47 protein-coding genes and 1 pseudogene are annotated in these 53,109 nt (G+C 70.7%); 23 read left to right on the forward strand and 25 right to left on the reverse strand.

What is annotated here, in order from left to right; genetic code table 11:
* The coding region (locus GSY69_RS05805; RefSeq protein WP_160952933.1) for a glycosyltransferase at nucleotides 1-1,248 on the reverse strand (1,248 nt) is incomplete at its 3' end.
* Between the two features lie 253 nt (nucleotides 1,249-1,501).
* Here GSY69_RS05805 and GSY69_RS05810 point away from each other — a divergent pair.
* Nucleotides 1,502-2,296 (forward strand): class I SAM-dependent methyltransferase, encoded by a 795-nt coding sequence (locus GSY69_RS05810; RefSeq protein ID WP_160952934.1) that lies wholly within the window; start codon nucleotides 1,502-1,504, stop codon nucleotides 2,294-2,296.
* Between the two features lie 40 nt (nucleotides 2,297-2,336).
* Here the strand turns inward: GSY69_RS05810 and GSY69_RS05815 are convergent, their stop codons facing one another.
* From GSY69_RS05815 to GSY69_RS05830, 4 genes are all read right to left on the reverse strand, one after another.
* A complete protein-coding gene (locus GSY69_RS05815) occupies nucleotides 2,337-3,161 on the reverse strand; it encodes an alpha/beta fold hydrolase (RefSeq protein WP_202410854.1) in 825 nt (274 codons plus the stop codon).
* Nucleotides 3,162-3,184: 23 nt separating this feature from the next.
* Nucleotides 3,185-3,508 carry a DUF2516 family protein gene (locus tag GSY69_RS05820; protein WP_160952936.1) on the reverse strand — a complete coding sequence of 108 codons (324 nt, stop codon included), beginning with the start codon at nucleotides 3,506-3,508 and terminating at the stop codon, nucleotides 3,185-3,187.
* Between the two features lie 144 nt (nucleotides 3,509-3,652).
* On the reverse strand, nucleotides 3,653-3,991 hold the full coding sequence (locus tag GSY69_RS05825) for an AzlD domain-containing protein (protein ID WP_160952937.1): 339 nt from the start codon (nucleotides 3,989-3,991) through the stop codon (nucleotides 3,653-3,655).
* Complete coding sequence (locus GSY69_RS05830) at nucleotides 3,988-4,941, reverse strand: AzlC family ABC transporter permease (protein ID WP_202410855.1); 954 nt, start codon at nucleotides 4,939-4,941, stop codon at nucleotides 3,988-3,990. The genes GSY69_RS05825 and GSY69_RS05830 overlap by 4 nt, the downstream gene beginning before the upstream one ends.
* An 87-nt stretch (nucleotides 4,942-5,028) precedes the next feature.
* Here GSY69_RS05830 and GSY69_RS05835 point away from each other — a divergent pair, with 87 nt between their 5' ends.
* Nucleotides 5,029-5,640 (forward strand): helix-turn-helix domain-containing protein, encoded by a 612-nt coding sequence (locus GSY69_RS05835; RefSeq protein WP_202410856.1) that lies wholly within the window; start codon nucleotides 5,029-5,031, stop codon nucleotides 5,638-5,640.
* Between the two features lie 93 nt (nucleotides 5,641-5,733).
* On the opposite strand, the gene GSY69_RS05840 is transcribed toward GSY69_RS05835, so the two are convergent.
* Nucleotides 5,734-7,308, reverse strand: coding sequence for an FUSC family protein (locus tag GSY69_RS05840; RefSeq protein ID WP_235936325.1), 1,575 nt, complete (start codon nucleotides 7,306-7,308; stop codon nucleotides 5,734-5,736).
* A gap of 192 nt (nucleotides 7,309-7,500) precedes the next feature.
* Here GSY69_RS05840 and pepN point away from each other — a divergent pair, with 192 nt between their 5' ends.
* Entirely contained in the window at nucleotides 7,501-10,158 is a 2,658-nt protein-coding gene (pepN, locus tag GSY69_RS05845) for an aminopeptidase N (RefSeq protein WP_160952939.1), read from the forward strand.
* 109 nt (nucleotides 10,159-10,267) lie between these two features.
* Here pepN and GSY69_RS05850 read toward each other — a convergent pair whose 3' ends face one another.
* On the reverse strand, nucleotides 10,268-11,350 hold the full coding sequence (locus GSY69_RS05850; RefSeq protein WP_202410857.1) for an LLM class flavin-dependent oxidoreductase: 1,083 nt from the start codon (nucleotides 11,348-11,350) through the stop codon (nucleotides 10,268-10,270).
* 119 nt (nucleotides 11,351-11,469) lie between these two features.
* Here GSY69_RS05850 and GSY69_RS05855 point away from each other — a divergent pair.
* Nucleotides 11,470-12,444, forward strand: a pseudogene (locus GSY69_RS05855) (bile acid:sodium symporter family protein).
* Nucleotides 12,445-12,629: 185 nt separating this feature from the next.
* Here the strand turns inward: GSY69_RS05855 and gabT are convergent.
* On the reverse strand, nucleotides 12,630-13,997 hold the full coding sequence (gabT, locus tag GSY69_RS05860) for a 4-aminobutyrate--2-oxoglutarate transaminase (RefSeq protein ID WP_160952940.1): 1,368 nt from the start codon (nucleotides 13,995-13,997) through the stop codon (nucleotides 12,630-12,632).
* Nucleotides 13,998-14,069: 72 nt separating this feature from the next.
* Nucleotides 14,070-15,320: a LysR family transcriptional regulator gene (locus tag GSY69_RS05865; RefSeq protein WP_235936326.1), complete on the reverse strand. Its 1,251-nt coding sequence runs from the start codon at nucleotides 15,318-15,320 to the stop codon at nucleotides 14,070-14,072.
* Nucleotides 15,321-15,670: 350 nt separating this feature from the next.
* Between GSY69_RS05865 and GSY69_RS05870 the strand changes: the two genes are divergently transcribed.
* Nucleotides 15,671-16,825: an NAD(P)/FAD-dependent oxidoreductase gene (locus GSY69_RS05870; RefSeq protein WP_160952942.1), complete on the forward strand. Its 1,155-nt coding sequence runs from the start codon at nucleotides 15,671-15,673 to the stop codon at nucleotides 16,823-16,825.
* A 63-nt stretch (nucleotides 16,826-16,888) separates the two neighbouring features.
* A complete protein-coding gene (gene amaB, locus GSY69_RS05875) occupies nucleotides 16,889-18,421 on the forward strand; it encodes an L-piperidine-6-carboxylate dehydrogenase (protein ID WP_160952943.1) in 1,533 nt (510 codons plus the stop codon).
* Between the two features lie 191 nt (nucleotides 18,422-18,612).
* On the opposite strand, the gene GSY69_RS05880 is transcribed toward amaB, so the two are convergent.
* Nucleotides 18,613-19,761, reverse strand: coding sequence for a helix-turn-helix domain-containing protein (locus GSY69_RS05880; protein WP_160952944.1), 1,149 nt, complete (start codon nucleotides 19,759-19,761; stop codon nucleotides 18,613-18,615).
* A 113-nt stretch (nucleotides 19,762-19,874) separates the two neighbouring features.
* On the opposite strand from GSY69_RS05880, the gene GSY69_RS05885 reads away from it, so the two are divergent.
* Both GSY69_RS05885 and GSY69_RS05890 read left to right on the forward strand, forming a co-directional pair.
* Complete coding sequence (locus tag GSY69_RS05885) at nucleotides 19,875-21,920, forward strand: hydantoinase/oxoprolinase family protein (protein WP_160952945.1); 2,046 nt, start codon at nucleotides 19,875-19,877, stop codon at nucleotides 21,918-21,920.
* Complete coding sequence (locus GSY69_RS05890) at nucleotides 21,917-23,899, forward strand: hydantoinase B/oxoprolinase family protein (protein WP_160952946.1); 1,983 nt, start codon at nucleotides 21,917-21,919, stop codon at nucleotides 23,897-23,899. Before GSY69_RS05885 ends, GSY69_RS05890 begins: the two co-directional genes overlap by 4 nt.
* A 151-nt stretch (nucleotides 23,900-24,050) precedes the next feature.
* Here GSY69_RS05890 and GSY69_RS05895 read toward each other — a convergent pair whose 3' ends face one another.
* From GSY69_RS05895 to GSY69_RS05915, 5 genes are all read right to left on the reverse strand, one after another.
* The gene (locus tag GSY69_RS05895) at nucleotides 24,051-25,274 is read right to left on the reverse strand and encodes an NAD(P)/FAD-dependent oxidoreductase (protein WP_160952947.1); all 1,224 of its coding nucleotides are present in this window, start codon (nucleotides 25,272-25,274) and stop codon (nucleotides 24,051-24,053) included.
* Between the two features lie 29 nt (nucleotides 25,275-25,303).
* A complete protein-coding gene (locus GSY69_RS05900) occupies nucleotides 25,304-25,957 on the reverse strand; it encodes an amino acid ABC transporter permease (protein ID WP_160952948.1) in 654 nt (217 codons plus the stop codon).
* Nucleotides 25,954-26,586, reverse strand: coding sequence for an amino acid ABC transporter permease (locus tag GSY69_RS05905; RefSeq protein ID WP_160952949.1), 633 nt, complete (start codon nucleotides 26,584-26,586; stop codon nucleotides 25,954-25,956). Before GSY69_RS05905 ends, GSY69_RS05900 begins: the two co-directional genes overlap by 4 nt.
* Before the next feature lie 4 nt (nucleotides 26,587-26,590).
* Complete coding sequence (locus tag GSY69_RS05910) at nucleotides 26,591-27,331, reverse strand: amino acid ABC transporter ATP-binding protein (protein WP_160952950.1); 741 nt, start codon at nucleotides 27,329-27,331, stop codon at nucleotides 26,591-26,593.
* Nucleotides 27,332-27,411: 80 nt separating this feature from the next.
* Nucleotides 27,412-28,254, reverse strand: coding sequence for a substrate-binding periplasmic protein (locus tag GSY69_RS05915; RefSeq protein WP_160952951.1), 843 nt, complete (start codon nucleotides 28,252-28,254; stop codon nucleotides 27,412-27,414).
* A 154-nt stretch (nucleotides 28,255-28,408) separates the two neighbouring features.
* Here GSY69_RS05915 and GSY69_RS05920 point away from each other — a divergent pair, with 154 nt between their 5' ends.
* Nucleotides 28,409-29,089 carry a GntR family transcriptional regulator gene (locus GSY69_RS05920; protein WP_160952952.1) on the forward strand — a complete coding sequence of 227 codons (681 nt, stop codon included), beginning with the start codon at nucleotides 28,409-28,411 and terminating at the stop codon, nucleotides 29,087-29,089.
* A 73-nt stretch (nucleotides 29,090-29,162) separates the two neighbouring features.
* On the opposite strand, the gene ygfZ is transcribed toward GSY69_RS05920, so the two are convergent.
* The 4 genes from ygfZ to GSY69_RS05940 all read right to left on the reverse strand — a co-directional run bounded on the left by ygfZ (nucleotide 29,163) and on the right by GSY69_RS05940 (nucleotide 32,659).
* Nucleotides 29,163-30,287 carry a CAF17-like 4Fe-4S cluster assembly/insertion protein YgfZ gene (gene ygfZ, locus GSY69_RS05925; RefSeq protein WP_160952953.1) on the reverse strand — a complete coding sequence of 375 codons (1,125 nt, stop codon included), beginning with the start codon at nucleotides 30,285-30,287 and terminating at the stop codon, nucleotides 29,163-29,165.
* 63 nt (nucleotides 30,288-30,350) lie between these two features.
* The gene (locus tag GSY69_RS05930; protein ID WP_160952954.1) at nucleotides 30,351-31,166 is read right to left on the reverse strand and encodes a hypothetical protein; all 816 of its coding nucleotides are present in this window, start codon (nucleotides 31,164-31,166) and stop codon (nucleotides 30,351-30,353) included.
* Nucleotides 31,091-31,693 (reverse strand): FABP family protein, encoded by a 603-nt coding sequence (locus GSY69_RS05935; RefSeq protein ID WP_160952955.1) that lies wholly within the window; start codon nucleotides 31,691-31,693, stop codon nucleotides 31,091-31,093. Before GSY69_RS05935 ends, GSY69_RS05930 begins: the two co-directional genes overlap by 76 nt.
* A 174-nt stretch (nucleotides 31,694-31,867) precedes the next feature.
* Nucleotides 31,868-32,659: an ammonia permease gene (locus tag GSY69_RS05940; RefSeq protein WP_160952956.1), complete on the reverse strand. Its 792-nt coding sequence runs from the start codon at nucleotides 32,657-32,659 to the stop codon at nucleotides 31,868-31,870.
* A gap of 119 nt (nucleotides 32,660-32,778) precedes the next feature.
* On the opposite strand from GSY69_RS05940, the gene GSY69_RS15150 reads away from it, so the two are divergent.
* The 8 genes from GSY69_RS15150 (at nucleotide 32,779) to pstB (ending at nucleotide 42,072) form a co-directional block, all read left to right on the forward strand.
* Nucleotides 32,779-33,504 carry a winged helix-turn-helix domain-containing protein gene (locus GSY69_RS15150; RefSeq protein ID WP_328698780.1) on the forward strand — a complete coding sequence of 242 codons (726 nt, stop codon included), beginning with the start codon at nucleotides 32,779-32,781 and terminating at the stop codon, nucleotides 33,502-33,504.
* Complete coding sequence (gene mshD, locus GSY69_RS05950; RefSeq protein ID WP_160952957.1) at nucleotides 33,491-34,513, forward strand: mycothiol synthase; 1,023 nt, start codon at nucleotides 33,491-33,493, stop codon at nucleotides 34,511-34,513. The genes GSY69_RS15150 and mshD overlap by 14 nt, the downstream gene beginning before the upstream one ends.
* Complete coding sequence (locus GSY69_RS05955) at nucleotides 34,513-36,657, forward strand: RNA degradosome polyphosphate kinase (protein WP_160952958.1); 2,145 nt, start codon at nucleotides 34,513-34,515, stop codon at nucleotides 36,655-36,657. The genes mshD and GSY69_RS05955 overlap by 1 nt, the downstream gene beginning before the upstream one ends.
* Entirely contained in the window at nucleotides 36,654-37,628 is a 975-nt protein-coding gene (locus tag GSY69_RS05960; RefSeq protein ID WP_160952959.1) for an NUDIX hydrolase, read from the forward strand. Before GSY69_RS05955 ends, GSY69_RS05960 begins: the two co-directional genes overlap by 4 nt.
* 173 nt (nucleotides 37,629-37,801) lie before the next feature.
* Entirely contained in the window at nucleotides 37,802-38,914 is a 1,113-nt protein-coding gene (pstS, locus tag GSY69_RS05965) for a phosphate ABC transporter substrate-binding protein PstS (RefSeq protein WP_160952960.1), read from the forward strand.
* A gap of 86 nt (nucleotides 38,915-39,000) precedes the next feature.
* Nucleotides 39,001-39,963 (forward strand): phosphate ABC transporter permease subunit PstC, encoded by a 963-nt coding sequence (pstC, locus tag GSY69_RS05970; RefSeq protein WP_160952961.1) that lies wholly within the window; start codon nucleotides 39,001-39,003, stop codon nucleotides 39,961-39,963.
* A 1-nt stretch (nucleotide 39,964) separates the two neighbouring features.
* Complete coding sequence (gene pstA / locus GSY69_RS05975) at nucleotides 39,965-41,260, forward strand: phosphate ABC transporter permease PstA (RefSeq protein ID WP_235936327.1); 1,296 nt, start codon at nucleotides 39,965-39,967, stop codon at nucleotides 41,258-41,260.
* A 32-nt stretch (nucleotides 41,261-41,292) separates the two neighbouring features.
* On the forward strand, nucleotides 41,293-42,072 hold the full coding sequence (gene pstB / locus GSY69_RS05980; protein ID WP_160952962.1) for a phosphate ABC transporter ATP-binding protein PstB: 780 nt from the start codon (nucleotides 41,293-41,295) through the stop codon (nucleotides 42,070-42,072).
* Nucleotides 42,073-42,176: 104 nt separating this feature from the next.
* Here the strand turns inward: pstB and GSY69_RS05985 are convergent, their stop codons facing one another.
* Nucleotides 42,177-43,802, reverse strand: a complete 1,626-nt coding sequence (locus tag GSY69_RS05985; protein WP_160952963.1) for an AMP-binding protein — start codon at nucleotides 43,800-43,802, stop codon at nucleotides 42,177-42,179.
* Between the two features lie 128 nt (nucleotides 43,803-43,930).
* Nucleotides 43,931-44,692, reverse strand: coding sequence for an SDR family NAD(P)-dependent oxidoreductase (locus GSY69_RS05990; RefSeq protein WP_160952964.1), 762 nt, complete (start codon nucleotides 44,690-44,692; stop codon nucleotides 43,931-43,933).
* A 245-nt stretch (nucleotides 44,693-44,937) separates the two neighbouring features.
* On the opposite strand from GSY69_RS05990, the gene GSY69_RS05995 reads away from it, so the two are divergent.
* Nucleotides 44,938-46,107, forward strand: a complete 1,170-nt coding sequence (locus GSY69_RS05995; RefSeq protein WP_160952965.1) for an acyl-CoA dehydrogenase family protein — start codon at nucleotides 44,938-44,940, stop codon at nucleotides 46,105-46,107.
* 96 nt (nucleotides 46,108-46,203) lie between these two features.
* On the opposite strand, the gene GSY69_RS06000 is transcribed toward GSY69_RS05995, so the two are convergent.
* Nucleotides 46,204-46,605: a hypothetical protein gene (locus GSY69_RS06000; protein WP_160952966.1), complete on the reverse strand. Its 402-nt coding sequence runs from the start codon at nucleotides 46,603-46,605 to the stop codon at nucleotides 46,204-46,206.
* A gap of 326 nt (nucleotides 46,606-46,931) precedes the next feature.
* Nucleotides 46,932-47,726, reverse strand: a complete 795-nt coding sequence (locus GSY69_RS06005; RefSeq protein WP_160952967.1) for a YceI family protein — start codon at nucleotides 47,724-47,726, stop codon at nucleotides 46,932-46,934.
* 158 nt (nucleotides 47,727-47,884) lie between these two features.
* On the opposite strand from GSY69_RS06005, the gene GSY69_RS06010 reads away from it, so the two are divergent.
* The 3 genes from GSY69_RS06010 (at nucleotide 47,885) to GSY69_RS14525 (ending at nucleotide 49,362) form a co-directional block, all read left to right on the forward strand.
* Complete coding sequence (locus tag GSY69_RS06010) at nucleotides 47,885-48,649, forward strand: alpha/beta hydrolase (protein ID WP_160952968.1); 765 nt, start codon at nucleotides 47,885-47,887, stop codon at nucleotides 48,647-48,649.
* A gap of 84 nt (nucleotides 48,650-48,733) precedes the next feature.
* On the forward strand, nucleotides 48,734-48,973 hold the full coding sequence (locus GSY69_RS06015; RefSeq protein ID WP_160952969.1) for a hypothetical protein: 240 nt from the start codon (nucleotides 48,734-48,736) through the stop codon (nucleotides 48,971-48,973).
* 53 nt (nucleotides 48,974-49,026) lie between these two features.
* The gene (locus GSY69_RS14525; protein WP_235936328.1) at nucleotides 49,027-49,362 is read left to right on the forward strand and encodes a hypothetical protein; all 336 of its coding nucleotides are present in this window, start codon (nucleotides 49,027-49,029) and stop codon (nucleotides 49,360-49,362) included.
* 576 nt (nucleotides 49,363-49,938) lie between these two features.
* On the opposite strand, the gene GSY69_RS06025 is transcribed toward GSY69_RS14525, so the two are convergent.
* Nucleotides 49,939-50,181 carry a hypothetical protein gene (locus GSY69_RS06025; RefSeq protein ID WP_160952970.1) on the reverse strand — a complete coding sequence of 81 codons (243 nt, stop codon included), beginning with the start codon at nucleotides 50,179-50,181 and terminating at the stop codon, nucleotides 49,939-49,941.
* Nucleotides 50,182-50,431: 250 nt separating this feature from the next.
* Here GSY69_RS06025 and GSY69_RS06030 point away from each other — a divergent pair, with 250 nt between their 5' ends.
* Nucleotides 50,432-50,935, forward strand: a complete 504-nt coding sequence (locus tag GSY69_RS06030) for a hypothetical protein (protein WP_160952971.1) — start codon at nucleotides 50,432-50,434, stop codon at nucleotides 50,933-50,935.
* Nucleotides 50,936-51,278: 343 nt separating this feature from the next.
* On the opposite strand, the gene GSY69_RS06035 is transcribed toward GSY69_RS06030, so the two are convergent.
* Nucleotides 51,279-51,947 (reverse strand): hypothetical protein, encoded by a 669-nt coding sequence (locus GSY69_RS06035; protein ID WP_160952972.1) that lies wholly within the window; start codon nucleotides 51,945-51,947, stop codon nucleotides 51,279-51,281.
* A 403-nt stretch (nucleotides 51,948-52,350) separates the two neighbouring features.
* Here GSY69_RS06035 and GSY69_RS06040 point away from each other — a divergent pair, with 403 nt between their 5' ends.
* A complete protein-coding gene (locus tag GSY69_RS06040; RefSeq protein WP_160952973.1) occupies nucleotides 52,351-52,737 on the forward strand; it encodes a hypothetical protein in 387 nt (128 codons plus the stop codon).
* The last annotated feature ends 372 nt before the right edge of the window (nucleotides 52,738-53,109 follow it).

The following is a 53,109-nucleotide window of genomic DNA, read 5'->3' on the forward strand; positions in this document are numbered from 1 at the left end:
GGTCGCGGTCGCGAGGGCGTCCAGCACGCGCTGCACGCAGGTGCCCCAGTCGAAGCGCTGGGCCGCCCGGTGCGCTGCGGCGCCCAGGCGCGCGCGCTCGGCTGGCCGGCGCAGCAGGCTCTCGAGCTCGCGGGCCCACGCCTCGGGCTCCGCCTGCGCGACCAGCCGGCCGGTGGTGCCGTCGTCCACGACGGAGACCAGCCCGCCCACCGCGGAGGCCAGCACGCAGGCGCCGGCGGCCTGCGCCTCGGCGGCGGCGAAGCCGAACGACTCGCTGCGCGAGGGCACGATGACGATGTCCGCGGCCCGGTACCAGTCGGCCAGGACGGGGGCCGGGACGGGCGCGCGGACGGTGAGCTGGCCGGCCACGCCCGTGGCCTGGGCGAGGCGCTCGAACGCGGCGGTGTCCGGGCCGCCGGAGCCGGCGCCGAGCATGTCGAGCTCGACCCGGGCGGCCAGCTGCGGGTCGCGCGCGCGCAGGCGGGCAAGCGCCTCGATCGCGAGGTCCGTGCCCTTGACGTGCTGCATCCGGCCCACGCACAGCACCATGAGGTCCGCATCGGCGCGGCCGATCGCGGTGCGCGCGGCCTGCACCGGGCCCGGGCGGAAGACTTCCCGGTCGACACCGGGCGGGGCGATGACGGTGCGGCGCCGCGCGGCGCCCAGCAGGCCCTCGAGATCGCGCGCCTCGGCCGCGGTGTTGGCGACGAGGAGGTCGGCCTCCCGGGCGAGCCGGGCCTCCGCGGCGAGCCGGCGCGCGGGCTCGCGGTGGCCGGCCGTGTCGCGCTCCTTCACCGCGGCCAGCGTGTGGAAGGACACGGCGAGTGGGGCGGGCGCGACTGTGCCGGGCCGGGCGGCCGTGCCAACCGCCACGGGCTGGGCACCGGGGGCGAGCGCTCGGGCCTCGAGGGCGGCGAGGCCGGATATCCAGTAGTGGGCCCACACGGCATCGCAGTCGCCGTAGGCGGGGTGCGCGGCCAGCTGGGCGACCAGTCGCGGCAGGTCGGCGGCCAGGGCCTCCTTGTCGCCGGCCGTCGAGGCCAGCCGGTGCAGGCGGATGCCCGGGCCCAGTTCGGCCGGGGCGGCCGCCCCGGCCGTCGCGGGATCGGCGGTGAAGACCTCGACGCGGTGGCCCATGGCGGCAAGGCGCCTGGACGTGGCCGCGGCGTAGACGTTCAGCCCGCCGGCATCGCCCTGGCCGGGCTGCGCCGCCGGCGAGGTGTGGAGGGAGAGCACCGCGATTCGCACGCCCCCGAGTCTACTGGCCGGGCACCGGGGCCGGCGAGGCCCGGCCCCGGGAGCGACGAGGCACGGCCTCGGGCGCGGCGGGGCCGACCCGCGCGACGAGCGCGCGAGGCCAGCAGGACGGGTGAGGCCCGGGCACTGCGAGCGCCCGGGCACCTCGACCACCCGGACACCTCGACCACCCGGACACCTCGATCGCACGGGCACAGTGGCCAGCCGGACACAGCGCCCAGCGGACCGGCCGTAGAGTGTCCCCATGCCCGCCCTGAAGCCCATCGGCACGATCACGCGCGGGACCACGAACCCCAACCGGTTGAGGCGCGTGGACCGCTATGCCGCCTTCCTCCTCGAGCCCGTGCTGCGCCGCGACTCGGACCGCCTGGTCGTGGACCTGGGCTACGGCGCCACGGGCGCCACCCCGGCGGAGATGCACGCACGGCTGCGGGCGGTGGGCCCGCGGGTGCGCACCCTGGGCCTGGAGATCGACCCGGCGCGCGTCGCGGCGGCCCAGCCCTGGGCGGGTGAGGGGCTGTCGTTTGCCCGCGGCGGGTTCGAGCTGCCCGTCCCGGACCCCCCGGTCCTCGTGCGCGCCTACAACGTGCTGCGCCAGTACGACGAGGCGCAGGTGCCGGGCGCATGGGCCCGCCTGACAGCGGGACTGGCGCCCGACGGCGCGCTCATCGAGGGCACGTGCGACGAGATCGGCCGGACGTGTGTCTTCGCGGTCCTGTCGGCCGGCGCAGCCCGGCCCGCGACGCTTACGATCAGCGTGAAGACGGACGTCATCGCCGCTCCCTCGCAGGTGGCCGACCGCCTGCCCAAGGCCCTCATCCACCGCAACGTGCCGGGTGAGCCCGTCCACGACTGGCTGGCCCAGCTCGACCGCGCATGGGCCTCGGCGGCCGGGATCGGCAGCCTCTCACCGCGCCAGCGGTGGCGGGCCATGTGCGCGGCGCTGCGCGCGGCCGGCGAGCCCGTCCTGCACGGCCCCGCCCGCTGGCGGCTGGGCGAGGTCACGGTGCCGTGGGAGCGCGTCGCCCCGCGCGGCTGACGGCGGCAGCGGCCCGCCAGCCGGGCGGCCGCCGGGCGGCTCAGTCGTTGAAGAATTCGGTGAGGATGCGGCGGACCTCGGAGCGGCCGCGCCACAGGATCGAACCCGGCGGCAGGATCTCCAGGCGCGCGGCGGGGAAGGCCGCGGCATAGGCGCGGGCGATCTCGACCGGGTGCGAGGGGTCGTCCTCGTGGGTGAGGACGAGCACCTCGCCCTCGAAGTCCGCCGCGGCACCGGGAGCGTCGACCGCGATCCGCTCCGCGAGGCCCACCCCGTCGGACATGTCCGTGTCGAAGAGGGCATCGACCTTCGCGCGCACCCAGGCGCGGGCAGGGGCCATGGTCTGCACCTCGGCGGGCTCGCGCGCGAGCAGCTCCGCGGCCAGCGCCTCGCGGTCACCAGACGCCAGCGCTTGCCGGATGCGCTGGGAGTAGTCGGCGTTGCGCGCGGCGAGCTGCGGGCCGAACCCGTCCCAGGAGGCGGGCAGCACGAAGGCGACGCGCTCGAGGCGGGCTGCCTCCGGGGCCCGTTCGGTGATGAGACGGGCAAGGCCGCCGGCGCTCATCGACACCCCCAGTGCCCGCGTGGCCCCGGTGTCGGCCAGCGCGCGGGACAGCTGCGCGACGATCGTCGCGTAGGTCCAGTCGGGCCCGGGCGAGGGCCGGCCGCCGTGGCCGCCCAGGTTGACGAGCACCCGGGTGCCCTCGATGCCCGAGGTGAAGGGGCGGGTATCGCGAATCGAGCCGGAGAACCCGTGGGCGAAGAGCGTGACGGGCTCGCCCGCGCCGAACGCGGCGGTGTAGCCGGTCTCGGGACCGGGCAGATTGCGGTCCGCGTGCGGGGCGGTGGGCTGGGACGAGCTCATGCGCACCACCCTAGTCGCGGGGCTCAGCGGCCCCGGAACTTCGGGTCGATGGAGCGCACCGCCTTGCGCACGTCGAGGAAGTACACGGCGGCCGCCACGAAGCCCAGGATCGAGACGAACATCGGCATGATCGACAGCGGCGGCATCGCGAGGAACCCCACGACTGCGGCGCCCCCGAGGATGCCGCACCAGCCGCCCTTCGTCAGCTTGCCGGCGGCGCGATAGGCCTCACCGGAGTAGCGCAGGGCGTCGATGAGCGCCACGAGCTCGAGCAGGAAGACACCCACCGTGATCGCGATGAAGAGGTAGCTCTGTGCCGTGCCGATGATCCCGAGTCCCGTGCCCATACCGGCGAGGCTATCAACGCAGCCTGCGTCCGGCCTGATCGCGGGGCCGCCGGCGGTGCGAGCGGGTGTCCGCGCGGGCAGACCGCCGCGCAGGGAAGGCGGCGGTGTGCGCAGGCAGCGGCGCCGGGGCCGCGGCGGCGGGGCTCACGGCAGGCCGAGCAGGCGCAGGAGCGCGCACGCGCCCATGGCGATGACGACGCACACGAGCATCGGCACCCGGCACACCGCTGCGACGATGCCCACGCCCACGCCGATCGGCCGGGCAGGGCCCACGAGCTCGTGGCCCTCGAAGAACATGTTCGACATCGCGACGGCGACGATGAGCACCACCGTCGCCCGGTCGATCCACACGCGCGCTGGTGCCGGGGCCGCCGCGTCGTCGGGCGAGCTCGCCTGGGCTCCGACCCGCACGCCGAGGCGCCGGATGAGGTACGTTCCGCCCGCCAGTCCGGCCAGCGAGAGCAGGAAGACCACCGGGCTCATCGCAGGCCCCCGTTCCCACCGCCCGCACGGCAGCCCGCCGACGCACCGTCCGAGGTGCGGGGGGAGCCGTCCGAGGCGCAGCGCGAGCCATCCGCGATGCGGGCGGAGCCGTCCGCTCCCGCGGGCTTGTCTGCGCCGCCCGGCGCAGGAGCGTCCGCCACCGCTGCCGCGGTCTTCGCGGCTGAGCCGCATGCACCGCCGGCGGCATCCGCACCGGCCCCCGCGTGGTGGCCTGCCGGTGTCGCCGACTGCTCGGACGCGCGCCGGGCCCGCCGGCTGCGCGCGGCGGTGAAGCCGGCCGCCGGGAGCAGGGCTGCGAGCGCGACCACCGCGCCCAGCCCCAGGGGCAGCACCGGGGTGGCGGCGAATGCGAGCAGCGCGCCGCCGGCGGCGGTGATGCCGAGGAACGGGCTGCGCATGTCCTGGACGACGAGGCAGAAGAGGATGACGGGGAACGCGGCGTCGAGGCCCAGGCGGTCCGCGTCGATGACCGCGCCCAGCAGCTGGCCGAGCGCCGCGCCGCCCACCCAGGCGGGGAACAGCAGGAGGGCCATGAGGACGAAGGCGTCCCACCGGCCCCGGCGCGTGGTGCCGGTGCGGGCCAGGGCGACGGTCTCGTCGTTGACGAGGTGGGCGCCCAGCCACCGCCGCCAGCCGCGGGGGGCGTACTCCCCCATGCTCATGCCGAACGCGAAGTTGCGGGTGTTAACGAGCAGGCCGCCGAGGACCGCGAGCACGGGAACGCCGCCGGCGGCGATGACGCCGACGAACGTGAGCTCGGCGGCGCCGCCCGTGGCAACCGCGGCGAGCAGCACCGTCTGCCAGAGGGGGAAGCCCGCGGACTGCGAGATGGCGCCGTAGGACAGGCCCACCGCCAGGATCGTGAGGAAGATGACGAGGCTCGCACGGAACTGGGCGGGGGTGATCGTCTCCGGCAGCCAACACGGCACCGTTCTCCATAGCGAGCGCATGTTTGCTATAGTGCACGGGCCGCACGTGTTCGTCAAGATGGACGAGCGTCCAATATAGTGGTCCGCATGGATGCGCCAGAGCAGCCCGGCACCCCGGTGCGCGGCACCGAGCGGCCGGCCGACGCCTCGGCGTCGGAGGAGCAGAAGCAGCGCATGGCCGCAGCCCTGCAGCGCGAGCGCGCGCGGCTGGGGCTGAGCCTCAGCGAGGCCGCCAAGCGGGCAGGGGTGAGCAAGTCGACCCTGTCGCAGCTGGAGTCCGGGACCGGCAACCCGAGCGTGGAGACCATGTGGGCGCTCGCGGCGGCCTACGACGTCCAGCTCTCCCAGCTGCTCGACCCGCCCCGCACCCGCATGTCGGTGGTGAGGTTCGCAGACCTCCCCCAGCTGCCGTCGTCCACCTCCCACTACGCCGCCGCCCTGCTGTCGGCGAGCCCGCCGGGCGCGCGCCGCGACGTCTACCTCATCACCGCCGAACCCGGGCCGCCGCGCGCCTCGGCACCCCACCCAGCGGGAACGGTCGAGCACGTGATCCTCGCGGCGGGGCGGGCGCGGCTCGTGTGCGACGGCGATGCGGAGACCATGGACGCCGGCGACTACCTGAGCTACCCGGGCGACACCCCGCACAGCTTCGAGGCGCTGACCGCGGGCACCATGGCCGTCTACGTCATCGACAGCTGAGCGCCGCGGTCCAGCCGCACGGCCGCCCCACCGAGGCGCCCGTGCACGGGGCGGGGCGCCGTCAGGCCCGAGCACCGGGTCTGACTCCCGGCATCAGGAGCGGGAAGGACCGGACTCCGAGGGCGGCCCTGTATGAGCAGATGGCCCAGCGCCATCGGATCGCCCGGCATCATCGGATCGCCCAGCCCCATCGGATGCCGCGCCCTCGGACGGCCCGGCACCATCGGATGCCCTCGCGCCCACGGCTGGCGAGCCACCCTCGCGCGCTCCCGCGTCGCCCAGCCCTGGCGCCTCGGCGGCGCCACCGGTCCCCGTCGCCTCGGCTCCGGTGCCCGGCCCCGTGGCTTCGGCCTCCCCGACCCGGACCAGCGGCATGGTCTCCGTGCGGGTGCGCACCACCGTGTGGCCCGATGCGGCGGCCTTCGGATTGTGCCCGCCGGGGACGAGCTCGGGCAGATAGGCCGATGCCGCGTCCTCGGTGAGGCCGCATGCCCCCAGCAGGTCGTTGGCGAGGGGGCGCAGGAGCAGCACGAGCGTCTCGTCCTGCAGGTCCACGAGGTCCGGGTTCTGCGGGCTGAGCGTGGCGGCGACTGCGCGCAGCTCCTCCTCGGCCGGGGTGCGCGACTCGCCGCGGCGCAACGCCCAGCGCAGGCGGTCGGCGCCGTCGCCCAGCCCCGCGAGCATCGCGCCCACCGCGGGCCGGTTGCGCCCGATCCGCGTGATGTCCACGATCCGCCGGCAGATGACGCGCACCAGGCGCATCGCGCGGTCGGCGTACTCGCAGGCCCGGGCCAGGCGGGTGACCTCGGCGGCGTAGCGGCGCGAGCGGGCGTTGATGCGCGCGGCCTCCTCGGAGATGCGCAGGGAGGAGCGCCACGAGTCGATCATGTCCTGGGTGTCCCGGGCCCGCTCGAGGGTGCGCTTGGCGAGTTCCTGATCGCTCGTGCGCAGCGCCCTGCCGCTGGCATGGAGCAGCTCGGCGATCTCCTGGAGGAGGTTCGCCGCCCGGTCGCGTGGCACCTTGCGCGCATCATTGGGCACGAGCAGCGCCATGAGGATGGCCACGAGGGCGCCCACGAGCGCGTCCACGGTCCTGTCGAACGGGTGCGCGCCCACCTGGACGGGCACGGTGATGACGTAGATGGACTGGATCGCGATCTGGGTGATGAAGATGCCGCCGGAGTTGACCATGGTGCCGATGACGAGGCCGATGAACATGACGACGGCGATCTGCCAGATGCCGGGGCCGAAGATCTGGAAGAAGAACTCCCCCACGAGCACGCCCAGAGTGGCGCCCAGGCCGATCTCGAGGGCGCGCCGGAGCCTGCGGTCGGCCACGACGCCCGTTCCCACGGCGGCGGCCACGGCGGCGAGGAAGGGATAGCTGTGGCCCAGGACGAGCTTGCAGAACGTGTAGGCGAGCGTCGCGCCGATCGTCACCTGGAGCAGCTGGGACATGTTCGCCCGGATCCGCCGCCCGCCCACGCGGGCCCGGTTGAGGACCATGCGCCCGGCGCGCGTCAGGGGGTGGGGCCGCTTGCGGGCCGGGGCCTCCGAGGCGCTCGCCGGGGCGGGCCCGGCCGTCGGCCGGGGCGCGCGCCCCGCTGACCGCCCGGGGCCCGAGGCGGCACCGGCGGCCGTGCTGCCCGCCGCGTCCGTGTCCGCCATGTCCGCCCTCCGCCGTGCTGGTCCTGTCCGGCGTGAGTCTAGCCGCCGCCGCTGACAGGGCCCTGCGCGCGGCACCCGGTGCGGCACGGCACGGCCCGGGCCGGTGAGCTGATCGTTTACTGAGGTTCGCCTATCTCCCCATGCCCGTGTCAGCGGTCTGTGTCATGCTGGTCGGGCTGCCCAGGAGGATGAATGACGACCAATCTCACCCGGAGCGAGGCCCGCACCCGCTCCGACCTGCTCACCGTGGACCGCTACGAGGTCGACCTCGATATCAGCGGTGCGGAGGACCCGCAGGAGCGCACGTTCCGCTCGACCTCGACGGTCGTCTTCGAGGCGGCGGCCGCCGCCCCCACGTTCATCGACATCATCGCGGACTCCGTGTCCGCCATCGACGTCAACGGCGGCGCACTCGACCCGGAGCGCGCGTTCGACGGGGCGCGCGTGCGCTTCGAGTCCCAGGCCGGGCGCAATACGGTGACCATCACCGCGCGGTGCGCCTACTCCCGCAGCGGCGAGGGGATGCACCGCTTCTTCGACCCGGCCGACGACCGGGTCTACCTCTACACCCAGTACGAGCCCACGGATGCGCGCCGCGTCTTCGCGAACTTCGACCAGCCCGACCTCAAGGCGAACTTCCAGTTCACCGTGACCGCGCCGGAGAGCTTCGTCGTGCTCACCAACACGGAGCCCGCCGAGCAGGCCACCACCGACTCCGGTGCGGTGGAGCGCCGCTTCGCCGCGACGAAGCGGCAGTCGAGCTACATCACGTGCGTGTGCGCGGGCCACTACGCTCAGGCCCACGACGAGTACGTCGACGAGCACACCGGGCAGCGCATCCCCCTGGGCATGTACGCGCGGCAGTCGCTGGCCGAGCACATGGAGTCCGAGTCCGTCTTCGCCATCACCAAGCAGGGCCTCGACTTCTTCCACGCGAGCTTCGACTTCCCCTACCCGTGGGGCAAGTACGACCAGATCTTCGTCCCGGAGTACAACCTGGGCGCGATGGAGAACCCCGGTCTCGTGACGTTCTCCGACACGTACCTCCACCGCGACGCCGTGACCCGCTCGGAGTACGAGCAGCGGGCGGAGGTCATCCTCCACGAGATGACGCACATGTGGTTCGGCGACCTCGTGACGATGAAGTGGTGGGACGACCTGTGGCTCAAGGAGTCGTTCGCCGACTACATGGCCACGCTCGCGCTGACGAACGCCACCGAGTTCTCCGACGGCTGGACGACGTTCGCGCTGCGGCGCAAGGACTGGGCCTACCGGCAGGACCAGTACCCCACGACGCACCCGATCGTCGCCGACATCCCGGACGTCGAGGCCGCGCGCCTGAACTTTGACGGGATCACCTACGCCAAGGGCGCGGCGGTGCTCAAGCAGCTCGTGGCCTTCGTGGGCCTCGAGGCGTTCCTCGAGGGAGCGCGCGCCTACTTCCGCGCCCACGCCTATTCCGCCACCACCCTCGAGGACTTCCTCACCGCGCTCGAGGCCGCCGCTCCGGGCCGCGACGTCCACTCGTGGGCGGCGGCCTGGCTCCAGACCACGGGCATGTCCGAGCTTTCGCTCTCCGTCGAAGCCGCCGAGGGGCGGGTCGCCTCGGCGACGCTGCGCCAGCGCAACTCCGATGCCGGCGCCGAGGGCCCGGGCACCGTGCGGCCGCACGCCGTGCGCCTCGCCGCCTTCGAGCGCCACTCGGGCGGCGACCGCCGCGGCAGCTCGCGCCTCGTGCCCGCGGGCTCCTGGGCGCTGGAGCTGCGGGCTCCCGAGGAGCGCATCGACGTCCTCGACGGCGCTACGAGCCCGGATCTGCTGCTGCTCAACTACGGCGACGACGACTATGCGAAGGTGCGCCTGGACGAGCGCTCGACGCGCACCGCCCTGCGCTCCGTCACGCGGCTGGGCGACCCCATGGACCGCGCGGTCGTGTGGTCGGCGCTCAACAACGCGATGCGCGATGGCCTGCTGCCGGTGCGCGACTGGCTGGGCGCGTACTGCCGCTCGCTCGGGCGCGAGGAGCACGCCGGCATCGCGGTGACGCTGCGCAACCAGATGCTCACCGCGCTCGACCGCTGGACCGCGGCGCGCGAGCACGACGCCGCGCTCTCCGACGTGCTGGGGGCGGCACTCGATGCGCTGTCGACCGCCTCGCCGCACACGGACAACCAGCTCGACCTCGTGGAGACGGTGCTCGCGCTCGTGCGGCGAACTGCCGCCTCGGAGTATGTGACCCCGGCTGTGACGGCCGCGCGGGCGTGGGCGACGAACCTTCTGCAGGTGCCGGCCGGCGAGACGTTCGACGACGAGGTCATCGACCTCACCGTCGACCGCGCGCTGCGCTGGAAGGCGCTCATCGCACTCGTGGCACTCGGCTGGGCGGACTACGACGACATCGAGGCCGAGGCCACCGCGGACCGGACGGGCACCGGCGGGTTGCGCGCGCGCACCGCCCGCGCGGCCCGCCCCCTGCCGATTGTGAAGATGCGCGCCTGGACCGCCGCCACGGCCGATGAGACGCTGAGCAACGACGCGATCTCCGCCACGATCGCGGGCTTCACGACCCCCGCGGGCCTGCCCCTGACGGAGCCGTACGTGGAGACCTACTTCGACGAGCTGGCCGGGTACTGGACCGGCCGGTCCATGGAGATCGCCAAGCGCATCATCGTGGGGCTCTACCCCTCATGGTCGCTGCGCGGGGACCGCGTGCTCGAGCTCACCGATGCGTGGCTCTCCGAGCACGCGGACGCGCCTGCGGCCCAGCGCCGGCTGCTGCTCGAGCAGCGCGACGAGCTCGCGCGCTCCCTGCGCCTGCGCGCGGCGGGCGAGCGGAGCCACCGGCACTGAGGCCAGGGAGCGGGGCGGCCGCGGCACGCCCCGCGAACGGCCGAGCCGCGGTGGCCGGGGCGCCGCGCTCCGATCGCCGCGTGCGCGCCTCGGCTCCCGCTCCGGAGCCTCAGCCCCTGAGCTCCCCGGCGAGCAGCTCGAGCGTGCGCACCCGGGCCTGCGCGCGCTCGTAGGGCTCGTCCGGGTAGGCACCGGCGACCGGGTGGATCATGACCTCGTCCACCTGGAAGCGGTGCGCCGTCTGCCGGATCTGCTCCGCGGCCGCCGCGGCGTCGCCGATCACCCACGAGTCGCGCAGCGCGTCCGCCACGCGGCGGTGGCCATCCGTCATCTTCGCCGCGACATCGTCGCCGGCCAGCGGCACCGAGGTCATGGGCGCACCCACCCGCAGGTTGGCCATCGAGTACAGGTACGGCTCGGCAAGGGCATCGGCCTCGCGCTGCGTGTCCGCGACGACCGCGTTGAGCGTGAGGAACGTCCTGGGCTCGGAGCCGAACTGGCTGGGCCGGAACGATTCGCGGTAGAGGTTGAGCGCCGCCTCGGTGCCGCGCCCGGCGAAGTGGTGGGCGAAGACGTAGGGCAGGCCAAGCGCGGCCGCGAGCTGCGCGGAGTAGCCGCTCGAGCCCAGCAGCCAGACCTGCGGTGCGACGCGAAGGCTGGGCGTCGCGCGCAGGACGTGCTCCTTGCCGCCGTGCAGCGGGACGCTGGCGCCGTCGGGGCCCAGGAGGGCCAGGATGTCCATGATGTGCTGGGGGAACTGCTCGACGGGATCGATGCGATTGCCCTCGGCATCGACCATGTGCCCGTCGCCCAGGTGGCCGCGCATGGCCGCCGAGGTGATGGGGTCGGTGCCCGGCGCGCGCCCGATGCCCAGGTCGATGCGGTCGCCGTAGACCGCGGCCAGCAGCGAGAACTGCTCGGCGACGGCCAAGGGAGCGTGATTGGGCAGCATCACGCCGCCCGAGCCCAGGCGGATGCGCTCAGTGCCCTGGCCCAGGTACATGAGCTCGACGCCCGGGGTGGTCGAGGCGACGGAGGGCATGTTGTGGTGCTCGGCGACCCAGTAGCGGGTGAACCCCAGGGCGTCCGCGCGGGCCACGAGCTCCCGCGAGGCGGCGAGCGCCTGGCCGGTTGTCTGCTCGCCGCGCACGGGGATGAGGTCGAGGACGGAGAGTGCGATTTCAGTGCTCATGCCGGGTCAACAACCGGTGCGCGGAGCGCATTCCGGCGGGCGCACCGCCGTCCTGCACCCGGCTTGCCACACAGTGAGACGCCATTCCGGATAATGGACCGCCGGTTTAGGGTGCCCCTATGAGCGCTCCCTCCACACCCCAGCAGAAGGCCGAGGCCGAAACCGCCAGCGCCGCCCGCAGCGCGCGCATCGCCGTGACGATCTTCCCGATCCTCGTCATCCTCGGCGGGATCGTGGGCGTCGCGATGTCCGGCACGCTCAAGCCCCTGGCCCCGAGCGTGCCGTGGGGCCTGGGCGTCATCATGTTCCTCATGGGCATCACGCTCACGCTGGGCGACTTCACCCGCATCGCGAAGCGGCCGTGGGTGGTGCTGCTGGGCACCGTCGCCCAGTTCGTCATCATGCCGCTGGCGGGCTGAGCGATCGCGAAGGTCCTGGGCCTGTCCCCGGAGCTGGCGGCCGGCGTCATCCTCGTGGGCTGCGCGCCGGGCGGCACGGCGTCCAATGTCGTGACCTACCTGGCCAAGGGCGATGTGGCGCTGTCCGTCTCCGTCACGACGGTCTCGACGCTGCTGGCCCCGCTGCTCACACCCCTGCTCACCCTGTGGCTCGCCGGCCAGTACATGAATGTGAGCGCGAGCGCGATGATGCTCTCGATCGTGCAGACGGTGCTCGTGCCCGTCGTGGCCGGCATCATCGTGCGGGCGTTCTTCTCCAGGCTCGTGGATTACCTCAACCCGATTCTGCCGTGGCTGTCGGCGCTGGCGATCTCCTACATCGTCGCCGTGGTCGTCGCGGGCTCCGCGGGCAAGCTGCTCTCCGCGGGCGCGATCGTGCTGCTGGCGGTCATCCTCCACAACTGCATCGGCCTGTCGCTGGGCTACGGGGCCGCGAAGGTCACCGGCCTCAACGCGGCCGAGCGCCGCGCCCTGTCGTTCGAGGTGGGCCTGCAGAACTCCGGACTGGCCGCCTCGCTGGCGACGAGCTACTTCTCACCGCTGGCCGCCCTGCCCGGCGCCGTCTTCTCCGTGTGGCACAACGTCTCCGGCGCGGTGCTCGCGGCGTTCTTCGCCCGCCGCCCGCTCAAGGACTGAGGCGAGCCGCCCGTCACCGCCCGCACTGCACCGGCGCGGGCCGCCGAGGCCCCAGCCGACTCCGGCCCCACCTGGGCGGTTGCCCCCTGGGTCCGGCCGGGCTACGGCCCCACGCGAACGGCGGCCGCCCGGAAGAACCGGACGGCCGCCGTGTGGCGCGCGGCCCCGCGGGCCGCTGCGGGGCCTCAGCCCTTGAGCGCCTCGTCGAATGCCTCTTCGATGACGTCGAAGGCCTCGTTCAGCAGCTCGTCGCCGATGCTCAGCGGCGGCAGGAAGCGCAGCACGTTGTGGTACGTGCCGGTGACGAGCACGATCACGGCGTTCTTCGCGCAGTACTTCGCCACGGCGTCGGCGAGCTCGGAGTTCGGCTCGGTGGAGTCGGCCTTGATGAGCTCGACGGCCTGCATGGCACCGCGGCCACGCACATCGCCGATCTCCGGGTGCTGCGAGGCGATCTTCGCGACGCGGTCCTGGATGATCTCGCCGATCTGCTGGGCGCGCTCGAGCAGCCCGTCCTTCTCATAGGCCTCGATGGCCCCCACGGCCGCGGCAACCGCGGCGGGGTTGCCGCCGTAGGTGCCACCCAGGCCGCCGCCGTGGACGGAGTCCATGATCTCGGCGCGCCCGGTGACGGCCGACAGCGGCAGGCCGCCGGCGATGCCCTTGGCGGTCGTGATGAGGTCGGGGACGATGCCCTCCCACTCGCTGGCGAACATCTTGCCCGTGCGGCCGAACCCGGCCTGCACCTCGTCGGCGATGAAGACGATCCCGTTCTTCTTCGCGTAGTCGACCATGGCCGGCAGGAAGCCCTCGGCCGGGACGATGAAGCCGCCCTCACCCTGGATGGGCTCGATGACGATGGCCGCGACCTCGTCGGCGCCGATCTGCTTGTCGATGATGTTGATGGCGCGCGCCGCGGCGTCCTCACCGGAGAGCTTGGTGCCCGCGGCCATGTTGTCGCGGTACGGGTAGGACATGGGGACGCGGTAGACCTCGCCGGCGAAGGGGCCGAAGCCCTTCTTGTACGGGGCCACCTTGGCCGTCATGGCCATCGTGAGGTTCGTGCGGCCGTGGTAGGCGTGGTCGAAGACGACGACCGCGTTGCGCTTCGTGTACGAGCGCGCGATCTTCACGGCGTTCTCCACCGCCTCCGCGCCGGAGTTGAGCAGCACGGAGCGCTTCTCGTGGTCGCCGGGGGTCAGCCGGTTGAGCGATTCGGCCACGGAGACGTAGTTCTCGTACGGGCTGACCATGAAGCACGTGTGGGTGAAGGCGTCGAGCTGCTCCTTGGCCTGCTCGACGACGCGGGGATTGGCGTTGCCCACGGTCGTGACGGCGATGCCGGAGCCCAGGTCGATGTGCTGGTTGCCGTCGATGTCCTTGAGCACGCCCCCGCCGGCGGCGACGATGTACGACGGGTGCGAGGACCCCACGCCCCCTGCGACGGCCTTCTTGCGGCGGGCCTCGATCTCCTGCGACTTGGGCCCCGGGATCTCGGTGGCGATCTTGCGTTCCTGCGGCAGCTCGGGGCCGCCCTTCTCCAGTGTGCTCATGCGCCCCAGCCTAGTCCTCAGCCCGGACCCCCGCACTGAGCGTCCGTTCGATGGCCGGAGCACGACCGGGGCCTATGCGAAGACCTCCGCCAGCGCCTCGGCGACCCGGGCCACGGCCGGCTGCTCGGCGGCCTGCGGCCGGGTCATGACGACAATGCGCCGGCCCCCGCACGCACTGCCGGGCACGATTCCCACGGTGGGCGGCGCCAACGACATCATGATGGGCGTCGCAAGGCTCACCCCCATGCCCTCGCCCACCATGGCGAGCGTGACCGCGGAGTCCGTGACGATGTGCGCCTCCCGCGGAGCGATGCCCAGCTCGGCGATGCCGAACCGCACGGCCCGCCCGAACGTCGAGGTGTTCGGCGGCAGGATCCACAGCTGGGCGGCGAGGTCCGCGACGCTCGCGCCGGCGGGCCGGTCGAGGGCGCTGGCTGCCGGGCCGGCCGCACCGCCGTCACGGGTCCGCCCGCGGCCGAGGCACGGGTCGGCTTCGCGCTCCGGCCCTGGTCCCGGGGCACGGGGGGCCGCCCCGGGGGGCCCCGGGCCTCCCGATACCCGGTCTGCCGGCTCGCCGGCTTCCCCGTGCGCGCGTGCTGCGCCGTGTCCGCCCGCCGCCAGTCGACCGGGGCGTGTCCGCTTGCCGACATCTGCCGGCGCGTGGGCATCGTCCTGCCCGTTTGCTCCCCCCGGCCCGTTCGCCTGTGCCGGGGGGCCCTCGAATCTGGTTGGCTGCGCCCAGGCACCCTCCGCGCTGGCCGCCCCCGGCTCCGGATCCGCGCCCGGCCCCGGGTCCGCCCGGGCTACGACGTGGAACCGCTCCTCGCACACGGTGCGCATGACGACGCCCCGCTGCGGTGCGAGCGGCGAGGACGGGTAGTCGACCCCGATGCCCAGGTCGATGCGCCCGGTGAGCACCGCCTCCTGCATGTGCTCGACGTCGACCTCGCGGGCGCGCAGATCGATGCCGGCGGCGGCGATGAGGGAGTGGGCGCGGGCGAAGGCGACGACGGAGGCGGAGCCGAAGACCCCGAGCGTCACCTGGCTGCGCCCGCCGAGCGCTCCCCCGGCCACCGCCTCGGCGGCCCGGGACTCCGCCGCGATGATCGCCTGGGCGCGCGGCAGGAGGGCGCGCCCCGCCTCGGTCAGGACGAGCCGCCGGCCCGCCGGCGCCAGGAGCGGGACGCGGACCACGCGCTGGAGCGCGCTCATGTGCTGACTGACCGCGCCAGTCGTGTAGCCCAGGCGGCGGGCTGCCGCGGTCATGGTGCCGAGCTCTGCGACGGCGGCGAACGTGCGCAACTGGCCGAGGGTCCATGCCATCGTGCGGCTCACGGTCGACACCCCTCCCGATCCGCGGCAGGCATCCTGGGCTCGCCCCGTCCGGCCGGAGCGAGCCCCGGTTTGCGACAACGAGACAATGACCAGGAACGACAGCGTTCGAGTGACGCAGAACACCCACATATTCGCTGACCGGAGCTGACCATATCTTCAGCATAGCTAAACGCGCGTGTCATGGCTTGTCGATTGACCGGGCAGCCCTGCCGGACCGACGATCGAGGCAGTGTCAACGACGACACCGCGCACCGCAGCCGCCTCCGAGCCGGCCCCGCGGGCGCATCGACCGCCCCGGCAGGGGCGCGCCCCACGGGGCGCAGGAAGGGACGGCACGCATGGTGCAGGCACCCCCGACGGCCAGCGTCGTCATCATCGGCGGCGGCATCATGGGCACGGCCGCCGCCTACGAGCTCGCCAAGGCCGGCGTCGAGGACGTCGTCGTCGTCGAGCGCTCCGACCTGGGCTCCGGCTCCACGTGCAAGGCCGCCGGCGGTCTGCGCAGCCAGTTCTCCGATGAGGTCAACATCGCCCTGGGGGCGCGCAGCCTCGAGACGTTCCGCCGCTTCCGGGAGGACTTCGACCAAGACCTCGACCTCGTGACCAGCGGCTACCTCTTCCTCATCGACAACGACGCGGATGCCGCCGCCTTCGAGGCCAACGTCGCACTGCAGCGCTCGCTGGGCCAGAACTCGCGCATGCTCACCGTCGCAGAAGCCCACGACCTCTCCCCCGTCATCAGCACCGACGGCCTCGTGGCCGCCGCCTTCAACCCGGACGATGCGCACTGCACCCCCGAGGCGGCGGTCGCGGGATTCGCCCGGGCGGCCCGCCGCCTGGGAGTCACGTTCCTCACCCACACCGAGGTGACGGGGATCGACGTCGCGGGCGGCACCATCGCCGGCGTGCAGACGAGTGCCGGGCCGATCGCGGCCCCGACCGTCGTCTGCGCCGCCGGTGCGTGGTCGAAGGCCGTGGGACAGATGGCCGGGGTCGACCTGCCCGTCACCCCGCTGCGCCGCCAAATCATGGTGACCGAGCCGGTCGCCTTCGATGCGCGCCGCCTGCCGTTCACCATCGACTTCACCACCTCCTTCTACTTCCACTCCGAGGGCGACGGCCTGCTGCTGGGCGCCCCGGAGCAGGAGGACCTCTACGACTTCGACCTGCACACCGATCCGCGCTGGCTCGACCGGCTCTGCGACCTCATCGCACTGCGGGCGCCCGGCCTGGAGGACGTCTCCGTGCGCAAGGGCTGGGCCGGCCTCTACGAGCTGACCCCGGACCACAACGCGCTCATCGGGCGGGCCGCGGACGTCCCCGGCTTCATCTACGCGTGCGGGTTCTCCGGCCACGGCTTCCTCCAGGGGCCGGCGGTGGGCGAGGTGGTGCGCGACCTCTACCTGGACCGGACGCCTTTCGTCGACATCGGGGGCATGGGCGTCGAGCGCTTCGCCGCCGATGCCCTGCGCACCGAGCTCAACTTCGTGTAGCCGCGAGGCTGCCGCTCGCCACCGACCATCCATCACAGCACCCGATCGCAAGGAGCACGACCCATGGCACTCCCGTCGCACGACGACATCATCGACCTCGCCCGGCGCGGCCTGCGCGGCTGCGGCGCGGACCTCGACGAGCTGCTGACCGCGGAGGGCAGCGGCACGATCCCCCTGCGCTCCCCCATCACCGGCCAGGCCCTGGGCCATATGCGAGCCGACGACGCGGCCTCGGCCGATGCCAAGATCGGCAGCGCCGCGGGGGCCTTCGAGCAGTGGCGCACCGTCCCCGCGCCGGTGCGCGGGCGCGTGGTCCAGCGCTGGGGCGAGCTGCTGGGAGAGCACAAGGAGGACCTCGCCGCCCTCGTCACCGTCGAGGCCGGCAAGACGCCGTCCGAGGCGGCCGGCGAGGTGCAGGAGATGATCGACATCTGCGAGCTGGCGCTCGGCCAGTCGCGCCAGCTCTTCGGAAAGACGCTGCCGAGCGAACGGCCCGGCCACCGGCTCATGGAGACCTGGCACCCGCTGGGCGTCGTCGGCATCATCACCGCGTTCAACTTCCCCGTCGCCGTCTTCGCGTGGAACACGGCCCTGGCGCTCGTCTGCGGCGACCCGGTGGTGTGGAAGCCCTCCGAGACCTCGACGCTCTCCGCGGTCGGCGCGCACTCGCTGCTGCGCCGCGCCCTGGAGGAAAACGATGCGCCGGCCGAGCTCAACCAGCTGCTCGTGGGCGACCGCGGGCTGGGCGAGCGCCTCGTCGACGATGAGCGCGTCGCCCTCGTCTCGGCCACAGGCTCCGTGCGGATGGGCCGCGAGGTGGGGCCGCGAGTCGCACAGCGCTTCGGCCGCGTGCTGCTGGAGCTCGGCGGGAACAACGCCGCGATCGTGGCGCCCAGCGCGGACATCGACCTGGCCCTGCGCGGCGTGGTCTTCGCCGCAGCCGGGACCGCCGGCCAGCGCTGCACGACGCTGCGCCGCCTCATCGTGCACGAGTCGATCGCGGGAGACCTCGTCGACAAGATCGTCGCCGCCTACGGGACGCTGAGCATCGGATCGCCGACTGCCGAGGGCGTCCTCGTGGGCCCGCTCATCGGCAAGGCCGCGTTCGAGAACATGCAGTCGGCCCTCGAGGCCGCCAAGGCGCAGGGCGGCGAGGTGCTCTGCGGCGGCCAGCGCGTGCTCGCCGATGAGGCCGCGGACGCCTACTATGTGGAGCCCGCGGTCGTGCGGATGCCGGGTCAGACGGAGATCGTGGAGGCCGAGACCTTCGCCCCCATCCTCTACGTCATCGAGTACTCGGACTTCGACGACGCGATCGCGCTCAACAACGCGGTCCCCCAGGGCCTGTCCTCGGCGGTGTTCACTTCCGATATGGCCGAAGCCGAACGCTTCATCGCCGGCTCCGACACCGGCATCGCCAACGTCAACATCGGCACCTCGGGTGCGGAGATCGGCGGCGCGTTCGGCGGCAACAAGGAGACCGGCGGCGGGCGCGAATCCGGCACGGACTCGTGGCAGGCCTATATGCGCCAGGCCACGAACACCGTCAACTACTCGGGTGAGCTGCCGCTGGCGCAGGGCGTCGAGTTCCTCTGAGCGGCTGAGCGGCGCGCCCGCGCTTGCGGGGGCGCCGGCGCCCGACTGACCCCTGCGGTGAGGTGCGGAGTGCAGCGGCCGGGGCCGGCGATGCGATCGCCGCCCCCGGCCGCCGGTGCGCCCGCGACTCCGCGCACTGGGGCGGCCCGCTGGCCAGCCTGGCCATCGCGCGGACCGTCGAGACGTGCCCGTCAGGCCGCGCTCAGCGCGATGACGATATCGGCCACGGTCCGAGGGTCGGAGAGAGGTGTGCCGAGCATCCGCTCGAGTTTGGCCAGGCGGTAGCGGACGGTGTTCTCATGGATCCGCAGCCTGCGCGCCGTGTGAGACACGGTCCCGCCCTCCCCATAATGCACCGCGACTGTTTCCCACACATCTGGATCCGCCCGAAGACGATCAAGGCACCGGCGCACTACCGTCTGATCGAATTGGGACCGCAGGCGAGCCGCAGCCCATTCGAACGGCCGCATGTCATCGACGGCGACCAAGCGGTTCCCGCGTACCCGAGCAGGTGCCACGGCAGCCGCGGTGTCGGCAGCGGTGAGCATCTCGGGAATCCGCGAGAGTGCGACAAACGGCTCCGAAACACCGCCTACTGCCCGCTCGACGGGAAGTACCTGGTCGATCGCAAGGTGCGCCGCGAAGACCAGCGTGTATTCCGCGTCCCTCGCTGAACGCGCGGTCTCAGCGGTGAGTACCGGGCCGTCCGACCACGCGTCAGTCGAACCGCTCAGCGCAGTCCACGGCTCTCCGCTGGACTCTGCGAGCGGGGCCATGCCTCGCGCTGCCTCTGTGCGGATTACCACCCGCGCAACTCGAACCGGCTCCCAGCTCTCGAAGCCCATCGCCTCCATGGCGCGCCAGAGCGCGGGTTCACGCGCTGAGGAAATTCCCTGCTGCAGGGTCCTGACAAGCTGCTCCGATTCAGTGCGCCGACTGCTCACCGCGAGCGCATTGAAACTCGAGAAGGAGCGCAGGAGCTTTCCCCTACACTCCAGCACGGTGCGCACGAGCTCGTTGGAATCGCTGGCTTCGTCATCGCTGCCCGAAACGACCCGCGCGACGACGAGCCCGTAGGACTGCCCGCGTATGCGGATGTCGAGCCGGTGCAGGGCCCAGCGGCCGATGCGTCCGCGCGCTTCGGAGCTCTCGTGCAGCCAACCCGAGATCAGCCGAGCCGGGGCAGAGCCGACAGACCGCGCGATCTCGCCTCGCTCTGTCACGACAACCACGGACGCGTCACAGATGCCGCCGGCGCGCCTGATGAGCGATTCGAGCGGATCCGCATCGGCCATGGAGGTCAGCAGCTGATCCAGCACCCATTCGCGCGTCCGAGCCATGCTCCTCCTTGTGAATTTTCCAAATCCTACCCTGGGATTTCTCCGCATCCACATTGCACTCGACCGCCTCCCCCGCCAGGCCGTGAAGCACATCACCTATCAAGGAGAGTCAGATGGCCGATCTCCGAGTCGCCGTTGACGTTGGAGGAACCTTTACCGACGTCTGTATTTTCGACCAAGACGAGCAGCAAATGAGCGTGACCAAGGTTCCCTCCACCCCGGACGATCCTATGGAGGCCGTCCTCAACGGCGTTGCTCGCGCCGGTATTGACCTCGGCGATGTGCGCCTCTTCTCACACGGAACAACCGTTGCCACCAACGCGCTCATCACCCGCAAGTTCCCCAAGGCGGCTATGGTGACGACCGAGGGGTTCCGCGACGTCATCGAAATCCGCGACGGCACGAAGGACAATCTCTGGGATGCCTACGCAGACGTCAGCGGACCGTACATCCGGCGCAGGGACCGATTCGAGGTGCCCGAGCGCATTGACTACCGCGGCAATGTCGTGACACCCCTCGACGCAGACGCAGCGCGCAGCCTCGCGCAGCTCCTCAAACGGCGCGGTGTCGACACGGTCGCCGTCTGCTTCCTCAACTCCTATGCCAATCCGGAGAGCGAGGAGCGCATGCGCGAGATCCTGCAGCGCGAACTCCCGGAAGCGAGCATTTCGACCTCCGCTGAGGTCCTGCCGGAGATCTTCGAACACAACCGCTTCAACACAACCGTGGCCAATGCGGTCCTCGGCCCGCTGGTTTCCGGCTATGTGAATGCGCTCGACGCCCGCCTCACTGAGGGAGGCTACGGGGGAGAACTGCTTCTCCTGCACTCGGGGGGCGGTTCAATGACGTCGCAGATGGTCACGAAGTTCCCTGTGCGACTCGCTGCCTCCGGTATTGCAGCCGGCGCGATCGCCGCCCAGCACATCGCCGAACAGTGCGGGTTCGACAATGCTGTCGGCCTCGATATGGGAGGCACCTCGACCGATATCTCACTCATCGCGGACGGTGAGCTGCGGGAGACCAACGAATGGGAGGTGGAGTACGGCCACCCGATTGTCTTCCCCAGCATCGAGGTGCTGACGATCGGCGCGGGGGGCGGATCCCTCGCTCACATCGACGTTGCGGGCTCGCTGCGCAACGGGCCGCAATCGGCGGGTGCACAACCGGGTCCTGCCTGCTACGACCGTGGAGGTGAGGAACCCACGAACACGGATGCCAACCTCTGGCTCAATCGCCTCGGCACAGACTTGGCCGACGGGGAAATGCTGCTCGACCGGGAGCGCGCACGCACAGCCATCGCCGAGCGCATCGCGAATCCGCTGGGACTCGACGTCGATACGGCGGCCGATTCCATCCTGCGCGTAGCCAATGCCAACATGGCAGACGCCGTGCGCCTCGTGTCGATTCGCAGAGGCCTCGATCCACGGGATTTCGCCCTCATCGCCTTCGGCGGCGCCGGGGCGCTGCACGGCGCCGAGGTGGCCCGAGAGCTCAACATCCCCACGGTGATAGTGCCGCCCAGCCCCGGTGTCACCTCTGCGCTGGGCTGCTTGCTGGTCGACATCCAACACGATCTGTCACAGATGTACACGGCTGCCGCAGCAGACACGGATGCCCATGACATCGATGAAGCGTTTGCGCAGTTGGAAACCGAAGGACGGGAACGGCTGCGCCATGAAGGCGTGGACGAAGCCGACTCAGTGCTGCGCCGGGGGATCTCCATGCGCTATCAGGGCCAGTGGCGCTCGCTGCAGGTGACGATGGGAAGCGGTCCAGACGCTCTCGAGCAGGCCATTCAGACGTTCCACGAAGAACACGAAAAGCAGTTCGCGTTTCGTCAGGACTCCACCCCGGTGGAGATCTACCAGCTCCACCTCAAGGCACTCGGAAAGACACCGAAGCCCACGTTCACCCCGGAATCCGAGAGCGCCGGCGGGACCCCTGAGCCGAAAGGCGAGCGCGAGGTGTTCTTCGAGGGCAGGTGGTTGACTACCCCCGTCTACCAGCGAGAAGAGCTGCGCGCAGGCCAGACCCTGCCCGGGCCGGCAATCATCGACCAGCTCGATTCCACCACCGTCGTCCCACCTGCTGCCCATGCATCCATTGACGGCTGGCACAACATCCGCATCGACCTGAGCGAAGGCAAGGACAAGCGATGAACACGGCACCCCCTACCAAGACAGCGGGCGGGCGCGAGCTCGATCCCGTGACGTTCGAAGTGCTGAAGAACGCGTTCGCCACGAGCGTCGACCTGATGAGCGAGCAGATCCTGCGCACCTGCTACTCCTTCGTCATCTACTCCCGCGACTTCTCCTCGGCACTCTGCGATCGCCACGGGAACACAGTCATGCAGGGAAGCGCGGACATCGCCGTGCACGTGGGCACTCTCCACTTCCAGTGCAAGGCCGTCATGGAGGAGTTCGGAGACGACATTCACCCCGGAGACGTCTTCATGATCAACGACCCCTACCGGGGCGGTACGCACTTCAACGACGTCAGCTTCATCCGGCCCATCTTCGCGGAAGAGGAGATCATCGGGTTCGCGCAGAACAAGGGGCACTGGGCCGATATCGGCGGCAGCGTGCCCGGTTCTTTCGACGTGAGCGCGAGCGAACACTTCGGTGAGGGATTGCGCATCACCCCCCTGCGCATCTGGAGCGGTGGGCGCTTCCTCCACGATGTCGCACAGCTCCTCGTTTTCAACACCCGTGCCCCCGACCAGGCCATGGGCGATCTGCACGCGCAGTCGGAGGCAACCGCGGTCTGCGAGCGCGAAGTCCTCCGACTTATCGAGAAGTACTTGAAGGACACCGTCCTCGAGGCCATGCAGGAAACCCAGGACTACGTCTGCCGAACGGTCCTGGAGAGCCTCCGGGAGTTGCCGCAGGGCGAGTGGGAAACGGTTGACTACCTGGATGAGGACCCTGCGAACGGAGAGGGCCTCGTACCCGTTCGAGTGAAGCTCCGACTCGACGGCGAGGGCATCCACTACGACCTGACGGGTTCTGCACCAGCCGTCTCCACGTTCCTCAACTCCGGGTACGGAACCACGTTCTCCGCCGTGTACGCCGGCACGAAGACCTTCTTCCCCGAGGTGCCCCTGAACTCCGGGTTCTACGAGGCAGTGACTGCGGACATCGGCGACGAGGGAACCGTCGTCAACGCAGGATGGCCGCATGCAGTCACAGGCTTCTGCTCCGGTCCGTACGAGAAGGTGATGAACGCGGTCTTCGAACTGTGGAGCCAGATCATCCCCGAACGCGCCATGGCGTGCGCGTTCAACCTCGAGTACCTATTGGTCGGCGGTCATGACGACCGCGTTTCCGCGAGCCCGTATTTCATGTGGTACGACTGGATGGCCGGTGGCTGGGGTGGCCGGTCCACCAAGGACGGGTCATCGGCCACTGCACCCGTCTTCGGCACCGGGCTGGCTGTCCAGCCCGTCGAAGGCCAGGAACGACTTTCGCCCGTCCTCACCACGCAGCATGCGATCAGCCGTGACTCCGGCGGCCCAGGCCGCTACCGGGGCGGCTGCGGCATCGACAAGGGCGGCATCCTCACCGATGCGGCCGGGACGGTGATGAGCTATTGCTGTGACCGCGGCCGGTCAGTGACATGGGGCATTCAGGGAGGCCTGCCCTCGATTCCCCACGGCGTGTGGTTGAACCCCGACGCCGCAGACAGACGCTACCTCGGCGCAGCGTTCTCCAATGTGCCGATCGGCCCAGGAGACCACTTTCAGCAGCCCTCCGCCGGAGGAGGCGGTTACGGCGATCCCCTCGAACGCCCAGCAGCCGAGGTGCTCGAAGACGTGATCGACGACTACGTCTCCGTCGAGCGCGCGGCGAAGGACTACGGCGTCGCCATCATCATCAACGATGCAGAGCTCGATGACTACGAGATCGACGAGGCCGGAACGCAGGAACTGCGCATCCGGATCAGGGCAGAGCGCCTCGGGTGGCTGGACGAGGACCCTGCCGGGGTGGCCGAGCGCTTCCGCGCCGGCGACCTCGACACGCACGACGTGGTGCGCCGCTACGGCGTCATCCTCGATTGGGGGACGGGAGAGCTCCAGCCGAATTCCACTGAGCAGTTCCGGGAGAGCATGCGGAAGCGCTCCGCACAGCACTGGCACTGACCTGGCCGACGTCCGTGGACGGAACGACTGCACCGACAGCGTTCCGCCCACGAGGCGTCTGACCCGACTGTGACTGTGACCGTGGAACGGTCTCCTGGGGTTCGACCAGCTGTGGGCGTGGTGACTGCCGCCGTCGCGTCTCAGACCCCGCCTACGACCGGGCGAGCAGCGCGGCCACGGCCTCACCGGTTGCGGGCCCCAGGGCCATGCCCCACATCCCGTGGCCGGCCGCCACGGCGACGCGGGCGTCGAGGCGGCGGATGACTGGGCGGCCATCGGCGGTCACGGGGCGCGGGCCCACCCATTCATCCCGCCGCGAACTGAGGTCCACGCCGCGCAGGTAGGGCTGGGCGGCGGCCGCAATGCGCGAGGCCGCTGCGCGTCGGGCCGGCGCATCCGGTGCGGCGAACTCCATCGTGCCCGCCACGCGCACACCGCCGCCGTAGGGGGTGAGCACGGTGCGCTCACCGGGCAGGTAGACCGGGCCGGCCCGCAGCGCATGCGCGGCGCGAGCGGTGTCGACGCCATCGGCGAAGGCCGCGCTGAACGAATAGCCGCGGCCACTGTGCACCCCCACCCGGGCCCGCGCACCGAGGATGCTCGTCAGGATCCCATCGGTCCACGCTCCCGCGCAGACAACGAGCCGATCCGCCGCCAGCACCTCTCCCGCGCCGGTGAGCACGCTCACCGCGCGGTTTCCCGAATGGCCCGATACCACCCTGGTATGCTCCCGCAGCTCAACGCCGTGCTCGAGCACCGCGCGCCGCAGGGCCGCGCCGAAGCGCCCCGGGTCCACATACGCCTGCCCGTGGACGGCGAGCACGGCCCGGATGCGGTCTGAGAAGAAGGGCGCCTCCCCCGGCTCCGCGCGTTCGACGCTCACCTCCGCGCCGGCCTCTTCGAGCTGGGCGAGCTCCGCGGCGAAGGCCTCGGCTTCTGCCTCACTGGTGCAGCCCACGGTGATGGGCGCGCGCCGCAGCGGCGCATCGACACCCGCGGCGCGCAGGTCGTCGTACGCCCCGAGCGCGCGCGCCACGAGGGGCGCTGTGCTCTGCACGGCCGCGTGGAATCGCGCCTCGGTCATCTGCAGGGCGAGCCTCGTGAGCAGAAGCCCCGTCCCGGGGGTGGGCCGTGGCACGGAGAGCGCCGGGCTGCCGCGCAGGAGACCGCCCACCGCCGAGCGCCACGCACCCGGGGGCGTCAGCGGGGCGACGAGCCCCGGGCAGATCCATCCCGCGTTGCCCCAGCTGGCACCGCGGCCGGCCTCACCGCGCTCCACGACGGTGACGCGATAGCCCGAGCGCGCGAGGTGCAGGGCCGAGGAAAGGCCCACGATCCCCGCGCCGACGACCAGTACCGAGCCCGCATCGACCACAGCCTGCTGCTCCTTCCCGCCGGAGCGGATCACAGATGCTTGTTCAGCCGCTTCTCGACGAGCACCGAAAGCCACGTGGCCGGGATTGAGATCATCGCGTAGAGGATGCCGGCCAACACGAAGACGGTCAGATACTTGAACGTCGACGAGCCGATCGAGTACGCCTGGCTCATGAGCTCCGGCACCGTCACGGTGTACGCGAGCGACGTCGTCTGGAACAGGATGACCGCGAAGCCCATGAGGGAGGGCAGCGCGATCCGCCAGCCCTGCGGGATGACGATGTAGCGCAGCGTATCCCCCCAGGTCATTCCCAGCGCCTCCGCTCCCTCGATCTCCCCCTGCGGCACCCCGGAGAGCCCGCCCCGCAGGTATTCGGCGCAGTACGCCCCGGTGGTCCAGGTCAGCGCGAGCGTCGCCGAGGCCATGGCGCTGAGGGTGAGGCCCGCGGTCGGCAGGCCGAAGTACATGAACTGGAGGACGACGAGCGCGGGCGCTCCCCTGCCCACCTCGACGAACGCAACGGAAAGCCAGTGGAGAACCGGATTGTGCGAGCGGATGCCGAACGCCAGCACGGTGGCGAGCGGCAGGCCGAAGAGCAGCGAGAGAAGGGTCAGGAGCAGGCTGACCCGCAGGCCGCCCAGCAGGGCCGGCAGGAATTCCTGGGCATCGGCGAAGAAGGTCATCGGGCCACCACCGCGCTCATGCGCTCGTCCACTCGGCGGGAGAGGATGCCGACCGGCACGCTCACGAGGATGTAGACGGCCGCCGCGAGCAGGAACACCACGATCCCGTTGCCCGTCGTGCGGGCGAAGTTCCCCGCCTGGAACACCATCTCCGCGACCCCGATCGTGGAGGCGATCGAGGAGTCCTTGAGCAATCCGATGCCGTAGGTCGTGTAGCCCGGCAGCGCGACGCGCCAGGCCTGGGGGGCGATGATGTCGGCCCACAGTCCGCGCGACGTCATGCCGAGAGCGCGCCCCGCCTCGAACTGGCCTGCGGAGACGGAGGAGACGGCACCGCGGAAGATCTCCGCCAGGTAGGCCCCGGAGACGAGTCCGAGGCCCAGGACGGCCGCGCCGAAGGCGGAGAGCTTCGCGGAGCCGAGCGTGACTCCGTAGTAGAAGATGAACAGCCAGACGACGATCGGCACGCCGCGCAGCAGGTCGATGACCATCCGGGCGCCCAACCACAGCAGCCGGTTGCCGGAGAGCGTGCACGCGAGCAGCGGCAGCGAGACGAGCGTTCCGATGATGAGCGCAGCGGCCGTGACCCCGAGGGTCAGCGGGATTCCGGTGAGGACGGCGTGGAGCATCACATCACCTCTGGAGCACGGCGTGGAGGAAGGACCGCGTGCGCGGGTGGGAGGGGTCCCCCATGATGCGCTGCGGATCGCCCTGCTCGATGATGCCCCCGTCCGCCATGACGACGAGGTCCTCGCAGACGTTGCGGGCGAAGCCCATCTCGTGGGTGACGACGATCATCGTCATGCCCTCGGCGGCCAGTTCCTTCATCACCTCGAGGACCTCGGCACCCACCTCCGGGTCGAGCGCCGAGGTGGGCTCGTCGAAGAGCATGACCCGGGGCTCGAGCGCGAGGGCTCGGGCAATGGCGATGCGCTGCTGCTGGCCACCCGAGCACTTGTTCGGATACTGGCCGCCCTTGTCGGCCAGGCCCATGCGCGCGAGCAGCTCCTGTGCCCGGTGCTCCGCCTCTGCCTTCGACCTGCCGAGGATGCGCTGCTGCGGCAGCACGACGTTGCGCATGACGCTCATGTGCGGGAAGAGGTTGAAGTGCTGGAAGACCATCCCCGTCTCCCGGCGAAGCGCATAGAGCTGGCGCTTGGAGAACCGGCTGCGCGCATCGATGCGGTGGCTGCCGATCTCGATCTCCCCCGCATCCGGGCGCTCGAGCAGGTTCATGCACCGCAGCAGCGTCGACTTCCCGGCACCCGACGGGCCGATGAGGGCCGTCACCGTCCCCTCGAGCACGGTCAGATCGACCCCCTCGAGCACCGGATTTCCGCCGAACGCCTTGGACAGGTCGCGTACCCGGACCACCGGCGCTCGCCCCGGCAGTCGCTCTTCTGGATTCTCGATCAAGGATGCCCCCTGTGTCAGTCAGCCTGCGGTCTGGGATTTCAGCCGATGAGGCGGGGCTTGCCGGTATCGGCCGAGGACTCGGGCAGGCCGTGCTGCTTGAGGATGTCCTTGATCGTGCCGTCCTCGTGGAACTGGGTGAGCTGCTCGTTGAACGCCTTCGTCATGTCCGCGTTGCCCTTCGTCTGCGGGAACGTGATCTGCGCGGCTTCAATCGAGGCCTTCACCCGATCGTCCTTCTCCACGGTCTTGACCTGGTATTCCTTCTTGTCCTTGAGGCGATCGGACGCGGACCCGAAGCTGTCGAGGCCCACCTGGATGCGCCCGGCCTCGAGATCCTGCTGCATTTCGACCGCGGAGGGGTAGACGGTGAAGTTCGAGCTCATCACCTTCTTCATGTCCGGGACCCACAGGTAGCCGTCGACGCTGCCGACCTTGAGCTTCTCCATGTCCGGGATCTTCGTGATGCCGTCCTTGGAGATGGCGGCCATCGTGTCCACGTAGACTGGGTCGGTGAGGTTGGTGGCCTCGTTGCGCTCCTTCGTCCGGTAGAACGCGCCGGTGGCGACGTCTGCGCGGCCGTCGGTGACGGCGGGAATCGCGCCGGCGTACGTCGTCTGCATCCACTTGACCGTTTTGCACTCGGCCTGGGCGATCTTGTTGACGACCTCGATGTCGACGCCCTGCGGCTGGCCGTTGTTGTAGGCGGTGAACGGCGGCAGCTCCGGCACGGAGACCGTCAGCGTGCCGTCGGCGATCGTCTTGAACTCGTTCTTCGGCTTGCAGTCGGACTCCACACTGCCCGAGCCTCCCGAGCTCTCACAGCCGGTGAGAGCAGCGGCGAGGGCGAGGGCGGTGACACCGACGGCGGCGAACTTCTTCATGGTCTGCTCCAAGCGAATCGACGTTGGTTGTGATCTTTAACACGTTGACGGTTATCGATAACCTTAGGCAAAAGCGTTGCCGAGTCAAGCGCTGAGGCAGAATCGGGGGAGATCCGGCAGCACCGGATCGGAGCACTCGGCCGAGGAGGCTGCGATGATCACACACTCTGCGCCGCTGCGCCCGCGCACCACCCTGCGCCAGGAGGCCTGCGAACTGGTCAAGCGCGCGCTGCTGCGCGGTGAGATCGGCTCCGGCGAGATCATCTCCGCCAATGCGCTCGCGGCCGATCTGGGGATCTCCAACTCACCGGTGCGCGAGGCGCTCTCCGACCTGGCGGGCGACGGCCTGCTCGAGCTCGTGAAGAACCGCGGGTTCCGGGTCAGGACGATGACGATCGCCGACCGCGAGGAGATCCACGCGATGCGCTCGATCCTCGAGGTGGAGGCCATGCGCCTTGTCGCCCGGCGCGGACTGAGCGGAGCGGAGGAATCGCGGGCAAGGGAGCTGACAGAGCAATCGGTCCAGCCCCTGCACGAGGGGCTCACCGGCGATTACCTCGATGCCGATCACGCATTCCACATGTATCTGCTCTCGCTGCTGGGCAATGCGCGCCTCAGCCGCTCCGTCGGCCTCCTGCGCGATGAGACCCGCATCTGCGGGGCCTTCATCAACATGCCCTCGAACGAGCTCGTGGCCTGCTCGACCGAGCACTACGACATCATCGCCGCAGTCGTCGCCCAGGACGAGGAGCGCACCGCAGACCTTATGCGCCACCACCTCGAGTTCTCCGCCACGCGCGGAGCCACACGGGGCGACGCGCACCGCGCCCGCTGACCCGCACTCCGGACCCGCGACTCCGCGCACTGAGGGCGCTCACGGCTGACCGCAGCCACCGCCCGCCCGGGTCTCAGCCGCGGCGGTGGTCGGTCTCCCGGTTGCGGCCGGGCAGGCCCGTGCGGTTCTCGCGCTGCGGGGCCACGATGACCTCCTGGGCAGCGGCGATCCGCTCATCGCCGTCGCCGGCGACGGTCAGCGGCGCCTGCGGTTCCAGGCTGCGCTTGACGAGGGCGAGCGCCACGGGGCCCAGCTCGTGGTGCAGGGCAGCCGAGGTGACCGTCCCGACGGGGCGCTGCGCCCCCCGGACCTCGCCGAAGACCTCGGCCCCCGCCTCGGGCAGCGAGTGGCCGGAGCCGTCGAGGTGGAGGAACACGAGGCGCCTGGGCACCTGGCCCAGGTTGTGCACCCGGGCCACTGCCTCCTGGCCGCGGTAGCAGCCCTTCGCCAGGTGGACGGCGGTGCGCAGCACGTCGAGCTCGCCCACGAGCGCCTTGTGGTCGACCTCCGCGCCCCCCGGGCGCCACGCCTCGATGCGCAGCGCCTCCCACGCATCGCGCCCGGCCACCCGCACCCCGGCGGCCTGCGGATCCCAGTCCGCCAGGGCGGCCCGCGGGCAGATCGCGATGCGGAAGTCCAGCCCGTCGCCCGGGTGCTCGGGGGATGCGGTGGGCATGCCCAGGTCGATGAGAGCGTAGGACGCGGAGCCCTCGCCGATCGCCGGCCACGGGTCGTCCCACTGCGCGGCGACCGGCAGCGACTCCGGCGCGGGGCCCACCGTGCCCACGCACTGATAGTCCGCGCTGACATCGGCGAGCTCGACGCGGAGCATGAACTTCATCCGCTCGAGGAAGTCGCGCACGGCGTCGGCGTCGAGCTCGCTGATGAGCCACAGGCGGTCGGCCGCGGCGACGATGCGCAGCCAGGATTCGATGTGTCCGGTGGGGCTGAGCACGAGCGTCTCCGTCGACTGGCCGGGCTCCAGGCCGTCGAGCTTCTGCGTCGTCAGCGACGACAGCCAGCTCAGCCGGTCGGCCCCCGTCAGCTGGAGGACGCGCAGCGAGGACAGGTCGGCCACCGCACGGCCCTGGGCCAGCGCGCGCTGCTCGGCCAGGGGCACGCCGAAGTGGGCCGCCTCGTCGGAGCGCTCGGCGGCGCCGAACACGGCCTCGGAGCGGGGGTAGCGCAGTGAGCTCATCGCTCTCCTTCGCGATCGGGCCGGCGCTTGCCGGCATTCGGCTCTGACAGCAGCCGGCCCCGGTCAGAAGCCGGCGGCCTCCTTGAGGGCGCCCAGCGCCCCAGCCCCCTGGTCGAGGGCCCGCTGCACATCATCCGAGGCGGACTTCGCCGGGGCAACGGTCTCCACGGCCGCGTCCAGGCTGCGCCCCACCTTCTTCACCGCCGAGGCGACCTGCGGGAGCAGCCCGTGGGTCTCGATGGCGGCCACGGCATCGCGGGCGCGGCCCAGCACGTCGATCGCCTCGGGCAGGTCCTTGATCGTCTGGCCGGCGGTCTTGAGCTCATCGATCCACTTCGCGGGGTCCGCGCCCAGCCGGCGCAGGTGGCCGGTGGAGAAGTCGAAGACTCCGGCGGCGGCCACGAACGTGGGAACCGCATCGTAGACGACGGTGCTGACCTCATCGAGGACCTCCCCCGCCACCTCGACGTTGCGGCCCAGATCCGGCAGCCGGCGCAGCTGCGGCAGCGGGACCTGGCCCAGCTCCTCACGCGCCGCGCTGACCTCGCGCTGGGCCGTAGCGAGCTCGTCCTTGGCGCCCTCGGGGTTGTTCTTGATCGCGGCGACGACGCGGGTGGTCGCGTCCCCGGCGGCCTGGGCGTGGTCGATGACGCCCTTGGCGCGCACGAAGCCCAGGGCCGCGAGGGCGGCGATGGCGAGGACGGCGATGATGAAGACGATCGCGATGACCCCGACGACCCTGCCGCGGATCCTGCGCCGGCGGGCGGCGCGGATGGGCGACTCGAGAGTGCGGGCGGTGGTGCTCAGGAGACCTTCTTCAGCCGGGCCGAGGCGTGGGAGGCGAGTTCGTGGCCGAGCGCGGCGATGTCCCAGGCCCACAGCAGGTCGCCCTCGACGAGGCCGTACATGCGGGTGGAGGCGCGGTAGTCCTTCGCGGTCTTCGTGCGCGCCACGACGTCGGTCGACAGGTCGATGCGGGGGCCGGCCACGCGGCCCGTGTAGAGCTCCATGATGCCGTGCGGCTGGACGATGCCGACCTCGAGCCCGAAGTCCCCCTCCTCGCCGCGCAGGCCCTCGACGGACTCCGCGGTGGTGTAGGGCGTCTCCCCCTCGGGGACGAGCAGGCCGGGACCCGCGTCGAAGGACTCGCGCTGGCGCACGAGCTCCCAGATGCCGGTCTCGAGGGTCAGCGTGTCCTGGCGGGCGCCCTCCTCGTCGAGCAGCCACGCGTGCGCCGAGTACTGCAGGTAGGGGGCGCCGCCGGGCGCGGAGAACTCGATGCGCTGCCCGAAGTGGCGCTGCGCGGTCTCCGCGTAGCCCACTTCGCCCTCGCCCTCCCAGGAGCCCACGAGCCAGGCCAGCGGGATGAGCTCCGAGGGCAGGCTCGCGTCGATCTCAATGGGCATGGCTCAGCGCTTGACCTTGAACAGGCCCACGAGGACGCGGATGCCCACGCCCGCCACGCCCAGGGCGGCGAGTCCGACGAGGGCGGAGAAGACGGCTTCGAGAACGGCAAGAGAATCCATGCCCCCAGTGTACGCGGGCGCGAGCGGACCGGCCACGGGCGCCTCGGGCCCGGCTCAGACCATGCCCGGGATGCGCTCGAGCACGTAGACGACCACGCCGGCCATGGCGATGGGCGCCGCGCCCAGCGAGAGCTGGACGCCCCACTGACGGGCCTTGCTGCGCACGGCGTTCTGGCGCAGCGAGCCCGCCTGGTAGGGGGCAACCGCGATCATCCCGAGGAGCCGGTCGAGTGCGACGACGAGGCCGCCCATGACCATGCCGTAGGGCACGATGACGAAGAGCCGCGGATCGTCGGCGGGCACCACGGCGAAGGCGAGCATCGCCCCGGCCACTCCCATGACGAGGGCGAGCGGGGAGGTCACCCGCGCGGGCAGCGGCAGGGCGGTGGCGCACTGGGCGAGGATGATGCCCACGAGGCCCACGACGATGATGCTGCGGTCGCCCGGCAGGCGGATCGCGGCGATCCAGCTGCAGGCCGACAGCGTCACCACGAGGCCTGCGACCTGCGCGGAGACGTTGGCGACCGCGTGGCGGGCCTCGATGCCGCGGGCCAGGTTCTGCACGAACGCCCACAGCAGGCCCATCGCGGTGAGCACCGGCAGCCACTCGAGGAACGGCGGGGCCGTGGCCAGCCACGACGAGGCCATGCCGAGGAGGCCGAAGAGCATGAGCATGAGCGTGGTGGTCCAGCGCTGGGGCGAGTCGGTCAGCCGCGGCCACCCGTAGCCCAGTGCCAGGACGAGCAGCAGCGAGGCCAGCACCACGGGGCCCCACCCCAGGAAGCTCGTCACCGCCAGCGCGCTCGCGAGCCCCAGGGCCACGAGCACGCGCATCCATCTCAACACGCTCCCATCCTGCCAGACCGGTGCGCCCGCCCCGTCCGGCACGCGGATGCCCGCCCGAGCACGCGGCCCGGCCTCGGTATACTGCGAAGCGGCTGCGAGATCGAGGGGAAGGGCGGACTGTGCGCGTTCTCCACATCGCCCCGGCGGGCGGCTCGGCCCGTTCGCTCAGCCTCGAAGCCCTCGAGCTCCTGCCCCACACGATCCACCGCACCACCTCCGACCACTCGGAGCTGCTGCGCAGCCCGGAGTGCGACGTCGCCGTGTTCGATGCGACCGCGGAGCTGTCCCAGGCCGCGGGCATCGTCGCCCGCCTCGACACCGTGGGCCTGCGGCTGCCCGTGGTGATCGCACTGTCCGAGGGCGGGCTCGCCGCGGCCAATCCCGCGTGGGGCGCCGCGGACATCGTCTTCGCCGGCGCGGGGGTGGCCGAGGTGGACGCCCGGCTCCGGCTGGCCCGCCGGGCCGACGAGCAGCCGGACGAGTCCGGGGGCCCCACGACTATCGGCGGCATCACCGTCGACGAGGACTCCTACACGGCGACGGCCGGCGACCGCGGGCTCGACCTCACCTACAAGGAGTTCGAGCTGCTGAAGTTCCTCACCCAGAACCCCGGCCGCGTGTTCTCCCGCGCGCAGCTGCTCCAGGACGTCTGGGGCTACGACTACTACGGCGGCACCCGCACGGTGGACGTCCACGTCCGGCGCCTGCGCGCCAAGCTGGGCCCCGAGCTCGAGGCGAGTATCTTCACCGTGCGCAATGTGGGCTACCGCTTCAGCCCCGACTTCAGCCCCGAGCCCGATGATGAGACCCCCGAGGTGCAGGAGCACGACGATGAGCAGCGCTGACGCCGCACAGATCCGCCCGGCCGCCCTCGACGACCGGGCGCGCGACCTCCTCGCCGCGGTGCAGCGCGCCGATGGCATCGCCCCCCTGTCCGAGGGGGTGCTGGAGGCGGCCGCGCAGGGCCGGGCGACGACGCTGGGCGCGTTCGCCCACGACGCGCTCGTGGGCTTCGCCGCCGCCGCCGACCAGGGCGAGCGCGGCGCGGCCGAGCTCGCCATCGCCCCGGACCACCGCGGGGCGGGGACGGGCGGGCGCCTCGCCGATGCCCTGCGCGCCCAGCTGGGCGACGCCGAAGCGGATACGTGGTTCTGGTCGCACGGCGACTTCCCCGCCGCGGCCCGGCTGGCGGCCGAGCGCGGTTACGCGCGCTCGCGCGAGCTTCTGCAGCTGAGCACCCCGCCCCTGGCCGGCCTGGCGCTGCCCGCGGTGCAGGTGCCGGACGGCGTGGAGATCCGCACGTTCCGCCCCGGCGACGAGGAGGGCTGGCTGCGGGTCAACAACGCGGCGTTCGACTGGCACCCCGAGCAGGGCCACCAGGACCTCGCGGCTTTCACCGCGCACACCGCCGCGCCCGGCTTCGAGCCCGCCGGGGTGTTCTTCGCCGTGCGCGACGGGGCGATCATCGGCTTCCACGAGACGAAGCTGACCCCCGGTGAGCAAGGGGCCGCGCCGCTCGGCGAGGTCTACGTCGTGGGCGTCGACCCGGCCGTGCACGCCCGCGGCGTGGGCCGCGCGCTCACCCTGGCGGGCATGCACCACATGCGCGCCCGCGGCGCCCGCGCCGTCGAGCTCTACGTGGAATCCGACAACGCCGCGGCCCGCCGCCTCTACGACTCGCTGGGCTTCGACCACACGGTCGTCCATGTCAGCTACGAGCCCCCGCGGGGCACCGCGGGCCGCGGGCCGGCCAGTGCCACCAGTGCGACCGCCGCAGCACCCGGCGGGACACCCGCAGCGGGGGCAGCCGGCGGGGCACCCGCAGCATCCGCCAACACCACGGGAGGCCAGTGATGTACGACGTCGCCGCATTCGGAGCCGAGCACCAGCTGCCGGCCGCCCCGGACCGCTTCCTCGACCGGGAGCTCAGCTGGCTGGCATTCAACGAGCGCGTGCTCGCGCTGGCCGCCGATGACACCCTGCCGCTGCTCGAGCGCGTGCGCTTCCTCACGATCTTCGCCTCCAACCTCGACGAGTTCTTCATGGTCCGCGTCGCGGGGCTCAAGCGGCGCATCGCCACGGGCCTGGCCGTGCCCTCGATCACCGGGGTCCAGCCGCGCGATGTCATGCGCTCGCTGCAGAGCCACGCGCACACGCTCATGAAGCGCCACGCGGACCTCATGCGCGAGGAGATCGGCCCCGCCCTCGAGGCCGAGGGCATCCGGTTCGCCGCCGTGGGCGACCTCGCGTGCGAGGAGCGCGAGCGCATCGACGCGTTCTTCGCCGCCCAGGTCATGCCCGTGCTCACGCCGCTGGCCGTGGACCCGGCCCACCCGTTCCCCTACATCTCCGGCCTCTCGCTCAACCTGGGCGTACTGCTGCGCCATCCGGAGACGAAGGCGGAGCTGTTCGCCCGCGTCAAGGTGCCGCAGTCCCTGCCGCGCTTCGTCGCGGTCTCCGCCTCCGGCGCGGACCGGCAGGTCTCCCCCGACTCCCCCGTGCGCTACGTCGCGATCGAGGACATCATCGCGGCCAACCTGTCCACGCTGTTCGAGGGCATGGAGATCCTCGACCACTCGCTGTTCCGCGTCACCCGCAACGAGGACCTGGAAGTGGAGGAGGACGACGCGGAGAACCTCCTCAAGGCGCTGGAGAAGGAGCTGCTGCGCCGCCGCTTCGGGCCCGCCGTGCGCCTGGAGGTCACGGAGGACCTCAACCCGCGGGTGCGCGAGATCCTCCTCGAGGAGCTCGGCATCGACGAGCCGGAGGTCTACGAGCTGCCGGACCCGCTCGACATGCGCGGGCTGGCGGCCATCGCCGACATCCCCCGCGACGACCTGCACTTCCCCAAGGCCGTGCCCTCGATGAACCGGGACCTGGCCCCGGCGGAGACCTCGGACCAGGTGGACGTCTTCGAGGCGGTGCGCGAGCGCGAGATCCTCCTCCACCACCCCTACGACGCGTTCTCCACGAGCGTGCAGGCGTTCCTCGAGCAGGCGGCGTCCGACCCCCACGTGCTCGCCATCAAGCAGACGCTCTACCGCACCTCGGGCGACTCCCCCATCATCGACGCCCTCGTCGATGCCGCACAGGCCGGCAAGCAGGTGCTCGCGATCGTCGAGATCAAGGCCCGCTTCGACGAGGAGGCCAACATCACGTGGGCGCGCAAGCTCGAGCGCGCGGGCGTCCACGTCGTCTACGGGGTCGTGGGCCTCAAGACCCACGCCAAGCTGTGCCTCGTGGTGCGCCAGGAGGCGGAGGGCCTGGTCCGCTACTGCCACGTGGGCACGGGCAACTACCACCCCAAGACGGCGCGCGCGTACGAGGACTTCGGACTCCTCTCCACCGATCCGGCGCTCGGCGATGACCTCACGAAGCTGTTCAACAAGCTCTCCGGCTACGCGCCCACCTCGGCCACCCAGCGCCTCCTCGTGGCCCCCGGCGCGCTGCGCGACGGCCTGCTCGAGCGCATCCGCTGGGCCGCGCAGGCCGCGGCGCGCGGCGAGGCCGGCCGCATCCGCATCAAGGTCAACTCGATCGTCGACGAGGCGCTCATCGACGCCCTCTACCTGGCCTCCCGCGCGGGCGTGCGGGTCGAGCTGCTGGTGCGCGGGATCTGCGCGATCCGCCCGGGCATCGAGGACATGAGCGAGAACATCCACGTCCGCTCGATCCTGGGCCGCTACCTCGAGCACTCCCGCGTCTTCGAGTTCGATGCGGGCGGCGAGCACGAGACGTGGATCGGCTCCTCCGACCTCATGCACCGCAACCTCGACCGCCGCGTCGAGGCGCTCGTGCGCCTGCAGGACCCGCGCCACATCGGGGAGATCGAGGACATGTTCGACCTGGCCTTCTCGCCGGAGACGGCGTCGTTCCACCTCGACGGCCAGGGAGTCTGGACCCGGCACGCCCGCGCTGAGGACGGGGCGCCGCTGACCGACTACCAGCTCGAGATCCTCCGCGAGCACCACGCCAACCGCCAGAAGGCCCAGCCGTGAGCCCCACGCCGGTCTCGAACGCCGGCGAATCCGCCCGGCTGCACGCCGATGTGCTGGCCGCCGGCGCCGTGTGCTGGCGCGAGGAGGGGCGCGGACTCGAGGTGCTCCTCGTCCACCGCCCCAAGTACGACGACTGGTCGTGGCCCAAGGGCAAGGTGGATCCCGGGGAGACGCTGCCCGAATGCGCCATCCGCGAGGTGCGCGAGGAGACCGGGTACCGCATCCGCCTGGGGTTGCCGTTGCCGTCCGCCCGCTACGGGGTGGGCCGCAGGCTCGTCAAGCACGTCCACTACTGGTCCGCCGAGGTGCGCGGGCAGGGCAAGCCCAAGCCGGACAACCCGCGCGAGATCGACCGCGCCGAGTGGGTGCCGGTGGACCGGGCGCGCGGGATGCTCACCCGCTACGCGGACCGCGAGCAGCTCGACAAGCTCGTCCACGCCCAGTCGACGGGCAGCCTGCGCGCCTGGCCGCTCATCATCGTGCGCCACGGCAAGGCGTTCCCGCGCTCCAAGTGGCACGAGACGGAGAGCGTGAGGCCGCTGCTGGCGCTGGGCACGCGGCAGGCCATGGCGCTCACCGGGCTGCTGGGGGCCTGGGACATCCGGCGCGTGGCCAGCAGCCCGTGGAAGCGGTGCGTGGCCACCGTCAAGCCGTTCGCGGCGGCAACGGGCAGACCGGTCAAGACCGTCAAGGCGCTGAGCGAGAAGGCCAATGCGCAGGCCCCGGAGAAGACGGCGAAGTACCTGGCCAAGCTGCTCGAGCGGGGCACGGGCACCGCCGTGTGCACGCACCGGCCCGTGCTGCCCACCGTGCTGGCAGCCCTCGCCGCCCACGCCTCGAAGGGCCTGGCGGACCGCCTGCCGGACGAAGACCCCTACATGAACCCCGGTGAGATCCTCGTGGCCTACGTGCGGCCGGGGGGCGCGCCGCGCATCGTCGAGTTCGAGCGCTACCGGCCGATCGACACGTAGGCGGCGGGCGGCCGGTCCGCGGCGTTATCGACTCGTTGCGAAATACGCCGCGACTTCCGGCCCGGTTCACCCCCCGTTCACCTTCGCACGACCTTTCGGCCACCCGTGCTTCCTAGGGTGTGGGTGCACCCGGGGCTCAGCCCCGAAGCCCACCGTCTTCGAAAGGCACCCCCGTGAAGCTCTCGCGCATCGCGCCCATCGCCGCCATCGCCATGGCCGGCACCCTCGCCCTGTCCGCCTGCGGCGGCGGCAGCGCCACCGGCGAGTCCGGCGGCGACAAGTCCGGCGGCTCGGACAAGCAGCTCAGCGGCTCGCTGACCGGCATCGGCTCCTCCGCTCAGAAGTCGGCCGTGCAGGCGTGGACCGCGGACTTCACCGGCCAGCAGTCCGGCGCCAAGATCAACTACTCGCCCGACGGCTCCGGCGCCGGCCGCGAGCAGTTCCTGGCGGGCAAGGCGCAGTTCGCCGGCTCCGACGCCTACATGAAGGACGAGGAGATCGAGAAGTCCAAGAGCGTGTGCGGCGACGACGGCGCGTTCGAGTTCCCCGTCTACATCTCCCCCATCGCCATCGCTTACAACCTCAAGGGCGTGGACAAGCTGCAGCTGAGCCCGGAGACGCTGGCGAAGGTCTTCGCGGGCAAGATCACCTCCTGGAACGACGAGGCGATCAAGAAGGACAACCCGGACGCGAACCTGCCGTCCACGAAGATCACCGCCGTGCACCGCTCGGACGAGTCGGGCACCACGAAGAACTTCACCGACTACCTCAACAAGGCCGCGAAGTCCGCCTGGCCGGACGAGGCCGCCGAGGAGTTCCCGAAGAAGGCCGGCGGCGAGGCCGCCCAGGGCACCGACGGCATCGTGCAGACGGTGACGAAGACCGACGGCGCGATCGGCTACGCGGACGCCTCGGCCACCGGCGACCTCAACAAGGCCTCCATCAAGGTGGGCGAGAACTACGAGGCCCCCACCGCCGAGGCCGCCGCGAAGGTCGTCGACGAGTCGCCCACCGTCTCCGGCCGCCACGAGCACGACCTCGCGATCGACCTCAAGCGCGACATCACCGAGGCCGGCACCTACCCGATCGTCCTCGTGTCCTACCACATCGTGTGCTCGTCCTACAAGGACCAGAGCACCGCCGACCTCGTGAAGGGCTGGGAGACCTACGTCGTGTCCCAGGAGGGCCAGGACTCGGCCAAGGAGAACGCCGGCTCGGCGCCCATCTCCGACAAGCTGCGCGAGAAGATCACGCCCATCATCGACGCCGTCAAGGCCCAGGGCTGACCGTCATCCCGCACGGGGCTCAAGCGGCGCGGGCGACCGCGCCGCTTGAGCCCGTTCGATCCCCCACCACCGTCAAGGAGTGATCCGTGGCCACCGAAGCCCCGGCTCGACCCGAGTCCCACACGGCCCAGCGGGCCGTCGTGCGCCCCGGCGACCGCATCTTCTCGCTGGCCTCGCTGGGCGCCGGCATCCTCATCGTCGTCATCCTGGCGGGGGTGGCCCTGTTCCTGCTCGCCCAGTCCACGGATGTCATCAAGGCCTCGTTCGAGGATCCCACGCAGATCACCGGGGGCAAGGGCTTCTTCGCCTACGTGTGGCCGCTCATCCTGGGCACACTCGTCTCCGCGGCGATCGCCCTGCTCGTCGCGACGCCGTTCGCGCTGGGCATCGCGCTGTTCACCACCCACATGGCCCCGCGCCGGCTCGCGCCCGTCCTGGGCTACGTCATCGACCTCCTCGCCGCAATCCCCTCCGTCGTCTACGGCCTGTGGGGCCTGGCCCTCGCCGGGCACCTGACGCCCGCTTACCAATGGCTCTCGAGCGTGCTGGGCTGGACCGGGATCTTCGCGCCCGGCGCCGACGGCGTGGTCTCCCAGACGGGCCGCACCATCCTCACCGCCTCGCTCGTCCTGTCGATCATGGTGCTGCCGATCATCACCTCGCTCGTGCGCGAGGTCTTCCTCCAGACCCCGCGCCTGCAGGAGGAGGCCGCCCTCGCGATGGGCGCCACCCGATGGGAGATGATCCGCATGGCGGTCCTGCCGCACGGCAAGTCGGGCATCACCTCGGCCGTCATGCTGGGCCTGGGCCGCGCGCTGGGCGAGACGATGGCCGTGGCGATGATTCTGTCCTCCGGCGGGCTCACGCTGTCGCTGCTCGTCGGCGGCAATCAGACGATCGCCTCCGAGATCGCACAGAACTTCCCCGAGGCAGCGGGCCTGCGCCTGTCCGAGCTCATCTCGATCGGCCTCGTGCTGTTCGTCATCACGCTGCTCGTCAACATGGGCGCCCGCGCGATCGTCGCCAAGACCTCTGTGAAGGGAAGCTGAGATGTCCCATCCCATGGATGCGAAGGACCACGCGCCGCGGTCCGGGGGCACCGAGCCCAGCGCCCCCGGCGCACCCGGTGCACCCGGTCCGGCCGGCGGGCCGGTGAGCGCCTCGGGCGCGGCCGGTCAGGACCGCGAGCCGCAGGCCGAGCGCCGCCGGGAGGGCGCCTCGGGGGCCTTCGCCCCGGCGGCCCTGAAGGCGCGCGCACTGCCTAAGCACGCGGTGTGGTACGTCGCGGCCGCCTCGATCATCGCCGCGATCGCCGCGTCCTTCCTCTTCACCGGCGGCTTCAGCATCGCCCTCGTGGCACTCCTGGCGGGGCTCATCAACCTCGCGGCGGTCTTCGCGTGGTCCGCCGCGGTCGAGGGCCGGCGCAAGGCCGTCGACCGCAGCGCCACCACCCTCGTGACCTCGTCGTTCCTCATCGCGTGCATCCCGCTCGTCTCGCTGCTGTGGATGACGGTGGCCAACGGCCTGCCGGTCATCATCGACAGCCCCACCGTGCTCACCCGCACGATGGCCGGGATGAAGGGCGTGTTCGACCAGAAGTTCGTCCACGGCGAGGGCCCGCTGGTGGGCGGCTTCTACCACGCGATCATCGGCACCCTGCTCATCACGCTGTTCGCCTCCATCATCTCGATTCCGATCGGCGTCCTCACCGCGATCTACCTCGTCGAGTATGCCAACCGGAACCGGCTGGGCAAGGCGATCACCTTCCTCGTCGACGTCATGACGGGCATCCCCTCGATCGTCGCCGGCCTCTTCGCGTTCGCGCTCTTCGGCACGGTCATCGGACTCGTCAGCCCGGGCAGCCTCGCGGACACGAAGTTCGGCTTCGCGGCCGCGGTCGCCCTGTCGGTGCTCATGATCCCCGTGGTCGTGCGCAACACGGAGGAGATCCTGCGCCTGGTCCCCATGGACCTGCGCGAGGCCTCCTACGCCCTGGGCGTGCCCAAGTGGAAGACGATCGTGAAGATCGTCCTGCCCACGGCGGTCTCCGGCATCCTCTCCGGCATCACCATCGCGATCGCCCGCGTGATCGGCGAGACCGCGCCCATCATGGTGACCGCCGGGTTCGCCACCTCGATGAACTGGAACGTCTTCTCCGGCTGGATGTCCACCCTGCCCACCTACATCTACGATTCGCAGATGCGCCCCACCTCGCCCGGTGTCGCCGCGATCGCCAGCTCCGACCGCGCGTGGGCGGCCGCGCTCGTCCTCATCCTCCTCGTCATGCTGCTGAACCTGGCAGCCCGCATCATCGCCCACGTCCTGGCCCCCAAGGCCGGGCGCTGAGCCCGGCTTCGGCCAGAAAGGTCTCCACACACATGTCGAAGCAGATCACGATCGACGACCTCAACATCTTCTACGGCGACTTCCGCGCCGTGGAGGGCGTGAGCATGCGCATCGAGCCGCGCACCGTCACCGCCTTCATCGGCCCCTCGGGCTGCGGCAAGTCCACCGTGCTGCGCACGCTCAACCGCATGCACGAGGTCATCCCCGGCGCCCACGTCAAGGGCTCCGTGAAGATGGACGGCCAGGACATCTACGCGGCGGGCGTCGATTCCGTCAACGTCCGCCGCGAGGTGGGCATGGTCTTCCAGCGGGCCAACCCGTTCCCCACGATGAGCATCAAGGAGAACGTGCTGGCCGGCGTGCGCCTCAACAGCCAGCGCCTGGGCCGCTCCGAGGCCGATGACATCGCGGAGCAGGCGCTCAAGGGCGCGAACCTGTGGAACGAGGTCAAGGACCGCCTGGGGCTGCCCGGCAGCGGACTGTCCGGCGGACAGCAGCAGCGCCTGTGCATCGCCCGCGCGATCGCGGTCAAGCCCTCCGTGCTGCTCATGGACGAGCCGTGCTCGGCCCTCGACCCCATCTCCACCCTGGCGATCGAGGACCTCATCAACGACCTGAAGGAGGAGTTCACGGTCGTCATCGTCACGCACAACATGCAGCAGGCCGCGCGCGTGTCGGACCGCACGGCGTTCTTCAACATCGCCGGCACCGGCAAGCCCGGCCACCTCATCGAGTACAAGGACACGGAGACGATCTTCTCCCGCCCGGACAAGGAGGAGACGCAGAACTACATCTCCGGCCGCTTCGGCTGACCGGGACCGGGGCTGAGCTGTGCTGCGGCGGCCCGGCATCCGCAGCACCGGGCAGCCGCAGGCGGGGGCGCCGTTCCGTGCCGCAGCCGCCGCCGAGGCGCGGGTCAGGCCCGCAGCGGCACGCGGGCCCGCACCCGGGCGGGGTCGAGGTTGCGCTTGACGAGCTTGCCCGTGGGCGTGCGCGGCAGCTCATCGACGACGCAGAGCACCCGCGGGATCTTGAACCGGGCCAGCCGATCGCGCAGGTGGGCGACGACGTCGGCCGCCAGCGCCTCGGCGGCGGCCTGGGGATCCGCATCGTCTGCCGAGCTCGGATCGGCCGCCGTCGCATACGCCACGACGATCTGCCCGAGCTCCTCGTCCGGCTCGCCCACGACGGCCACGTCGGAAAGCGCTGGGAGGAGCGCCAGTTCGTTCTCGATCTCCTGCGGGTAGATGTTCACGCCGCCGGAGCTGATGAGGAACCGCTGGCGGTCGGCCAGGTAGAGGAACCGGTCCTCGTCCATCCACCCCAGGTCGCCGATCGCGGTCCAGGTGGGGTGGTCCGGGTGGCGCGTGCCCGCGGTCTTGTCCGCGTCCTTAGAGTACTCGAACGCCTTGTCGTTCTCGAAGTAGATGACGCCCGCTTCGCCGGGCGGCAGCTCCTCGCCATCGGGCCCGCAGATGTGTGCGATGCCCTTGAGCCCGTCGCGGCCCACGGAGCCGGGGTGGGCCAGGGCGTCCTCGCTGCTGATCGCGGTGACGCCGTTGGCCTCCGTAGCGGCGTAGTACTCCCAGATCACCGGGCCCCACCACTCGATCATGGCCCGCTTGACCTCCACAGGGCACGGGGCCGCGGCGTGGACCGCCACCCGCAGCGAGGACGTGTCCGCTGCGCGCCGCACCTCCTCGGGCAGCTTGAGCATGCGCACGAACATCGTGGGCACCCACTGCGAATGGGTGACGCGGTAGCGCTCGATGACGGTCAGCGCCTCGCGCTCTTCGAAGCGCGGCATGATGACCGCGGTGCCGCCCTGCGCGTGGGTGGTCATGACGAAGCGGATGGGCGCGGCGTGGTAGAGCGGCGCAGGGGAGAGGTAGACGGTGTCGCGGTTAAAGCCCAGCAGCTTCGTGAACAGCTGGACGATCGCGACGTTGGGGTCCTCCACCGGCTGGTCGAGCGGCGCCGGGAGGATCCCCTTGGGCCGGCCGGTCGTGCCCGAGGAGTAGAGCATGTCGTCCCCGCGGGCCTCGTAGTCGGGCCGCTCGGGGCTGGCGGCGGCGAGCACCGCCTCGTAGTCGAGCAGCGGGCGCTCCGCACCGCCGCCGTCGACCCCGTCAGCGCCCACGCCGCGATCGGGCGCGCTGCTCCCGCCGATCACGATGATCTCCGGCACGTCCGCGCACGCCTCGATGAGCGCATACGCGTGCTCGAGGGTCCGGGAGACGAGCACGATCGCGGCATCGCAGTCGTGGACGATGTAGGAGACCTCGGACGGCGTCAGGTGGCGGTTGACGACCGTGATGAGCACGCCCGAGCGCTGCGCGGCCCAGTACGCCTCGATGATCTCGAACCGGTTCTCCGCGATGACCGCCACGTGGTCGCCCACGCCCAGGCCCGCGGCCCGGAAGTGGTTGGCCAAGCGCAGCGAGCGCTCCTCGAGCTGGGCGTAGCTCAGCTGCGCCCCGGTATCGGCCATGATGACCGCCGGCTTGTCCGGCGTCTGGGCCGCCCATTTCCCTGGATACATCCGCTCACTCCCTTGTGATCGTCACTGCTGGACTGCTGTGCCCATCGCGTCTGCCCGGGCCGGTCTCGTCCGCCCGGGCCGGTCGCGTGTGCGCACCGCGGGACCGGCGACCGCGGCCCCGCCGCGCTTCAGCGCGGGGCCATGCGGATAGCGCCGTCGAGTCGGATGACCTCGCCGTTGAGCATGGGGTTCTCGATGATGTGGGCGGCGAGCGCCGCGAACTCCTCGGGCTCCCCCAGCCGCGCCGGGTGCGGGACCTGTGCGCCCAGGAGGTCGAGGGTCTCCTGCGGTGCACCCAGCATGAGGGGCGTGCGGAAGATGCCGGGGGCGATCGTCATGACGCGGATCTGCGCGCTCGCCAGGTCGCGGGCGATCGGCAGGGTCATGCCGACGATCCCGCCCTTCGATGCCGAGTACGCGGCCTGGCCGATCTGCCCGTCATAGGCCGCGGCCGACGCGGTGCTGATGATGACGCCGCGCTCCTCGCCGATCGGCTCGTTGCGCTGCATCGCCTGCGCGGCCAGCCGGATGACGTTGAACGTCCCGATGAGGTTGACGCTCACCACCCGGGAGAACTGCTCAAGCGGGAACGGGCCCTTGCGCCCGGCCACCCTGGCAGAGCCCCCGATGCCCGCACAGCTGATCGCGAAGCGCAGCTCGCCGAGCTCCTCGGCGGCCTCCACCGCCGCGGCGACGTCGTCTTCGTCCGTGACATCGCCCGGCACGAAGGCGACCCCGCCGCCCAGCCGCTCGGCCACGGCGGCGCCATCGGAGCTGGGGAGGTCGAGGATGACGGCCTTGCCCCCGGCGGCCACGAGGCGCTGGGCCGTTGCGAGGCCCAGCCCGGAGGCGCCCCCGCTGATGAGTGCGGTGAGTCCGTGGATCTGCATGTGCTCCCCCTTGAGCATCCGGTGCGTAGGCACCCGGCGGGGCCCTGCACACCGACCGTTTGAACTTGCTGAACGATCTTTCAGTCCATTATGAAATCGACTACGCTCGCGGGCAAGAGCCGCGACGGTGCGCGTCCTCCGCCCCACGGCGGCGGGCAGCACCGGACCGCGGCGGCGCGGGACGCCGCCCCGCGCGTTCCCATCGACCCCGGGGCCCCGGCGGGGCACCCGGACAAGGAGCCGCAATGAAGCGCACCCTCTACGACGCCGACCACGAGGCCTACCGCGAGACCGTGGCCCGCTTCCTCGATGCAGAGGTGGCCCCGCACCTGGCGCAGTGGGAGGCGGACAAGCGCACGGACCGCGCCATGTGGAAAGCGGCCGCGGACGCCGGCATCATCGGCGCTTCGATCGCGGAGGAGTACGGCGGCGGAGGGGTCGAGGACTTCCGCTTCGACATGGTCCGCGCGGAGGAGATCGCCAAGCGCGGGCTCTCGAGCGCCACCGGCGGCTGGGGCGTCTCCGACGGCATCGTCCCCGGCTACTTCGCCGCCTTCGGCTCGGAGGAGCAGAAGCGGCGCTACCTGCCCGGCCTGGCCGCGGGCGAGCTCATCGGCGCGATCGCCATGACGGAGCCGGGGGCGGGCTCGGACCTGCAGAACATCCGCACGAAGGCGGTGCGCGATGGCGAGGACTGGGTGATCAGCGGCGCGAAGACATTCATCACGAACGGGCAGAACTGCGACTTCGTCATCGTCGTGGCCCGCACGAACGCCGAGGCGCCGGGCGCCCACGGCACCTCGCTGTTCATCGTCGACGCCGATGCCCAGGGCTTCAGCCGCGGGCGCAACCTCGACAAGGTGGGGCTGGCGGCGCAGGACACCTCGGAGCTGAGCTTCGACGAGGTGCGGGTGGGACCCGGCGCCCTGCTGGGCCAGGAGGGCGAGGGCTTCATCCACCTCATGGTCAACCTGCCCTATGAGCGACTCTCAATCGCGATGGGCGGCCTGGCCGGCGCCCGGGCCGTGCTGGGCTGGACCGGCGAATACGTGTTCAGCCGCGAGGCATTCGGGCAGACGATCGGGGACTTCCAGAACACCCAGTTCACGCTCGCGGAGCTCGAGACCCGCGTGGATGCGCTCGAGGCGTACGTGGACCGGTGCGCGCTGGCGCTCAACGCCGACGAGCTCACGGCCGTCGAGGCGGCGAAGGCCAAGCTGCTGGGCTCGGAGCTGCAGATCGAGGTGACGAATCGCTGCCTGCAGCTGTTCGGCGGCTACGGCTTCATGCTCGAGTACCCGATCGGGCGGGCGTTTCGCGACAGCCGCATCCAGTCGATCTACGGCGGGTCCAGCGAGGTCATGAAGTACATCGTGGGCAAGGACCTGAAGAAGCGCTACACACCCAAGCGCTGAACCGAGCCCGGCACGCGAGGCGCCGCCCGCCCGTGATGGGCGGGCGGCGCCTCGCGTGCCGGGCTCGTGCCGGCTGGCAGCGGGGGCTGCCGCCGCTTACTTCTTGCCGTCGACCAGGAGGCTCGCGGCAATCGCGCCGAGCCACATGTCCTTGGCCAGAGTCGTGCCGTCGTGGGTCCAGCGCACACCATCGGACTCGGTCATCGACGGGTTGCGGAAGTACATGCTGAGCATGCCGGCGGCGAAGCCGCCGAGCACCGCGCCGGCGAGGCGGTTGGGGATGAAGGGCGCGAGCAGCGCGCCGCCCACCGCGAACTCGCCGCCGATGATGAACTTCTTGAACTGCTCCGGCGTGAGCTTCTTCAGGTCCGGGATGCCCGTCTGGGCCCTGCCCTGCATGCCCTTGGCGGTCTCTTCGTCCATGCCGACCTTGCCGTAGGCGGAGTTGAGGATCCAGGCGCCGGTGACGCCGCGCATAATTGCCGTTCCCAGGCTCATGTTCTTGTCCTTTCGAGTGGACCGCTGTCGCGGCCGCTGAGCGCGGCCGACTCTCCCCCATTCTTGCACCCGGGCCGGACGCGAGCGGGCGAGGCCGCTCGCGAGTGGCCGGAGCGCACGTGACCGCGGTGCTGTGAGCAGGCGCGGGGGCGGAGCAGGCGCGTGGGCGCGAACCTGCGCGCCGACCCGGCATGCGCCTCGGCCTCCGGGCAACCGAAGCCGAGGTGCGTGCCGGGTGCGGGCGCACGCGCCGCCCGCGCTGGGGTGCTGGCGGTGCAGGCGACTGCGCGGTCTTCGCAGGCGCGCGCGGTCGGGGGACGGTGCGCTCAGGCCTGTTCGAGGTTGAGCGAGAACTCGATGGACCCGGAGTCCTCGACGGAGACGAAGCCCATGTCCGGCGCCTTGACGCCGTAGTCCTCCCACGTCACGGCGGTGGACCCGGTGACCGTCAGCCCGTCGTCGGACCTGCTGGCCTTCATGGTGACCGTGGCGTCCTGCTTCTTGCCGTTGATCTCCAGGGTGCCGGGGACCTCCACCTCGGCCGAGCCGTCGGAGGCGAGCGCCGCGAGGTCAGTGTCCGAATCGACGGTGAACGTGGCGTCGGGGTATTGCGAGGTGTCCACGGCCTTCGAGGTGAAGTACTTGTCGCGGCGGTCCTCGTCGGTGGTGACCGTGCTGAGGTCCACGGTGATCGTCGAGCCCTGCTTGAGGGAGGTCCCGTCGATCGTGATGTCGCCCTCGACGTCCTCGGTGCGGCCCACGACGGTCACGTCCTCGCCGTTGAGCACCTCGCCCACCCGGTAACCGGCCTGCGAGCCGTCGGCGGTCTTCCAGCTGCCGGAGATGTCGCCGGCCTGGCCCTGGTCCGTTGCGCTCTGGGAGGAGAAGGCGGCCGGGGCATTGGAGTTCTGGCTGTCGGCGTAGATGCGCACGCCGATGATCGCGGCGACGACCACGGCGATGACCGCGAGCACGGTGATGATCCAGGTCAGCGGCCTGGCGTACCAGGGGCGGCGGGCGACCGCGGCGGTGGCGCCGGCGCGGTGGGCGCCCGGCTGGCCGTGGCCGCCGGGCCGGTCGTCCTGGGGTCCGGGGTCTGCGGGGGTTCGCTCGGTATCCATGCCCCAAACGGTAGAAATTTGGACTATGTCTCAGCTGTGCGGCGGCTAGGCCGGACCTGCGGCCCGCACCGAGCGATGCTTGGCCTGAAAGTGCGGGGCTCGCGAGTGCCGCCCCGACGCGACCGCGTCGCGGCCGCGGTCGTGGGAGAATCGAGTCGATGGCCGACTCCCCCACTCGCGTGCGCCGGCACAGCCTCCTGCGCCGCTGCCTCGCCGCGCTGCTCGCGCTCGTCATCGTCGCAGGGATTGCGCTCGTCGCATGGACGCAGATCGGCGTCATGGGCCCCGAGGCCGGTCCCCTCGAGCGGGTGGAGCACGACGAGCGGATCGGGGTGAGCCAGACCTCGGCGGCGTATGCCATGCGACCGGTGGACGAGCGCGGGACAGCGGTGGGCCTCGTGTTCTACCCAGGTGCCAAGGTGGATCCGCGCAGCTATGCGGCCCGCCTGGCGGGGCTCGTGACGCAGCAGCACATGACCGTCGTCATCGCCAGGCCCTGGCTGGGCATGGCGCTGTTCGACCGCCGCGGTCTGGACGCGTTCACCTCCGCCGCACCCGAGGTGCGTGCCTGGATCGTGGGCGGGCACTCGCTGGGCGGCGTCCGGGCCTGCCAATCGGCGGAGGACGCGCAGGCGCTGCTGCTGTTCGGCTCCTACTGCGCGAACGACCTCTCCGGTTCGTCCTTGCCGGTCACGAGCCTGGCCGGCAGCGACGATGGCCTCTCGACACCGCAGAAGATCGCCGAGCACCGGCCGAACCTTCCCGCGGGCGCCGTCATGACGCAGATCGAGGGCGCCAACCACGCGAGCTTCGGCGACTACGGGCACCAGCGCGGCGACGGGGAGGCGACGATCGCGGACGCGGCGATGGACACGGCCGTGGTGCAGGCGGCGTCGCAGCTCGCAGGCCGGGTGCGCGGCTGAGCACAGACAGCCATCCTGGGCCGCGCGCGAGTGCCGGGTGCGGGCCGCGCGCGCTACGGTAGAACGGCAAGGGAGGCGATTGCCGTGCACAAGACCGCACTCATCAGCGCCTCCGCCACGGCGGCACTCGGCATCGCGATGCTGGCCGGCGCGTACTGGTGGAACGGCCACGAGCCCGCCGGCGAGCCAGCGGCCGGGGCGAACATCGGCGCCGGAGTGCTGGCGCTCTTCGGCGAGTGCTTCATGCTCCTGGGAGCGCTCATCCTCATCGTCTGGGCCGCAGCGGTGGTGATCGCGCGGGTCAGGCGGTCGGGGAGGCGGTGAGCACCGGCGCCGTCTGCGCCGTCCAACCCAGGATCCGCACGTACAGTGAGCGCATGACCTTCGCAGCCTGGACCTGTGCCGCAGTGACGCTCATCAGCGCAGGTGTGAGCGCCGGGTTCGCGTTCGCGGGACTGCGCGGTTCCACGGGGGCCGCTCGCACGGCCTCGAAGTACGGGCTGGCGCGCAGCCTGGCACTGCTCATCACCGCAATCGCAGCGCTAGTCGCCGCGAGGCCTGCGTTCATCGTCGCGATCGCGCTGGCGATGATCCTCGTTCAGGCGTTCGACACGGTCGTGGGGGTCACCATCCGCGACCGGATGAAGACCTATGGGCCCGCGGGCCTGGCGGTCGCACATGCCGCGGCTCTCGTCTGGATGTTGGTCGGCTGACGACGCCCAGCGAATGCAAAGCGCTGGCGTTCGCCGACGCCATCACGATCGACGGTTGCGGAAAACCGCTCAAGATCTTCGACATGGCGCGTGATGTCCCGGTCGCTGCTGTTCTCGCCTCTCGTCGATCGTGGCGCGCGTTGCCCAAGCGAGTTCACTCAGTTCGAGGGGAGCAAAGTCACCTAAGACGATTTCCAGCTGCTCGCGCATGAGAGCGTCGGAACGCGGGTGCGCGTCGACGACACAGTCCAGGACCGTTGGATTGGCAGAGCCCGACGTGCAGCTGCGGTCGACGAACCCTGTGAGGGAGACCCACGGACGAGGACTCACCCACGCGAATCGCGGGCGAGCCTCCCCCGAAGGCGAACCTGCTCCCGGCAGGGACCGTCAGCAGTGAGGGTCACGGTGCACTCACTCACCCCCGCCCCTGCGGAAAACCGCATTTTCCACATGTTGCCTGCGCCGCTCATGTTCATCTGTCCCGGCACGAATTGCCGACCACCGTATCTGCGAGGAGCCGTGGATGTCACAGGTTGCTACGCAATGTCTTCACGGTGGGCGCGCACTCGCACACAATCAGCGACGAGAAGCGCGCTTCTCTGTTCGATAGCTCAGAACCCCGTCGACAGCGAGGATGACGACTCCACCGACGAGGATGATGAGCGGTGCAGCAGCACCCACGGGACCGTTCATCCCGAGCAACCACCCCAGAAGGGCGATGGGGATCAGCGCCAGGGCCTTGAGACCAAACGTCTGAAGGTGTCGACGCCTGCTGTCGCCCCCTGTTGGGGAATCCGTCTGCCCCGAGACCATGTGCACCGAATCTCCTTGAGGTGATCGCGTCATCACCGGAAGCACCGGTGTGTGTGGAAGTGGCCTGCCATCGTTGCAGATCCTGTCGCTTCTGGGGAGGTCTGCGGCCGATGTGTCTATGTCTGGGCCTTCGAGGCGAAATCCTGGAACTCCGCGCCACCGACTGCAAGAACCGAATAACAAAGCCCCCACCAGCGTGGCGTCTCGTACCCTTGGAGGATCACCATCCCCAGGTGCTGAACGGATCGAGTGCGACATGACCGGGATCTTCCAGGGCACACCCCCCGACCCCTCCGAGCTTCTTCAACTGAGTCTGGCAGTGCCGGATACAGATGGCCCCACCGGTACCAGCTACCTCGTGTCGACCGTCACCGATGCCGCGCGCGATGCCCGCACCCTCGCCGAGGAGGGCGAGGGGCCCGAGATCATGTGGCGCTTCGCGGTCATGCAGGCCCTCGACACGTACCGCTCCCTGCTGCGCGGTGGGGGCGTGGAACTGGCGGCCCAGTTCTTCACGCCCGTTCCCCCAGCAACCGGGGCGGTGGAAATCGACGCGGCGTTTGCAGTGCTTGCCGCCTGGCTTGCCGAGCGCGACGGATGGACGCCCCCGGCATGGGTCTTCGATCCTGCCCGCACCACCGCACGGTGGTACGCCGACCTGCCGGTGGCGTTCATGCGTGCCGAGGCCGACGCCGAAAGCCCCGCAGCATTCGCCAGCCGCGGCGTCTACACCTCCACTGCCGGCCTGTCGCGCGCATGAGCCAGTCGCCCCCAGCACTTGGCGGCCGCGAGCTGCGCGCGCTTTTCGCCAAGGTCAGTGATGAACTCGCCACCCGCGGTGAGTCCGCCCAGCTGTTCGTCGTCGGCGGTGCAGCGAGGGCGCAGGCGAACTTGTCGATCTCATGCCGACCGACGATGTCCCAATCAACACCCTGTACCTCGTGGCCATGGCCCACTTACGCGACTAACCGCACGTCAACGCCGCCTGGAGCGCTTTCCTGCGTTCGAACAGCGCAAGCCAAGCGCCACAGTCCCGCGCTTCGGACCACCCGCCACTCAACAACCGGTAGACAGATCGCTGTCGATCAACATCCCCGGTCAGTTCAATGTGAACGCCCGGCTCCCCCTGCCCTCCTGCGCTGCACGATGGGAACCAGCGCGACCTTTGCATTCACGGTCTTCAAGTACTCGCGCAGTTCATCGGTGACGATCGGGACCGCATAGTTCACACAGAAGCCGACCCCGCCGACATACCCTCCACCGCCGGACACGTCACAATCGATTACGCCATCGTGATCGACGGTCTTGGAGTACCGCTCGAGTTCGTCGACATGCCGCGTGATATCACGTTGGCTGCTGCGATCGGCAATCGTGACACGAGTTGCCCAGGCGAGGTCGCTCAACTCCAGAGCAGCGAATTCGCCCACGACCAGCTCCAACCGCTCCCGCATCAGCTCGTCGGGGCGCGGGTGAGCGTCTACAACGCCCTCCATGACCGTTGGCCCGGCAGAGCCCGCCGTGCAACTGCGGTTAACAAACCCCGTGATGGAGACCCAGGGACTCGTCAGTTTCTCGACGCCGGGCAGCCCCTCGACCTGCACCCATTTCGCCTCGAGTGCCGCCTCCTCGACGAAATCGACATCTTCGCCTGGCTCGCCACCGCCCACCGAGTTGCCGGCGGCCTGGTCCCGAGGCTCGACCGCGCGAACGAAGACCCGTCCCCGCGGGTTGCGGGCGAGCTTCCCTCTAACGCGAACCTGCTCGTTCTGCACCGTCGTTATCGACTGACACGGGTGCAATCAGTGAACCCCGTCCGGCCCGTGAACCCACATTTCCCACTTGGTGTCCCCGGTCTTCTCGCGAACATATTTGTCTATCCCTCCAGGAGTGCCAGTTTTTCCATGCGACGAAACGCTATGAACGCGTAGCCGTCACACGTTGCCTTGGCTCGGAAACCGTCGGCGTAAACTCGCCAGACCTTGGCCACATGGGGTTGAGCGGTGCCAGGACGTACCTCCGAACCTACCGGGAGGCTTCGAACGGGTGGGCCCCGTGGGGATCGAACCCACGACCCGCGGGTTATGAGTTCCGCGATCTGCGTCACACAGTCATTCCCCTGACCATCTTCTCCAGCAGTAAGACCACACCACGCGTCGACGCACAGGCAAATACAGCGTGAACAGTGCCGCGCTACCGAAATTCCAGTACCAGCAGTACCATGCAAATGACCTGGATCACTCTGAAAGGGAGACGGCATTGGGTTTGATTTTCGTATGCTTCATCGCCGTGATCGTGGCCATCATTGGTGTCGTTCTGCGCATCGGCGTCACACTGTTGGTCAGCCTCGCTCTCGATCCACTGGGAACCGTGGTCTCATTGTTTCGCGTCGTTGCCTTCGCTACCACCGCAATCGCACTCCTCTCTCACTTGATGCTTCACGCCGACTCAGCCATTTCCGTGGCAGTCACCGCCGGCATCCTCTGGTTCGCAAGCTTCATCGTTCCTACACTTCTCAAGCGCCAGGACAAGGACGGCCCCGAACTGGTCAACTACGAATCGTGAAAGCGGCAATCGGTAGCCCGTCCCATAATCGCTCGCAGAACTGACCGACCACGGGTGCACCGCGCCCTACACAATCAACTCACCAGCTTTGCGGACTCGTGATATTCACCGACCCAACAGATTCGATATGCCTCCACACGACCAGCTCATCGCCGACTTTTACCGCACCTTCACTCTCGCACGCGCGGAAAGCACAGTCAACATTCGACTCCACTACGTATCTCGACTCCGCCACTGGGCCGAAGGGGACTGATGCACGATCAGGTGTCAGCTTGGTTTAGGCCGCCAGGGTGACGGTCGGGTTCATGATGGTCTCGTATTCGATGGGGGTCAATCGGCCCAGGCGGGCCTGACGCCGGCGGCGGTGGTAGG

Source organism: Brevibacterium rongguiense (assembly GCF_009857845.1).
GTDB lineage: Bacteria > Actinomycetota > Actinomycetes > Actinomycetales > Brevibacteriaceae > Brevibacterium > Brevibacterium rongguiense.

Coding starts and splice junctions, on each gene's coding strand:
- GSY69_RS05810 (WP_160952934.1), top strand. CDS start 1,502: ATGCCCGCCCTGAAGCCCATCGGCACGATCACGCGCGGGACCACGAAC.
- GSY69_RS05815 (WP_202410854.1), bottom strand. CDS start 3,161: ATGAGCTCGTCCCAGCCCACCGCCCCGCACGCGGACCGCAATCTGCCC.
- GSY69_RS05820 (WP_160952936.1), bottom strand. CDS start 3,508: ATGGGCACGGGACTCGGGATCATCGGCACGGCACAGAGCTACCTCTTC.
- GSY69_RS05825 (WP_160952937.1), bottom strand. CDS start 3,991: ATGAGCCCGGTGGTCTTCCTGCTCTCGCTGGCCGGACTGGCGGGCGGA.
- GSY69_RS05835 (WP_202410856.1), top strand. CDS start 5,029: ATGGATGCGCCAGAGCAGCCCGGCACCCCGGTGCGCGGCACCGAGCGG.
- GSY69_RS05840 (WP_235936325.1), bottom strand. CDS start 7,308: ATGGCGGACACGGACGCGGCGGGCAGCACGGCCGCCGGTGCCGCCTCG.
- pepN (WP_160952939.1), top strand. CDS start 7,501: ATGACGACCAATCTCACCCGGAGCGAGGCCCGCACCCGCTCCGACCTG.
- GSY69_RS05850 (WP_202410857.1), bottom strand. CDS start 11,350: ATGAGCACTGAAATCGCACTCTCCGTCCTCGACCTCATCCCCGTGCGC.
- gabT (WP_160952940.1), bottom strand. CDS start 13,997: ATGAGCACACTGGAGAAGGGCGGCCCCGAGCTGCCGCAGGAACGCAAG.
- GSY69_RS05865 (WP_235936326.1), bottom strand. CDS start 15,320: ATGGCATGGACCCTCGGCCAGTTGCGCACGTTCGCCGCCGTCGCAGAG.
- GSY69_RS05870 (WP_160952942.1), top strand. CDS start 15,671: ATGGTGCAGGCACCCCCGACGGCCAGCGTCGTCATCATCGGCGGCGGC.
- amaB (WP_160952943.1), top strand. CDS start 16,889: ATGGCACTCCCGTCGCACGACGACATCATCGACCTCGCCCGGCGCGGC.
- GSY69_RS05880 (WP_160952944.1), bottom strand. CDS start 19,761: ATGGCTCGGACGCGCGAATGGGTGCTGGATCAGCTGCTGACCTCCATG.
- GSY69_RS05885 (WP_160952945.1), top strand. CDS start 19,875: ATGGCCGATCTCCGAGTCGCCGTTGACGTTGGAGGAACCTTTACCGAC.
- GSY69_RS05890 (WP_160952946.1), top strand. CDS start 21,917: ATGAACACGGCACCCCCTACCAAGACAGCGGGCGGGCGCGAGCTCGAT.
- GSY69_RS05900 (WP_160952948.1), bottom strand. CDS start 25,957: ATGACCTTCTTCGCCGATGCCCAGGAATTCCTGCCGGCCCTGCTGGGC.
- GSY69_RS05905 (WP_160952949.1), bottom strand. CDS start 26,586: ATGCTCCACGCCGTCCTCACCGGAATCCCGCTGACCCTCGGGGTCACG.
- GSY69_RS05915 (WP_160952951.1), bottom strand. CDS start 28,254: ATGAAGAAGTTCGCCGCCGTCGGTGTCACCGCCCTCGCCCTCGCCGCT.
- GSY69_RS05920 (WP_160952952.1), top strand. CDS start 28,409: ATGATCACACACTCTGCGCCGCTGCGCCCGCGCACCACCCTGCGCCAG.
- ygfZ (WP_160952953.1), bottom strand. CDS start 30,287: ATGAGCTCACTGCGCTACCCCCGCTCCGAGGCCGTGTTCGGCGCCGCC.
- GSY69_RS05935 (WP_160952955.1), bottom strand. CDS start 31,693: ATGCCCATTGAGATCGACGCGAGCCTGCCCTCGGAGCTCATCCCGCTG.
- mshD (WP_160952957.1), top strand. CDS start 33,491: ATGAGCAGCGCTGACGCCGCACAGATCCGCCCGGCCGCCCTCGACGAC.
- GSY69_RS05955 (WP_160952958.1), top strand. CDS start 34,513: ATGTACGACGTCGCCGCATTCGGAGCCGAGCACCAGCTGCCGGCCGCC.
- pstA (WP_235936327.1), top strand. CDS start 39,965: ATGTCCCATCCCATGGATGCGAAGGACCACGCGCCGCGGTCCGGGGGC.
- pstB (WP_160952962.1), top strand. CDS start 41,293: ATGTCGAAGCAGATCACGATCGACGACCTCAACATCTTCTACGGCGAC.
- GSY69_RS05985 (WP_160952963.1), bottom strand. CDS start 43,802: ATGTATCCAGGGAAATGGGCGGCCCAGACGCCGGACAAGCCGGCGGTC.
- GSY69_RS05990 (WP_160952964.1), bottom strand. CDS start 44,692: ATGCAGATCCACGGACTCACCGCACTCATCAGCGGGGGCGCCTCCGGG.
- GSY69_RS05995 (WP_160952965.1), top strand. CDS start 44,938: ATGAAGCGCACCCTCTACGACGCCGACCACGAGGCCTACCGCGAGACC.
- GSY69_RS06000 (WP_160952966.1), bottom strand. CDS start 46,605: ATGAGCCTGGGAACGGCAATTATGCGCGGCGTCACCGGCGCCTGGATC.
- GSY69_RS06005 (WP_160952967.1), bottom strand. CDS start 47,726: ATGGATACCGAGCGAACCCCCGCAGACCCCGGACCCCAGGACGACCGG.
- GSY69_RS06010 (WP_160952968.1), top strand. CDS start 47,885: ATGGCCGACTCCCCCACTCGCGTGCGCCGGCACAGCCTCCTGCGCCGC.
- GSY69_RS14525 (WP_235936328.1), top strand. CDS start 49,027: ATGACCTTCGCAGCCTGGACCTGTGCCGCAGTGACGCTCATCAGCGCA.
- GSY69_RS06030 (WP_160952971.1), top strand. CDS start 50,432: ATGACCGGGATCTTCCAGGGCACACCCCCCGACCCCTCCGAGCTTCTT.